Source organism: Flavobacterium aerium (assembly GCF_030766725.1).
GTDB classification, from domain to species: Bacteria; Bacteroidota; Bacteroidia; order Flavobacteriales; family Flavobacteriaceae; genus Flavobacterium; species Flavobacterium aerium.
This window is the reverse complement of the sequence record NZ_JARQWR010000010.1, coordinates 57,672-115,342: the sequence shown is the minus strand read 5'-3', so window position 1 is coordinate 115,342 and position 57,671 is coordinate 57,672. Positions and strand designations below refer to the sequence as shown.

The window sequence follows — 57,671 nt, the reverse complement described above, 5'->3', positions numbered from 1 at the left end:
GTAGGACACAAATTAGGAGAGTTTTCACCAACAAGATCTTTTAGAGGTCACGCTGGAGCAAAAAATAAAGGTAAAAAATAAGAAGCTATGGGAGTTCGTAAAAGAGAAAGAGCAGAGCAGACTAAAGAAGCTAATAAGCAGATTGCTTTTGCAAAGTTGAATAACTGCCCTACTTCACCTAGAAAAATGCGCTTAGTAGCAGACTTGGTAAGAGGTCAGAAAGTTGAAAGAGCACTAAATATTTTAAGATTTAGTACTAAAGAAGCTTCAAGAAAATTAGAAAAATTGTTGTTATCTGCAATTGCTAACTGGCAAGCAAAAAACAGCGAAGCTAATATGGAAGAAGCAGGCTTGTTTATAAAAGAGATCAGAGTAGATGGTGGTATGATGTTGAAAAGACTAAGACCAGCACCTCAAGGTCGTGCACACAGAATAAGAAAACGTTCTAACCACGTAACGATCGTGTTAGGATCTATTAATAACACACAAAGCAATTAATAAACAGTATGGGACAAAAGACAAATCCAATTGGAAATCGCCTTGGTATCATCAGAGGATGGGATTCAAACTGGTATGGTGGAAATGATTACGGTGATAAACTTGCCGAAGATCATAAAATCAGAAAGTATATCCACGCTCGTTTATCAAAAGCTAGTGTATCGAAAGTAATTATTGAGCGTACTTTGAAGCTTGTAACCGTTACTATCACTACTGCTCGTCCTGGTATTATTATCGGGAAAGGTGGCCAAGAGGTAGACAAGTTAAAAGAAGAACTTAAAAAAATTACTGACAAAGAGGTTCAAATCAACATCTTTGAAATTAAAAGACCTGAACTAGATGCTTACTTAGTAGGTACTAGTATTGCTCGTCAAATTGAAAGTCGTATTTCATACAGAAGAGCAATTAAAATGGCTATTGCTGCTGCAATGCGTATGAACGCAGAAGGTATCAAAGTTTTAATTTCTGGTCGTTTGAACGGTGCTGAAATGGCACGTTCAGAAATGTTCAAAGAAGGTAGAATTCCTCTATCTACTTTCAGAGCTGATATTGATTATGCACTTGCTGAAGCACATACTACTTATGGTAGAATGGGTATCAAAGTGTGGATCATGAAAGGTGAGGTTTATGGAAAAAGAGATCTTTCTCCATTAGTTGGTATGGATAAAAAACAATCCAAAGGAAATGGTGGAGGAGCTCCAAGCAAATCTAACAACAAACCAAACTCTCGCAAAAGAAAGTAATTATTTAAACTAAAGAAAAAATGTTACAGCCTAAAAGAACAAAATACCGTAAGGTACAGAAGGGTAGAATGAAAGGCATTTCTCAAAGAGGACATGAACTTTCAAATGGAATGTTTGGAATTAAATCTTTAGATTCATCTTTTATTACTTCTCGTCAAATCGAGGCGGCACGTATCGCTGCTACTCGTTTCATGAAAAGAGAAGGTCAATTATGGATTAAAATATTCCCAGATAAACCTATTACTAAGAAGCCTCTTGAGGTACGTATGGGTAAAGGTAAAGGTGCAGTTGAATTTTGGGCTGCAGTTGTTAAACCTGGAAGAATTATGTTTGAAGTTGGAGGAGTACCTTTGTCTGTTGCAAAAGAAGCTTTGCGTCTTGCAGCACAAAAACTTCCAGTAAAAACTAAGTTTATTGTTGCTAGAGATTTCGAAGCATAATCAATTATTATTATGAAACAATCAGAAATAAAAGATCTATCTGCAGCTGAGTTGCAAGAAAAACTTAGTCAGTTAAAGAAGACATATGCCGACCTAAAAATAGCTCACGCTATTTCTCCAATTGAGAACCCACTTCAAATTAGAGGTGTTAGAAGATCTGTTGCTAGAGTAGCCACTGAACTAAGCAAAAGAGAGTTACAATAATTGTATTCTGCTGAAAGATGGAAAAAAGAAATTTAAGAAAAGAAAGAGTTGGTGTAGTTACTAGTAACAAAATGGAGAAATCTATTGTAGTTGCCGAAGTAAGAAAAGTAAAACACCCATTATACGGTAAGTTCGTGTTAAAAACTAAGAAATATGTTGCACACGACGAAACAAATGACTGTAATATTGGAGATACAGTAAGGATTATGGAAACACGTCCTTTAAGTAAATCTAAATGTTGGAGATTAGTTGAAATCATTGAAAGAGCGAAGTAATTATGGTACAACAAGAATCAAGACTAAAAGTAGCAGATAACACGGGGGCTAAGGAAGTCTTAACTATCCGTGTATTAGGAGGAACGAAAAGACGTTATGCCTCAGTTGGAGATAAAATTGTAGTATCTATTAAAGACGCGACTCCTAACGGAAACGTTAAGAAAGGTCAAGTATCTACTGCAGTTGTTGTACGTACTAAAAAAGAAGTGAGAAGAGCCGATGGGTCTTATATCAGATTCGATGACAATGCTTGTGTATTGTTAAACGCAACTGGTGAGATGAGAGGTACTCGCGTTTTTGGTCCAGTAGCAAGAGAACTTCGTGAAAAACAATTCATGAAAATTGTATCATTAGCACCTGAAGTGCTTTAATCCTTTTTATGATGATAAAGCTAAAAATAAAATCAGGAGATATCGTTAGAGTTATTGCTGGAGACCATAAAGGTTCTGAAGGTAAAGTTTTAAGAGTATATCGTGAGAAAAATAAAGCGATTGTTGAAGGTGTAAACCAAGTTTCAAAACACATGAAACCGAGTGCAAAAAACCCTCAAGGTGGTATCGTTAAGAAAGAAGCTCCTATTCATATTTCAAATATCTCTCTAATAGATCCTAAAACTAAGGAAACTACTAGAGTAGGTGTTAAAATTGAAGGAGATAAGAAAGTAAGATTTTCAAAAAAATCTAAAGAAGTACTATAGTGATGGCTTATATACCTAGACTAAAAGATGAATATAAGAACAGAGTAATTTCTGCTCTTAAAGAAGAATTCGGTTACAAAAACGTAATGCAAGTTCCTAAATTGGAAAAAATCGTTTTGAGCCGTGGAGTTGGTGCAGCAGTATCTGATAAGAAACTAATTGACTATGCTGTTGATGAGTTGACTAAAATTACTGGCCAAAAAGCAGTTTCAACAATCTCTAAGAAAGACGTTGCGTCTTTTAAATTGAGAAAAGGAATGCCAATTGGAGCAAAAGTAACTTTACGTGGAGAGAGAATGTATGAATTTCTTGATAGATTGATTACATCTTCATTACCACGTGTAAGAGACTTTGGAGGAATTAAAGCAACTGGTTTTGATGGAAGAGGTAATTATAACCTTGGAGTTTTGGAACAAATCATTTTCCCAGAAATTGATATTGATAAAGTTAACAAAATTTCAGGAATGGATATTACCTTTGTAACGTCTGCTAAAACAGACAAAGAAGCAAAATCATTATTAGCGGAATTAGGATTACCTTTTAAAAAGAATTAAGATATGGCTAAAGAATCAATGAAAGCCCGTGAGGTTAAGAGACAAAAAACGGTAGAAAAGTATGCTGAAAAAAGAAAAGCTTTATTAGAAGCTGGAGATTATGAGGCATTACAAAAATTACCTAAAAATGCTTCGCCGGTACGTTTACACAATCGTTGTAAGCTTACTGGAAGACCAAGAGGGTATATGCGTCAATTCGGTATTTCACGTGTAACTTTCCGTGAGATGGCAAATCAAGGATTGATACCAGGAGTGAAAAAAGCCAGCTGGTAAAAAAAATTATAAATTGGTCTAAGGTTCAGCATATAGTATGCTGAAAACCAAGACCGCAAATTAATAGAAATGTACACAGATCCTATTGCAGATTATTTGACAAGAGTTAGAAATGCCGTGAGAGCTAACCACAAAGTGGTGGAGATTCCAGCTTCTAATCTTAAGAAAGAAATAACGAAGATCTTATTTGATCAAGGATATATTTTAAGTTACAAATTTGATGATAACTCTGTTCAGGGTACTATCAAAATAGCTTTGAAGTATGATAAAGATACTAAAGAGTCAGTAATTAAAGATATCCAAAGAATTAGTAAACCAGGTTTGCGTAAGTATGCTGGTGCTTCTAACTTACCAAGAATCCTTAATGGATTAGGTATTGCTATTGTTTCTACATCAAGAGGTTTGATGACTGGAAAACAAGCTAGGCAATTAAATGTTGGTGGTGAAGTAATTTGTTACGTATACTAATTAAAAGACTTAACAATGTCAAGAATAGGTAAAAATCCAATTGTAATTCCTGCTGGCGTAACTGTAGAAGTTAAAGATGCTGTTGTTACAGTAAAAGGAAAATTAGGTCAACTTACGCAAAATATCGTAGATATTACTGTAAAAGTTGAAGAAGGTCAAGTTATTGTTGAAAGATCATCTGATCATAAAGATGAGAGAGCAAAACATGGTTTATACAGATCTTTAATCAATAATATGATTATTGGTGTGTCAGAAGGTTTTACTAAGCAATTAGAGCTTGTAGGAGTAGGTTATAGAGCATCAAATCAAGGTCAAAAACTTGATTTAGCTTTAGGATATTCTCACAATATTGTTCTAGAAGTTGCATCAGAAGTAGTTGTAGAAACTATTTCAGAAAAAGGTAAAAATCCAATCGTAAAGTTAACTTCTTTAGACAAACAACTTTTAGGTCAAGTAGCGGCGAAGATTAGAGGTTTCCGCAAACCTGAACCATACAAAGGAAAAGGTGTTAAATTTGTTGGCGAAGTATTAAGAAGAAAAGCAGGTAAATCAGCTTAAAAAATAAGATTATGTCATTAACAAAATCTGAAAGAAGACAGAGAATCAAGTTCAGAATCAGAAAGATTGTAAGCGGTACTGCTGCAAAACCAAGACTTTCTGTATTCAGAAGTAACAAAGAAATCTATGCTCAACTCATAGACGACGCAAATGGTGTTACGTTAGTAGCTGCATCTTCTCGTGAAAAAGAAGTAAGTGGAACAAAAGGTACAAACATCGAAACTGCAACTGCTGTAGGTAAACTAATAGCAGAAAAGGCTTTGAAAGCTGGGATAGAAAATGTTACTTTCGATAGAGGAGGTTATTTATATCACGGTCGTGTTAAATCATTAGCAGAAGGCGCTAGAGCGGCTGGACTTAAATTCTAAGAAATTATGTATCATAAATACAAAAACGTAGAGTTAGTAAAACCAAGTGGTCTTGAATTAAAAGACCGTTTGGTGAATGTAAACCGTGTTACTAAGGTTACAAAAGGAGGTAGAGCTTTTGGTTTTTCTGCTATTGTAATTGTAGGTGACGAAAACGGTGTGGTAGGTCACGGTTTAGGGAAATCTAAAGATGTATCTGAAGCTATTGCTAAAGCAGTAGAAGACGCTAAGAAAAATTTAGTTAAAATTCCTCTTGACAGTCAAACTGTTCCTCATGAACAAAAAGGTAAGTTTGGTGGTGCACGTGTATTATTGATTCCTGCATCTCATGGTACAGGAGTTATCGCTGGTGGTGCTGTTCGTTCAGTGCTTGAAGCAGTAGGTATTCACGATGTATTATCAAAATCTCAAGGTTCATCAAACCCTCATAACGTAGTAAAAGCAACTTTTGATGCTTTATTGCAAATGAGAAGTGCAGTTACTATTGCAAAACAAAGAGGTGTTTCTTTAGAAAAAGTTTTTAAAGGTTAATTCAAGGATATTATGGCAAAGATAAAAGTAACACAAGTAAAAAGCAAAATCAACTGTCCTCTTACACAAAAGAGAACTCTTGAAGCTTTAGGTCTTCGTAAACTAGGTCAGGTTGTTGAACATGAAGCAACTTCTCCTATCCTTGGAATGGTAAATAAAGTTAAACACTTAGTTTCTGTTGAAGAAACTAAATAACAATTATAGTTATGAATTTAAATAACTTACAACCAGCTGAAGGGTCAGTACACAATAAGAATAAAAGACTTGGTAGAGGTGAAGGTTCTGGTAAAGGTGGTACTTCTGCAAGAGGTCACAAAGGAGCTAAATCTCGTTCAGGTTATTCTAAAAAGATAGGTTTTGAAGGTGGTCAAATGCCATTACAAAGACGTGTACCTAAGTTTGGTTTCAAGAACATCAATCGTAAAGAATACGAAGGAGTTAATCTTGACACTCTTCAATTATTAGTTGACAATGGAATAATTACTGATACTGTTGATATGACAGTTTTTGTAGCTAACCGTTTAGCAACTAAGAATGAAATCGTAAAGATTTTAGGAAGAGGAGAATTGAAAGCAAAATTGAAGGTATCTGCTCATAAATTTACTGCCACTGCAAAAGCTGCTATCGAAGCGGCTGGAGGTGAAGCAGTAGTATTATAATCTATTCTACCAAGATGAAGAAATTTATTGAAACACTAACCAATGTTTGGAAAATTGAAGAATTAAAAAATAGAATTCTAATTACTTTAGGTCTACTTTTAGTTTATCGTTTTGGTGCTCAAGTAACTCTACCAGGAATTGATGCGACTAAATTGCAAAATTTATCAAATCAAACCGATCAAGGGATTGGATGGTTAATCGATGTATTTACAGGTGGTGCGTTTTCGCAGGCATCTGTATTTGCATTGGGTATTATGCCATACATCTCTGCTTCTATTGTTGTTCAGTTGATGGGAATCGCGGTTCCTTACCTACAAAAACTACAAAAAGATGGGGAGAGTGGTAGAAAGAAAATGAACCAAATTACACGATGGTTAACCATAGGGATTACTTTAGTTCAAGGACCTGGTTATATCTATAATCTTTATAGAACATTACCAAGTGACGCCTTTTTATTAGGTTTCAGTTCTTTTTCATTCTTGTTTTCATCAGTTATGATCTTAGTTACAGGTACAATATTTGCTATGTGGCTAGGTGAGAAAATCACTGATAAAGGTATCGGTAACGGTATTTCATTGTTAATTATGGTGGGAATCCTTGCTAGAATGCCTCAAGCATTTATTCAAGAATTTTCTTCAAGAGTAACAGAAAACAACGGTGGACCTATGTTGATTGTTATAGAAGTTATTATATGGCTGTTGATTATCATCGCTTGTATACTTCTAGTTATGGCAGTAAGAAAAATACCAGTACAGTATGCAAGACGTACCGTAACGGGAGATTTTGAACAAGGTAACAGACAATGGATTCCTTTAAAGCTTAATGCTTCAGGGGTTATGCCAATTATTTTTGCACAGGCAATTATGTTTATACCTGCCGCTGTTGCTGGATTATCAACTTCTGATACTGCAAAATCAGTTACTTCAGCATTCCAAAATATATTTGGATGGCAGTATAATTTAGTTTTTGCATTATTAATCATTGTTTTTACTTACTTTTACACCGCAATTACAGTACCTACAAATAAAATGGCTGACGATTTAAAGAGAAGTGGAGGATTTATCCCGGGAATTAAGCCTGGAATCGATACTTCAGAGTTCTTAGATAAGATCATGTCATTAATCACATTCCCAGGATCTTTATTTCTGGCTTTAATAGCTGTGTTCCCAGCAATTATCGTTAGTCTTATGGGGGTTCAATCCTCTTGGGCATTGTTTTATGGAGGTACATCATTGTTGATTATGGTTGGAGTTGCTATAGATACTATTCAGCAGATTAATTCTTATTTGTTGAACAGACACTATGACGGCTTGATGAAAAGTGGTAAAAATAGAAAAGCAGTAGCTTAATTTTTATGGCAAAACAGTCAGCAATAGAACAAGACGGATCAATCATTGAAGCATTGTCAAATGCGATGTTCCGTGTAGAGTTAGAGAACGGGCACATTGTAATCGCTCATATTTCTGGAAAAATGCGTATGCATTACATTAAATTATTACCTGGTGATAAAGTTAAACTAGAAATGAGCCCTTATGATTTGTCTAAAGCAAGAATTACTTATAGATATTAAAGGCTATTAAAATGAAAGTAAGAGCATCAGTTAAAAAAAGAAGTCCCGAGTGCATCATTGTGCGTAGAAAAGGGAGATTGTACGTAATTAATAAAAAGAATCCTAGATTTAAACAAAGACAAGGATAGTTATGGCAAGAATAGCAGGGGTAGATATACCAAAAAACAAGAGAGGTATCATTGCTTTAACTTATATCTTCGGAGTAGGTAGAAGCAGAGCTAAAGAGATTTTAGAAAAAGCTCAAGTTAGTGAAGATAAAAAAGTTCAAGATTGGAATGATGATGAGATCGGAAATATCCGTGAAGCTGTATCATCTTTCAAAATTGAGGGAGAACTACGTTCAGAAATTTCTTTAAACATCAAACGTTTAATGGATATCGGATGTTATAGAGGAATCCGTCATAGATCAGGACTTCCATTGAGAGGTCAAAGAACTAAGAACAACTCTAGAACAAGAAAAGGTAAAAGAAAAACAGTTGCAAACAAGAAAAAAGCAACTAAATAATAAGTAATAGTATGGCAAAAGCGAATACAAAAAAGCGTAAAGTTGTTGTTGAATCAACTGGCGAAGCTCATATTAGTGCAACTTTTAACAACATCATCATTTCTTTGACTAACAAAAAAGGTGAAGTTATTTCTTGGTCTTCAGCAGGTAAAATGGGTTTCAGAGGTTCTAAAAAGAACACTCCGTATGCAGCTCAGATGGCAGCAGAAGATGCTAGTAAAGTTGCTCTAGAAGCAGGACTTAAAAAAGTGAAAGTTTATGTTAAAGGTCCAGGTAATGGTAGAGAATCTGCTATTAGATCTTTACATAACGGTGGTATTGAAGTAACAGAAATTATTGATGTTACTCCACTTCCTCACAACGGATGTCGTCCTCCGAAAAGAAGAAGAGTATAATTATAGTATAACCTAGGTAGGTAATAGATTATCGGAGGATTTGACCTGAATTCATAATCGCCTACCTTTTTTAAATTTTTAGAAATGGCAAGATATACTGGTCCAAAAACTAAAATAGCTCGTAAATTTGGCGAAGCTATATTCGGTGACGATAAGTCATTTGAAAAAAGAAATTACCCTCCAGGGCAGCACGGAATGGCTAAAAAGAGAGGTAAAAAATCTGAATACGCAATTCAGTTAATGGAAAAGCAAAAAGCGAAGTACACTTACGGAATTTTAGAGCGTCAATTTAGAAACCTTTTCGAAAAAGCTAACGGTAGCAAAGGTGTTACTGGTGAGGTTCTTTTACAACTATGTGAAGCTAGATTAGATAACGTAGTGTATAGAATGGGTATTTCTCCTTCTAGAAGAGCTGCAAGACAAACTGTATCTCACAGACACGTAACAGTAAATGGTGAAGTTGTGAATATTCCTTCTTACCACTTAAAACCTGGCGACGTAGTAGCAGTTCGTGAAAAATCTAAATCACTTGATGCTATTGAAAGATCTTTATCTAATTCAAGTCATGTATACGAATGGATAACATGGAATAACGATACTAAGCAAGGTACTTTTGTTTCTGTACCAGCTAGACTTCAAATTCCAGAAAACATCAAAGAACAACTAATCGTAGAATTGTATTCTAAATAATAATTGACATTAGTCGAAATATGGCAATATTTAATTTTCAGAAGCCCGATAAAGTTATCATGATCGATTCAACCGATTTTGAAGGTAAATTTGAATTTAGACCTTTAGAACCTGGTTACGGATTGACTGTTGGTAATGCACTTAGAAGAGTTTTACTTTCTGCACTAGAAGGATACGCAATAACATCTATTCGTATTGAAGGTGTTGATCATGAATTTTCTACTATTCCTGGAGTAGTTGAAGATGTTACCGAAATTATACTTAATCTTAAACAAGTTCGTTTTAAACGTCAAATAGAAGATGTTGACAACGAGGTGGTTACGATTTCTATTTCTGGTAAAGATCAAATTACTGCTGGTGATTTTCAAAAATTTATTTCAGGATTCCAAGTTCTAAATCCAGAGCTAGTTATTTGTAATTTAGACAGTAAGGTTAATCTTAATCTTGAGTTGACTATCGAGAAAGGTAGAGGATATGTTCCTGCAGAAGAAAACAAAAAACAGAATGCAGCAATTGGAACAATTTTTACGGACTCAATCTTTACTCCGGTAAAGAATGTGAAGTATACAATTGAAAACTTCCGTGTTGAGCAAAAAACTGATTACGAAAAATTAGTTTTTGAAATCAAAACTGATGGTTCTATTCATCCGAAAGATGCTTTAACTGAAGCTGCAAAAACATTAATTCACCATTTCATGTTGTTTTCTGATGAAAGAATAACACTTGAGGCTGACGAAATTGCTCAGACTGAATCATATGATGAAGAATCATTACATATGAGACAATTGCTTAAAACTAAGCTTGTTGATATGGACTTGTCTGTAAGAGCATTAAATTGTTTAAAAGCGGCTGAAGTTGATACATTAGGCGACTTAGTATCATTCAACAAAAATGACTTAATGAAATTCCGTAACTTCGGTAAGAAATCTTTAACTGAGCTTGATGAGCTTGTTGCTGTAAAGAACTTACATTTCGGAATGGATTTAGCTAAATATAAATTAGATAAAGAATAATCTAAACCTATTAGGTTTAAATTGTAGATAGCAATGAGACACGGAAAAAAATTCAATCATTTAAGCAGACAGACAGCACATAGAAAATCTATGTTAGCTAATATGGCTTGTTCTTTAATTGAGCACAAGCGTATTAATACCACTGTTGCTAAAGCAAAAGCTCTTAAGCAATTTGTAGAGCCTTTGATTACAAAATCAAAAGAAGATACTACTCACAACAGACGTATCGTTTTCGCTTACCTTAGAAGTAAGTATGCTGTAACTGATTTATTCAGAGACGTAGCTGCTAAAGTAGGTGATCGTCCAGGTGGTTATACTCGTATTATCAAATTAGGTAATCGTTTAGGGGATAACGCTGATATGGCAATGATCGAGCTTGTAGATTTTAACGAACTTTACACTGGTGGTAAAAAAGAAGTTAAAAAAGCAAAAAGCCGTCGTGGTGGTAAAGCTAAAAAAGCTGAAGGCACTGCCGAAGCTCCAGCAGCTGAAACTTCTTCTGATAAAACTGAAGCTACTGAGTAATCATGAACAAATGATATTCATAATATAAAGGATAAACTTTTTTTAGTTTATCCTTTTTTTTTGGATTAAATTTGCAAAACTTTACTGCAAAATTAAGGTGTTTTTAAAATCCCTTATATAAGCATGGCTTAGTTTTAAAAGCAATTGATTCAAAAATTAATAAACATAATGAATCAATAATTACTTGTTTAAACAACAACACAATAATAACTTTTACATGAAGTACACAAATCGTAATCAAGCTATACTTTTATTAAGTGATGGTACTATTTTCCACGGGAAATCAATTGGAATTGAAGGTACCGTTTTTGGAGAAGTATGTTTTAATACTGGGATGACTGGTTATCAAGAAATTTTTACTGACCCTTCTTATTTTGGTCAGATTATGGTTACTACAAATCCCCATATTGGGAATTATGGAGTAAATGACCAAGAAGTTGAATCAAACTCAATAATGATTTCAGGCTTGGTTTGTAAAAACTTTAGCTTCAACTATTCTCGCGATAGAGCTACTGAGAGTTTAGAAGATTATTTTATCAAACAAAACTTAGTTGCTATATCCGATGTAGATACAAGAGCTCTTGTAAGCTATATAAGAGACAATGGTGCTATGAATGCAGCTATAACTACAGATGTTGATAATCTAGATAAAGTTAAAGCTGAATTGGCTAAAGTGCCAGATATGAAAGGGCTAGAATTAGCTTCAAAAGTTTCAACAAAAGAACCGTATTTCTATGGAGAGGAGAATGCAAAATATAAAATTGCAGCGCTTGACTTAGGAATTAAGAAAAATATCCTTAGAAATTTAGCCAAAAGAGATTGTTACATCAAAGTATTTCCTTTTGACTCTACTTATGAGCAATTAGCTTCTTTTAATCCAGATGGTTATTTCTTATCCAATGGACCTGGAGATCCAGATCCTCTTTTTGGAGCACAAGAGGTGGCAAAACAGATATTAGAAAACAATAAACCATTATTTGGAATTTGTTTAGGACACCAAATTATAGCTTTGGCTAATGGTATTTCTACTTATAAAATGTTTAATGGTCATAGAGGGATAAATCATCCTGTTAAAAATTTAGTAACAGGAAAAGGTGAAATTACTTCTCAAAATCACGGTTTTGCTGTGAATAAAGAGGAAGCTCAAGCACATCCTGATTTCGAAATTACACATGTTCATTTGAATGATCATACAGTAGCTGGAATGAAGATGAAAAGTAAGAATTGTTTTTCAGTTCAATACCACCCAGAAGCAAGCCCTGGACCACATGATTCATCTTATTTGTTTGATCAGTTTATTGAAAATATTAAAACTGCAAACCAGTAACCTAGATTTCATAAATCTATAATTGGTGCTGTGTATGCTAAAAGTTAATAATTTATTAAGCTAAAACGATTGAGTTTTAATGATGCGTTAATTTAACCAATTATAATTTTTATATACAATATAATTTTATACATTTCAAAAAATTAAGCTTTAAGCGATAACAAATCATACAATAAACATGAGCATTATTATTAAAATTCACGCAAGACAAATTCTTGATTCAAGAGGAAATCCTACTATTGAAGTTGATGTAGTTACCGAAAATGGTATTTTAGGTAGAGCAGCAGTTCCTTCTGGAGCTTCAACAGGTGAATACGAGGCGGTTGAGTTGAGAGATGGTGGGAAGCCTTATATGGGTAAAGGAGTTTCAAGAGCAATTGAAAATGTAAATACTACAATAGCTGAAAATTTATTAGGGGTTTCTGTTTTCGAACAAAATTTAATCGATCGTATTATGATTGATTTAGATGGAACACCAAATAAGGCAAACTTGGGTGCTAATGCAATCCTAGGAGTTTCTTTGGCAGCAGCAAAAGCAGCGGCAAATGAACTAGGCCTTCCGTTATACAGATATGTGGGTGGTGTGAGTGGAAATACTTTACCGGTTCCAATGATGAATATCATCAATGGAGGTTCTCATTCTGATGCACCTATCGCATTCCAAGAATTTATGATCATGCCTGTGAAAGCAAATAATTTTACACATGCAATGCAAATGGGGACTGAAATTTTCCATCATTTGAAAAAAGTATTACATGATAGAGGATTAAGTACTGCTGTTGGAGATGAAGGAGGTTTTGCGCCAACATTAGAAGGAACTGAAGATGCTTTAGAAACAATTATTCAAGCAATTGGAAATGCGGGTTATAAAGCTGGAGAAGAAGTGATGATTGCTTTGGATTGTGCTGCGGCAGAATTTTATGTGGATGGGAAGTATGACTATACGAAATTTGAAGGAGATAAAGGGAAAGTTAGAACATCAGAAGAACAAGCAGATTACTTAGTTGAATTAACGCAGAAATATCCAATTATTTCTATTGAAGATGGGATGGATCAAAATGACTGGGATGGATGGAAATACCTTACTGATAAAGTAGGTAACAAAGTTCAATTAGTTGGAGATGATTTGTTTGTTACAAATGTTGAGCGTCTATCTGAAGGAATTGAAAGAGGTATAGCAAATTCAATTCTGATTAAAGTAAATCAAATTGGAACATTAACAGAAACGATTGCAGCAGTTAATATGGCTCATAATGCAGGATATACATCCGTTATGTCACATCGTTCTGGTGAAACAGAAGATACAACGATTGCTGACCTAGCTGTAGCATTGAATACAGGTCAAATTAAAACAGGTTCAGCTTCAAGAAGTGATCGTATGGCAAAATACAATCAATTGTTAAGAATTGAAGAAGAATTAGGTGATATTGCCTATTTTCCTAAAGAAAAAGCATTTAAAATAAAATAGTATAATTATTATTGCTATAAAATTTTTAAATCGGTGGTAATCACCTGTTTTTAACTAAATTTTTATAATAATATTAACGAAATAGCTGTGGATTTTACTTTATAATTCGTGTTAATTTTCATAAATTCGCAGTACAAAATTTAAACAGATTTAATTCCTAATAAAAACATGTCAAAAACAGCAATATTAGAAATTGATGGCAAAAAATATGAGTTTCCTATTTTAGTAGGTACTGAAAATGAAGTTGCTATCGATATCGATAAATTACGTGGTGCAACGGGTGCTATTACTTTAGATCCAGGATATAAAAATACAGGGTCTTGTAAAAGCGAAATCACTTACCTAGATGGGGAACAAGGAATCCTTAGATACAGAGGATACTCAATCGAAGATGTAGCTGAAAAAGCGAACTTCCTAGAAGTATCATACTTGTTGATTTTTGGTGAACTACCAACTAAAACTGAATTAGAGAAATTCGAGAACGATATTCGCAAATATACTTTAGTGAATGAAGAAATGAAAAACATCATTGATGGTTTTCCAAAAACAGCTCATCCGATGGGTGTCTTGGCTTCATTAACAAGTGCATTAACAGCATTCAACCCTAAGCCGGTAAATGTTGAGAATGAAAAAGAAATGTACGATGCAGTTTGTAAAACAATGGGTAAATTCCTTGTAATAGCAACTTGGACGTATAGAAAAAAAGAAGGTTTCCCATTGAATTATTACGATAATACAAAAGGATATGTTGAAAACTTCTTAAACTTGATGTTTGCATTGCCTACAGGACCTTACACAACAAATAAAGTAATTGCAGATGCATTAGATAAATTGTTTATTCTTCATGCAGATCACGAACAAAACTGTTCTACATCTACTGTAAGAGTTGTTGGTTCGTCGCATGCAGGTTTATTTGCTTCCATTTCTGCAGGTGTTTCAGCTTTATGGGGACCACTTCATGGAGGAGCTAACCAAGCAGTTTTAGAAATGCTTGAGGAAATTGCTAAAAATGGAGGAGATGCAGATAAATATTTAGCAAAAGCAAAAGATAAAGAAGATCCTTTCCGTTTGATGGGCTTTGGTCATAGAGTTTACAAAAACTTCGATCCAAGAGCGAAAATCATTAAGAAAGCAGCAGATGAAGTATTAGCTACATTAGGAGTTGAAGATCCAATTTTAGATATTGCTAAGAAACTTGAAAAAGCAGCTTTGGAAGATGAATACTTCAAAGCAAGAAACTTATATCCAAATGTAGATTTCTATTCTGGAATTATTTACAGAGCGTTAGGTATTCCTACTGAGATGTTTACAGTAATGTTTGCTATCGGTCGTTTACCAGGTTGGATTGCACAATGGAAAGAAATGAGATTAAATAAAGAGCCAATAGGACGTCCACGTCAAGTGTATACTGGCTATAATTTAAGAGAATTTAAAACTATTGATAAAAGATAATTTTACTTTAGTATTATAATATAGGAAAGCTTCACAAATCGTGAGGCTTTTTTTTTATATTTGCCAAAAGCCATAAGCTATGTTACCAATAAATGTAAAAAACGAAACATCAAGATTAAGAGCAGTCGTATTAGGGACAGCAGTGAGTAATGGGCCAACTCCTACAGCAGCAGAAGCCTATGATCCAAAGTCGCTAGAACATATTTTAGCAGGAACATACCCTTTAGAAAAAGATATGATTCCTGAAATGGAAGCTTTTAATGCTGTTTTTGAAAAATACGATGTTAAAGTATATCGTCCTGAAATTATTGAAAATTGCAATCAAATCTTTTGTAGAGACATAGGATTTGTAATTGATAATATTTTTATTAAAGCGAATATTCTTCCAGATCGTGAAAAAGAATTAGAGGCGATACAATATGTTGTCGACCAGATAAAACCTAGTAACGTTGTAAAACCACCTGAAGAAGTTCATATTGAAGGAGGTGATGTAATGTTATGGGATGATTATATCTTTATTGGAACCTATAAAGGGAGTGACTATAAAGATTATATCACGGCCCGTACAAATATGGAAGGCGTAGAATTTATAAGATCATTATTTCCAGATAAAATTGTAAAAGAATTTGACCTAGTGAAATCAAAGATTGAAGCTAGAGATAATGCCTTACATTTGGATTGTTGTTTTCAACCAGTTGGAAAAAATAAAGGAATAATCTACAAGAGCGGTTTCCGTGAAGAAGCAGATTATATGTTCTTAGTGAACCTATTTGGAAAAGATAATTTGTTTCATATTGAACGTGATGAAATGTATCATATGAATTCAAATGTATTCTCTATTGCTCCAGATGTAGTGGTTTCAGAAAAGAACTTTACACGATTAAATAATTGGCTTAGAGAACAAGGTTTTACTGTGGAAGAAATTCCATATGCTGAAATATCGAAGCAAGAAGGATTATTGAGATGCTCAACATTACCTTTAATCAGAGACTAAAACGAAATAATAAAATGATGAATACCTTTATGTTATTCATCTAATGTATATAAAGATGAAACAAACTACAAACTCAATTCTAATGATTCGCCCTGTAGCTTTTAGGATGAATGAACAGACTGCCGTAAATAATTACTATCAAAAAGTATTAGACAATCTTTTACCTGCTACAGTAAATGCTAAAGCGCAAGAAGAATTTGATGCTTTTGTAGTGAAGTTAAGGGCAGTAGGTGTAAATGTTATTGTTGTAGATGACACAGTAAGTCCAGATACACCAGATTCTATTTTTCCAAATAACTGGATTTCATTTCATGAAAATGGAGATGTAGCACTATACCCTATGTTTGCAGAGAATCGTCGTTTAGAGCGTCGTGAAGATATATTAGATTTATTGGAAGAAGAAGGTTTTGTAATCCACAATATTGTAGATTATACTTCTGCTGAAGAAGATGGTTTCTTTTTGGAAGGAACTGGAAGTTTACTTTTAGACCGTACCAATCAAAAAGCATATTGTGCCTTATCACCTAGAGCAGACGAAGAGTTATTTATTGAATTCTGTGAAGATTTTGAATATACTCCAGTTATTTTTGAAGCATTCCAGTCAGTAGAAGACCAACGCAAGTTGATATATCATACCAATGTAATGATGTGTCTTGGTGAAACGTTTGCCGTTATTTGTCTGGAAAGTATAGATGATAAAAAAGAACGAAAAATGGTTGTGGATAATTTGAAAGCAGATGGAAAAGAAGTTATTTCTATTACTGAAGCACAAGTAAACAACTTTGCAGGGAATATGTTGGAAGTTCGTGGAGCAGATGACAAGAGATATTTAATCATGAGTGCATCTGCACATCAAAGCTTGACTCCTGCACAAATAAAATTATTAGAAAAGCATTGTGAAATTCTAAGTTCTAGCTTAGATACTATTGAAGCTTGTGGTGGTGGAAGCGCGCGTTGTATGATGGCTGAAATATTTTTACCAAAAGCATAATGCTGTCTAAAAAAACTAAATATGGATTAAAAGCATTGATTTATCTTGCCCGTCAAGATAAATCAATGCCTATATTGATATCTGAAATTTCAGAGAAAGAAGGGATTTCTAAAAAATTCTTGGAGAGTATTTTACTTGAATTGAAGAAAATAGGAGTAGTTGGATCTAAAAAAGGTAAAGGTGGTGGATATTATTTACTGAAACCAGCTATTGAAATTACGGTGGCTTCAGTAATTAGACTATTGGACGGACCAATTGCCATGTTGCCATGTGTAAGTTTAAATTATTACGAAAAATGTGATGACTGTCCAAGTGAAGATGCTTGTACATTAAATAAATTAATGATTGAGGTAAGAGATAATACACTTAAAGTGTTAGAAGGTAAGTCGTTATATGATTTAACATTGCTGTAACAAAATTTTTTCACAAATTAATCTAGTATTTCTATAGACTAATAGTATATTTGAAAAAAGATAATGAAACGGTATGATAATAGACTTGATAAAAACAAAAAGCGTTAAAAATATTAAAGATAGCCCAAAGATTTCTGCAATAAAAGCAGTGACTTGGAGGATTGTAGGAACTATTGATACTATGATCATTTCCTATATTTTGACTGGAAGTGTGAAGATTGCTTTTTCAATAGGAAGTGTTGAAGTGCTTTCAAAAATGTTGTTGTATTATTTACATGAAAGAGCATGGTCTAAATTGACAAGAAAATGATAAAAGAGCAAATACAAGAATGGAATAAAGCTTTAGAAGGAAAAACAATAGACGAAATGATTTCTTTTGTTTTGGAAAAAGTAGAAGGTAGAAAAGTTTTCTCGACCTCATTTGGTATTGAAGACCAAATGCTAACCCATGTTTTGTATCCCTATGTTTCAGCGGTTAATGTCTTTACATTAGATACAGGAAGACAATTCAATGAAATATATGAAGTATTTCATAAAACACTCAATAAATATCCATTATTAGAAATAGCTACATTTTTCCCTGAAGAAGAAGATATTAGAAACTATGTGAATAATGTAGGAATTAATGGTTTCTATCAAAGTATAGAAAATAGAAAAGAATGTTGCCGAATAAGAAAGGTTAAGCCATTAAAAAGAGCCTTAGAAGGAGCTAACTTATGGATTACTGGATTAAGAGCAGAACAATCGACAAATAGAGAATCTATGCCATTTTTGGAATGGGATGAAAGTTTTCAACTAATTAAATTCAATCCATTATTGAATTATTCATTAGAAGAAGTAGAACATTTTATGGACGAATATAGAATACCTATAAACAGTTTATATAAAAAAGGATACCTAAGTATAGGTTGTGCACCTTGTACAAGAGCACTAGAAAAAGGAGAAGATTTTAGAGCAGGCCGATGGTGGTGGGAAAATGGAAAAAAAGAATGCGGACTGCATATACAATCGGATAAGAATAATTAGTATGAAAGAGAGAAGAAATAGACATTTAAGTACTTTGGAAGATGAAAGTATTTATATTATTCGTGAAGTAGTAGCGCAATTTCAGAAACCAGTATTGTTGTTTTCTGGAGGGAAAGATTCCATTACACTAGCACGATTAGCACAAAAGGCCTTTTATCCAGCAAAAATTCCATTTCCATTTTTGCATATTGATACAGGGCATAATTTTCCTGAAACAATATCCTTTAGAGATGAATTGGTAAAAGAACTCGGTGTTGAATTAATTGTTCGATATGTTCAGGATTCTATAGATCAAAATAAAGCAACAGAAGAAAGTGGTAAATATGCCAGTCGTAACGCATTACAAACAGTAACGTTATTGGATGCTATTGAAGAATTTGGTTTTGATGCTTGTATGGGTGGTGCGCGAAGAGATGAAGAGAAATCAAGAGCCAAAGAGCGAATTTTTTCCGTTCGAGATGATTTTGGACAATGGGATGCAAAAAAGCAACGACCAGAAATGTTTACAATATTAAATGGTAAAATTAATTTTGGAGAAAATGTCCGTGCATTTCCAATTTCCAATTGGACAGAAGAGGATGTATGGCATTATATTAAGCAAGAAGAATTGACATTACCCAACATCTATTTTGCACATTCAAGAAAATTGGTTTTTAGAGACAGTACTTATTTAGCATTTTCAGACCATCTTAATTTAGTTGAAAGTGATGAGATTATAGATAAGATTGTACGTTTTAGAACAGTAGGCGATATGACCTGTACAGCAGCATTATTGTCGGAAGCAAATACGATTGAAGCAGTAATAGATGAGAATAAGGCCTCAAAATCATCAGAACGTGGTGCACGTATAGATGATAAAAGATCAGAAGCAGCGTTAGAGCAAAGAAAAAAAGGAGGATATTTTTAATGGATTTACTTAGGATAAATACAGCAGGAAGTGTTGATGATGGGAAAAGTACTTTGATTGGTCGTTTACTATACGATAGTCATGCACTTACAACAGAACAAGAAGCACTAATTGAGAAAAAAACATTTGAAAAAGGATTGCAAGATTTAGATTTTTCGGTGATTACAGATGGATTAATTGCAGAAAGAGAACAAGGAATTACAATTGATGTAGCTCATATTTATTTTGCGACAGCTAGTCGAAAATTTATTATTGCCGATAGTCCGGGTCATATTGAATATACTAGGAATATGGTTACAGGAGCATCAAATTCACAAGTTTCTATTATCTTGATTGATGCCCGTAAAGGTTTACTAGAGCAAACGCATCGCCATTATTTTATAAGTAGATTGTTACGATTGCATACCGTAGTATTCTGTATTAATAAAATGGATTTAGTAAACTATGATGAAGATGTTTTTTTACAAATAGCATCAGAAATTCAAAAAATGGTTAAACAATTTCCAGTACAAAATCAAAAAATAGAAATTATACCAATTAGTTCATTAAAAGGAGATAATGTTGTTTTATCATCTCAGTCAATGCCATGGTACAATGGAGATACATTATCTAATTTATTACATAGTATAGAAGATAATGCAATAGAAAATGAAGTTTTCAGAATGGATGTGCAGCAAGTTTTGCATGTACAGAATCAAGATTTTGTAGATTATCGTTCTTACACAGGGACTATAATCAGTGGAACGGTCAATTTAAATGATGAGATTACAATTTTACCTTCAGGTTTAAAGAGTAAAGTAATTGAGATTAGAAAATTTAAAGACACACTTTCTAGCGCAATAGCGGGAGAGTCTATACAGTTGCGATTACAACATGATATAGATGTAAGTAGAGGGATGATGATGGTTGCAGAAGATCAAGGACATTTATTGCAAAAAGAGATTGATGCAACAATTGTTTGGTTAGATGAAAATAAAGCAACATCAGGAGGTAAGTATGTCATTCAAGCGGGTACGCGACAATCAGTTTGTAAACTACAACAAATAGATGCAATTATTCCACCAGAAAATCCAACAAAGCCTTTCGTGGCAAATGAAATAAAATTGAATGAGATTGCCGATGTACAAATCAAGTTGGCAATGCCAATTTTTATGGACTCCTATTATTTGAATAAAAAGAATGGAGCTTTTATCTTAATCAATCCTCAAACCAATAATACTATTGCAGTAGGATTTATACGTTAATATATTTAGTTTGTTTGTTTGAAAAGTCAATTCCCTTTTACTCGGCAATAGTTTAAGGGAAGGGACTTTTAATTTTTAGTAAAACAATTAAAACATTAATTAGGTACTATCGTTCTTAAAATATTTACAACAGAACTACTGATGTATTCTATCCCTATAGCGATAACAATAAAACCAACAATTCTTGAGATTGCATTTATTCCAGATGCTCCTAGTATTTTGACAATATAATGAGCACTTTTTAAAATAATAAAAATCACAAAAGCTACTGCAACAATGGCAAGTGTAGCGATTACTTTTTCTTGTACTTCTTGGTACTCTTGATAAAAAGTAATTAATAATGATATAGATCCAGGACCAGCCAACATCGGAATGGCAAGTGGAGTCAAAGCAATATCACTTCTTTTTTCGGCGTCTTCCTCAACGCGTTTATCAATTCCTTTGTGTTTTTTGAAATTACCAGTCAATAGAGAGAAACCCGAAGTAACGATAATAAGCCCCCCAGCGATTCTTAAAGCATCAATACTGATTCCGAAAAATGACAGAACATATTTCCCCATAAAGAATGAAATAATCAAAATAATCAAAACATTGATTGCTGTCCAAAGTGAAATCCGAGATCGTTCAGCCTTTGATTCTTCCATGGTAAGACCTACATATATGGGTAAGGTTCCTAACGGATTGATGACTGAGAAAAGCGCGGCAAATAAGTAGAAAAAAAGTTCCATGTTTTTGAGGTAAAATTAGTCTTCAGTTGTGGGGGTAAAGTAAATTTAAAAATAAATAATCATTATCAGCGGGAAATTAAGAAGATTTCTTACATTTATTTTTTATATCTACTTGATGAAGAATTTTTTATTACTACTATGTCTCTTGTTTTTTGGGTCATTAACAGCACAAACCTTAAGTGGGTATGTTTATGATGAAGTTACAAAAAAGCCAATTGAAGGAGCAAATGTTTATTTAGACGGTACCACATTCGGTACAATGACAAACAATGAAGGATATTTTGCTATTGCATTAAGTGGTAAAACACAAAACACGTTAGTGTTTAGTTTTGTCGGATATGAAACCCTTACAGTCGATAAAGCGGCCAATCAAGGTAAATCCTTTAAAGTTTACATGAAGGAAGATTTGGTTGCCTTACAAGAAGTAATGGTGAGCAATGGTCCTTTCAGTCGTAAAAAAATGCTACAAGCTTTTAAAGAATATTTTTTAGGTAGTTCTAAGACAGCCAAATCCTGCAAAATATTGAATGAAGACGATATCAATGTTCAGTATGATGTAAAAACGAATACATTAACTGCCAGTGCTAGAAGTCCACTCAAGATTATAAATAAGCAATTAGAATATGAAATTCTCTTTGATCTTTCCTATTTTGAAGTGAAGTATTTTGCAACTAGTCTAGCCTCGTTTGATGTAATACAAAGTGTTTATTTGGGCACAACGTTTTTTAAAGATGTCTCAAAAGGAAGTAAATCGGCAGTTAAAAAAAGAAAAGAAACCTATTTAGGATCCGCAAATCATTTGATGAAAACAATTGCAGAAGAAAGCTGGGAAAGTGAAAAGTTTGAGTTGTATGTAAATAGGTTCAAGGACGATCCTAAGAATTATTTTAAAACATCGGATACATTAGAAGGAAAGAAGATTAAGATCATTGGATTGCCGAAAAAGGAGAAAAGAAGTACTTCATTGACTTTAGCAGAGAGTGAAAGAATGATAGCACAATCCAAACCAGGCTATGTATGGATAAAAGAATATTTTCATATTCGATATGACGCAGGAAATGTATCCATTATGGATTTTCTTCAACCAGAAATATATGTAGATAAAAACGGGAATTATACTCCAGTTACAGGAGTAGTTTTCGGAACCTATATTGGAAGTCTTAAAGCAGGTGATTTATTACCGATGGATTATGTGTTTAGTAAATAGATTGTTATAATTTATGAAAAATGAATAGCCTTAGTAGTAAAATATAGTAAATTTGTTCCAAAGGAAATTAAAATGAAAAATAAAAAGACATTAGTTCTCGGCGCTACTACAAAGGAAGATCGATATGCTTACAAAGCGATTAATATGCTAGTTGATAAAGGACATTCGACAGTTGCAATAGGACAAAATGAAGGAGAAGTAGCAGGAATTAAAATTCAAACAAAAGCGGTACCTTTTAAAGGTATTGACACAGTTACTCTGTATGTTAATCCAACAAGACAAAGAGAATATTATAATTACATAATAGGACTTCAGCCTAAAAGAGTCATCTTTAATCCTGGTACTGAAAATCCTGAGTTTTATCAGTTACTAGCTCCAAACGGAATTAAAGCTGAAGTAGCTTGTACTTTGGTTTTGTTAACGACAAATCAATATTAAACTACAATTTTTCGGCTACTGTCGGTTTACTCACAATAAGTAATAAGAGGAAAGTAATTAGTCCATTTACAATGATAAGCTCATTGTCAAAGGTATAATTTCCAAAAAATACAGTAGAATATTTACTCAAGACAAAAGTTAGTGCAGGTGCTAATATTGCTATAAAAGGGACAGTTTTATCATAAACTGTCCTTCTTTTTAGGAATAAACCGAAAGAGTAAAGCCCTAATAATGGGCCATAGGTATACGAAGCTATTTTGAAAATCATGCTCACGACCGAAGCATCATTAATGGCGTTAAAAATGATAATTACCAGAAACATTAAGAATGAAAAAGAAATATGTACAAGATGTCGTGTACGGACAATATTCGGTTTCGCTAAGTTCTCTGTTTTATCCATTCCTAAAAAGTCCACACAGAAAGATGTTGTAAGGGCTGTTAAGGCTGAATCTGTTGTTGCAAATGTTGCGGCAGTTAATCCTAATAAAAAGACAATTGAAGGAATAATCGTTAAATGATTAAAGGCGATTTCTGGAAATAAAAGATCAGTTCTTGGCTTTCCACTTGCTGCGTCCAAAGGAACTTCAATGCCATATTTTGCAGCATAAATATAGAGTAAGGCTCCAACACTTAAGAAGAAAAGATTTATCACAACAAATATTCCAGTGAAAGTAAACATGTTTTTTTGTGCTTCTCCGATATTTTTACAACTAAGATTTTTTTGCATTAAATCTTGATCCAGACCAACCATTGCGATAGTTACAAAAATCCCACCTAAGATCTGCTTTACAAAGTGATATCGACTACCCATGAAATCTTCAAAAAAGAATATCTTAGAGTAATTACTGTTTTTTATAGCTTTAAAAGCTTCTGGAATATTATAATCTAAACTATCACAGATAAAATAAATTGTAAAGAAAACAGAACTTACTAAGAAGAATGTTTGTAGAGTATCCGTGATAATAATAGTTTTTAAGCCTCCTTTATAAGTATAGGCGAAAATAAGACCTAAAGAAATTAATACGGTAAGCCAAAAGGGAATTCCATAAAAATCAAAAACAAAACGCTGCAATACAATAACTACTAAATAGAGTCTAAAAGCAGAACCAATAGTTCTACTAATTAGAAAAATAGTTGCAGCCGTTTTATAACTATATGTACCGAGTCTTCTTTCAATATAACCATAAATAGAGGTTAGATTCATTCGGTAGTAAAGGGGGAGTAATACTTTTGCAATAATGATGAATCCAATAGCATTTCCTAAAACGAATTGGAAATATTTGAATTGTTCCCCATTTGGAGAGCCAACTTCACCAGGAACAGAAATGAAGGTAACTCCTGATAAGGCAGTTCCAATCATACCAAAGGCAACTAAATACCATTTTGAGTTTTTATTAGCTTTAAAAAAAGCCTCATTACCATGGTCTTTTTTACTAATCACATTTGAAATGAAAAGCAAGAGTCCAAAATAAATAATAATAATCGTTAGTATAGTAAATGGCTGCATACAAGGCTTAATTTTATGTGTGGCAAAGTACAAAAAAACCAACTTATTTATAGAGAATAAAATAGATGTTTTTTTGTCTAAATAATCACGTTTATCAATAATGAAATAATCAAAAAAGATTAATTTTGGAAGATGGAATTTTCATCAAAATTATTAGAAAGAGCTGTAAATGAAATGTCACAATTGCCAGGTATTGGTAAACGTACTGCATTGCGTTTAGTGTTACATTTATTGAAGCAACCAAAAGAGCAAACATCATTACTGACTCAAGCATTGTTGAACATGCGTGAAGACATCATGTTTTGTAGAAACTGTCATAATATATCAGATGTAGAGATTTGTGAAATCTGTGCTAATCCAAATAGAAATCATCAACTAATCTGTATTGTAGAAGACATTCGAGATGTAATGGCAATTGAGAATACAGGGCAATTTAGAGGGACTTACCATGTCTTGGGAGGTAAAATATCTCCAATTGATGGGGTTGGCCCACATCAATTAAATATAGTATCCTTAGTAGATAAGATAAAAAGCGGTAATGTCACGGAAATAATCTTTGCATTAAGCTCTACAATGGAAGGAGATACTACTAATTTCTATATCTATAAGCAGATTGGCGAATCGAATGTTATTGTGTCCACAATTGCAAGAGGGATATCTGTAGGAGACGAGTTAGAATATGCAGATGAAGTTACTTTAGGCAGAAGTATTCTACACAGAGTTCCTTTTGAAAATTCGTTAAAAAAATAAGATTTATTTGTAAAGAAAATCTAAGTCCATCTTCTAATTAGACCACAACCTCCAAATACAATATTTGCTTTTTAGTAAATATTGTATTTGATAAATTACCCTATTATTAAAACAGATGATCGGGGGGGCACTACAATAATCATAGGAATAATTCTGGGTGTGGTTATAAACAAACAGAATTACGAAAAGCTGATTGAATATTAAGAGTTAGAATATCTCAAAATAATCGGGGATATAACCAGCAAATGAAATTCTGTTGTTTATAATTCCACACAAATGTATTCTAACTATTAAATTTTAATCCCACCCATATGGGTAGTTTTGAGGGGAAAAGGCGTAAAAAACGATTATTTTTGTAAAGAATTTGGGTTTTCGTGAATTTTTGCCACCGCTTGAGTTCTGTTTTTAATATTCAGTTTTTCGTAAATATTTCGAGTGTGATATTTGATAGTATTTACAGAAAGATATAATTTATCTGCAATTTCGGTATTAGTTAATCCTTCAACAATGCAGTTTAAAACTTCAAGTTCCCGATCCGTCAAATTAAATTTATGACGAACGCTATCCAATACGACAATTGGTTTATCTACTTCCTGATTGTTTTCATTTTGCATTGCTTGTTGAATATACTTATTGATTTCATCTCGGTAATAACTATTTTCTTTCTTCATTAATTTGACCCGATAAGAAATAGTCCAAGATAATATGAGGATTTCAAAACTACTTGCAATTTTAAGTTGATCCTGACTCATTTTTAAAAAATTGAATCCGAATGCGCGTCCAATAAAAAAATCGAAAGACACAAAAAGAATTAAACCATATCCAATCACGAAAAAACGAGAAAAGAAGTGCTTTTTTACTAACGTTAATCCAATTACCCAGTATAGTGTAATTAATGTAATAATGCCTATTTCCCCAATCATAAAAGAAGATAATTTATGATTAGAAACATAAAAGCTAAAAGCGGTAATGATAAAAATGACTAATAATAAGGCGAGCCATTTAAGTTTTGGATAAAATGTTTCTAATTCAAGGAATGCTGTAGCAAAAATAGTCCCCGTAATACCTACGGAAAGATGGAAAACAATTTCACCGTGATTCAACCACCAATGATTTTTAGTAATATAAATTAACATTCCATCAGTATACATAACAGCACATACTATAGTGATGAGGAAAAAGCAGTAATAAAGAAACTTTTTGTCTTTTAAGGTGATGTAATAAAATAGATTAACAAATAAGATCATTGTTGCGAAGCCATAATACAAACCCAAAATAAAAAAATCAAACTGATTGTCTTTGTGAGATTGGTATTCTGTTTTGATATGTATGGGGAGATTAATGTCTTTTTTAAAGGATGTCTTTAAATAAAAAACATCTGGATTTTTACCTAATTTAAATTGTACATATCTTAAATAAGAAGAAGTGTCGCTTTGTTTGAAATTATTCCCATCCACACCCAATAGAATAGTTTTGTTAAACCATTTTTTATATAAATAAACACTATCCAAACGAGGGTTAGTGATTTGCATAATATATTGTGAGGAAGAAGTAGGCTTGTTGACCTTAATTCTGAACCAATAAATACCAGCATTAGAAAATCGAGGCTGTATATTATTCTGCTTGTAAGGAATGAATTTCTGTTGACTAATTTCGCTTGATAGAAGAGTGTCTTGTAAAGTATGATAATATTCAATTACAATATCATCTTGTGCTGCACAATAGAATATATTTGAAAAGAATAATAAAAAAAGGAATATTTTTTTGTTCAAAATGAGATTTTAATGACTTTTATTCTGGTTTTTTGAGTTCAATGTAATAATTATCACTCAAAAATAACGCTAAAAATAACATTATTCAAACTATTTGTTCTCATTTTGTGAGTTAAAATAATGAAATTAAGTAGGTTGATTAGATTTGTGATGTAATACTCAAAATCAAATTTTAGTATTTGAATACCTAAAGTATTACTTTTGTTAAAGTATATAAATACATATATTATTTTAAAATTAATTTTCTTATATGAAAATAAAGTCGATTTGTTGTATTGGTGCAGGATATGTAGGAGGGCCTACAATGGCAGTTATTGCGAAGAAATGCCCTGATATTAAGGTGACGGTAGTGGATTTAAATGCTGATCGAATAGCAGCGTGGAATGATAAAAATATAGATAATTTACCAATTTATGAACCTGGATTAAGTGAAATTGTAGCTGAAGCAAGAGGTCGAAATTTATTCTTTTCTACAGATGTTGAAAAAGCAATAGATGAGGCCGAAATGATATTCATATCAGTAAATACACCAACAAAGACGTACGGAGTAGGGAAAGGAATGGCTGCCGATTTGAAATACATAGAATTATGTGCAAGACAAATTGCTAAAATTGCTAAGACCAATAAAATTGTTGTTGAAAAATCAACATTGCCAGTACGTACTGCTGAAGCAATTAAAAATATATTAGACAATACAGGTAATGGAGTTCAGTTTCAAATACTATCCAACCCTGAATTCTTGGCAGAAGGAACAGCAGTTGAGGATTTATTAAATCCAGATAGAGTATTAATTGGAGGAGATGAATCTGTTGAAGGGCAAGAAGCAATCAATGCATTAGTTGATGTGTATGCAACTTGGGTGGAAAGAGAAAATATATTAACGACAAATCTATGGTCATCTGAATTGTCGAAGTTAACTGCAAATGCATTTTTAGCACAAAGAGTATCTTCAATCAATGCATTGTCAGAATTATGCGAGAAAACTGGAGCCAATGTAAATGAAGTAGCAAAAGCTATTGGGATGGATGGGCGTATCGGGTCTAAGTTTTTAAAAGCATCTGTTGGTTTTGGAGGTTCTTGTTTTCAAAAAGATATTTTGAACTTAGTTTATATCGCAAAATCATATGGATTACATGAAGTGGCTGACTATTGGGAGCAAGTTGTAATTATGAATGATCATCAGAAAAGAAGATTTGCCCGTAATATTGTTCGCACATTATATAATACAGTATCAGATAAAAAAATCGCTTTTTTAGGTTGGGCGTTTAAGAAAGATACAAATGATACCAGAGAGTCAGCTGCGATATTTGTGGCCGACGATTTATTAGCTGAACAAGCTAAGATTTCAGTATATGATCCTAAAGTAAAAGAGGCACAAGTTTTTTCAGACCTGAACTATTTAAATACGCGCTCAATAGAAGAAAATAAGGAGAGTGTCACAGTAGAAGAAAACGTACTTGATACCTGTAAAGACGCTCATGCTATAGCAATATTAACAGAGTGGGATGAATTTAAATCGTACGATTGGCAGAAAATATACACTAGTATGAAAAAACCAGCGTTTGTATTTGACGGTAGAAATATTTTAGATGCAAATAAAATGAAAGAGATTGGATTTGTATATGAAGCAATCGGTGTACGATAAGAATTAAGATTGTTGTTAGAATAGAAGTTTGATTTAATAAAAATTAGAAATTATAAGATGAATATCAAAATAGCTATAATAGGACTAGGATACGTAGGCTTGCCATTGGCGCGCTTATTTGCTACAAAATATCCAGTAGTAGGATTTGATATTAATATTGAAAGAATCAATGAACTGCGCTTAGGGAAAGATACAACATTAGAAATAGAAGATGAGATTCTCCAATCTGTATTGGTCGATTCTGTATCAGAAGATAATGGCCTGTTTTGTTCTTCAGAGATTCAAGATATTTCAGATTGTAATTATTATATAGTTACTGTGCCTACACCAGTTGATAAACACAATAGGCCTGATTTGAGACCCTTATACAAATCCAGTGAAACAGTAGGAAAAGTATTAAGTAAAGGAGATATTGTTATTTATGAATCCACTGTTTATCCTGGAGTTACAGAAGATGAATGCGTTCCGGTTTTAGAAAAAATTAGTGGATTAAAGTTTAATGAAGATTTTTTTGCAGGCTATTCACCAGAAAGGATTAATCCAGGAGATAAACAACATACAGTAGAAAATATATTAAAAATAACAGCAGGTTCAACAATAGAAATAGGCTTAAAAGTTGATGCATTGTATAAGTCAGTGATAAAAGCAGGAACTTATTTGGCTCCAACGATAAAAGTTGCAGAGGCGGCGAAAGTAATTGAAAATTCTCAGCGTGATATTAATATTGCTTTCATGAATGAACTAGCTAAAATTTTTAATGTGCTTGATATTGATACCCATGCAGTGTTAGAAGCAGCCGGTACAAAATGGAATTTTTTACCTTTTAAACCAGGATTGGTAGGTGGGCATTGTATTGGTGTAGATCCGTATTATATTGCACAAAAAGCGCAAGAACAAGGATATTTTCCTGAAATTATTTTAGCAGGACGTCGAATTAACGATAGTATGGGAGAATATGTGGCTTCACAAGTCGTAAAGTTGATGATAAAGAAAGGAATCATGGTTAATGGCTCAAATCTATTAATGCTTGGAATTACATTTAAAGAAAACTGTCCAGATGTAAGAAATACAAAAATCATTGATATGATTACGATATTAAAAGAATATGGTATCAATATAACGGTTTACGATCCTTGGGCTAGTCCGCAAGAAGTTTTTGAAGAATATAAAATATTGACAACACAGAATTTACCTATTGAGAAGTTTGATACAATAGTATTAGGGGTAGCTCATAATGCTTTTTTAGAATTAGAATTAGATGATTTTAGAAAAGAAAAAAGTATTATATATGATGTTAAAGGTGTTATCCGAAAGAAAGTTGATGGCAGATTATAGCTTATATAATAATAAAGAGAAAAATAAATGTTAAAAATAAAGCCTTTCATGAATACTGTAAATTGTGGGAAGCTATAGTGAAAAGAGTGTTAAAGTGTTAAATTAATATCTTACCTTTGCAAGCTTTTTTACAATTGTAATTTTGAGAAAAGATATTTTTGAGTTTAGGACATTAAGATAAAAAAAATATAAAATTTTATATGAAAAAAATTGTAATTACTGGAGGAGCTGGATTTATAGGTTCACACGTTGTCAGAAGATTTGTGAATAATTACCCAGAATATCAAATTTATAATTTAGATAAATTGACATATGCAGGGAATTTAGAAAACCTTAAAGATATTGAAGATGCTCCAAACTATAATTTTATTTTAGGAGATATTGTAGACGAGGATTTTGTAAACACATTATTTGCAGAACATCAATTTGATGGTGTCCTACATTTAGCTGCTGAATCGCATGTTGATCGATCTATTGAAGATCCATTAGAGTTCGTGAAAACTAATGTAATTGGAACAATGAATTTATTAAACGCAGCTAGAAAATTATGGAAAGGTAATTTTGAAGGTAAGCGTTTTTATCATATTAGTACCGATGAGGTATATGGCTCTTTAGGTACTACAGGATTGTTCACTGAAACTACTGCATACGATCCAAATTCACCTTATTCTGCATCAAAAGCAAGCTCGGATCACTTTGTTAGAGCTTATGGGGAGACTTACGGTTTACCATATGTGATTACAAATTGTTCCAATAATTATGGACCAAATCATTTTCCTGAAAAATTAATACCTTTATTTATTAATAATATAATTAATAATAAACCATTACCTGTTTATGGTGATGGAAATTACACTAGAGATTGGTTATTTGTTGAAGACCATGCAGTGGCAATAGATCTAGTTTTCCATAAAGGAGAAAATCATGATACTTATAATATTGGTGGATTTAATGAATGGAAAAATATTGATTTGGTGAAATTATTATGCCAAATTATGGATGAAAAATTAGGTAGAGCTACTGGTGAATCAGCTAAACTAATTACATATGTAAAAGATCGTCCAGGGCATGATTTAAGATATGCTATTGATGCCTCAAAAATTAATAAAGAATTAGGATGGAAACCATCCGTTACTTTTGAACAAGGACTAGAAAGAACTATAAATTGGTATCTGGAAAATGAAGAATGGTTAGTAAATGTAACAAGCGGAAACTACCAAGCCTATTATCAAAACCAATATTCAAATAAATAAGATTTTTAATCAGGACTATTACAATAAGATAAAAGTATGAAAGGAATTATATTAGCTGGAGGCTCTGGGACACGATTATATCCCTTAACAAAATCTATTTCAAAACAATTAATGGCAATTTATGATAAACCGATGGTTTATTATCCTTTATCCGTTTTGATGTTAGCAGGAATTAATGAGGTTTTGATTATATCCACTCCACATGATTTACCGAATTTCAAAAATTTATTAGGTAATGGAGAAGATTTTGGTATTAAAATTGAGTATGCTGAACAACCGAGTCCAGATGGTTTAGCTCAAGCCTTTATTATAGGTGAAAAATTTATTGGTTCAGATGATGTATGTTTGATTTTAGGGGATAATATTTTTCATGGACACGGCTTAACAGAATTGTTAAAAACAGCAGTGAAAAATGTTGTTGTTGAAAAAAAAGCAACTGTATTTGGATACTATGTTCAAGACCCAGAACGATATGGAGTTGCTGAATTCGATAAATCAGGTAACGTAATTAGCATTGAAGAAAAACCTATTGTGGCTAAGAGTAATTATGCCGTTGTAGGATTGTATTTTTATCCTAACTCTGTTGTTAATGTCGCTAAAACGATTAAACCAAGTCATAGAGGAGAATTAGAAATAACGACTGTAAACCAAGAATATTTAGAAGCAAAAAACTTAAAAGTTGAATTAATGGGAAGAGGGTATGCTTGGTTAGATACAGGCACACATGAATCTCTTTTAGAAGCTTCAAATTTTATTCAAACTATTGAAAAAAGACAAGGATTAAAAGTAGCCTGTTTAGAAGAGATAGCTTATGAAATGGACTATATTTCCAAAGATAAGCTAATTGAGTTAGCTACTCCACTGAAGAAAAATGAATACGGGCAGTATTTATTGCGTTTAGCAGAAAAAAGATAAAAAATTAGTTTTAATAAATCTTAAGAATAAAATTATTCTGGATTTTAATATCAATTAAAATTTATATATGAAGAAAATATTAGTAATTATTTTACTTTTTTTTGTTTTTTGCCAGTTGTCATCAAAAGTGATTGCTCAAGACCTGTTGAGGGGAAATGACTTGAGTACAATTAAAGTAGATAATTTAACGGAAAGTGATATTGCAAAAATAAAAGCTCAATTACAGAGTAATAATATTACAATAGAACAAGCTGAGCCAATGGCTCTGTCTAAAGGGATGAGTCCAGTCGAGTTTTCAAAATTAAAATCTAGATTGAGGACTAATAGCCCCACAACTAGTAAAAGTGAAAATAGTGATTCTTCGAATGAAGAAAGTGGTAGAAGGCAAGAAATTATTGTAAATAAGAAGGTAAAAGATACGCTGAATTCATTAATTTATGGTTCGGAATTATTTGATAACCCAACTTTAAATTTTGAACCGAATTTAAAATTAGCTACGCCAGTAAATTATATCTTGGGACCTGGAGATGAACTACAAGTAAGTGTGTATGGTGTCCAAGAATTTAATGCCAGTATACCAGTAACTGTTGAAGGTAAATTAAACATTCAATATGTTGGACAAATTTCAGTTTCAGGAATGACTATCGAAGCTGCTACTCAAAAAATAAAAAATGCATTTGCTAAAGTATATAGTACTGTTAGTTCTGGACAATCTCAAGTGGGAGTAAGTCTAAGTAGAATTAGGACAATAAAAGTGACTATCATTGGAAGTAGACAACCTGGGAACTATTCGATATCATCATTAGCTACAGTATATAATGCATTGCATTTAGCTGGAGGTCCAGGAAAGAATGGGAGTTATAGAAATATAGAATTAATTAGAGATAATAAGGTATTAAAAAATATCGATATATATCGATTTTTAGTAAAAGGAGATCAATCAGACAATATTGGCTTAAAAGACAATGATGTTATTAGAATTCCAGCTTATGATCAAAGAGTTACTATTGAAGGTCAGGTAAAAAGACCCGGTATATTTGAAATGAAAAATGGAGAGTCATTCTCTGACTTATTGTTATTTGCATCTGGATTTACTGAATTTGCTTATACTGCATCAGTGAATGTTCAACAAAAAACAAATAAGGAATATAAAGTTCATGATATTAAAGCCTCAGAATTTAATAGCTATAAACCTCAATCGGGCGATGTCTTTAGAATTTCTAGAATATTAAGTAGATATGAAAATAGAATTAAGATTGAAGGAGCAGTCTTTAGACCTGATGTATATTCATTTTATGAGGGAATGCGAATTTCGGATCTAATAACTCAGGCAGAGGGCTTAAAGGAGGATGCTTATACAAGTAGAGCTAGAATTACAAGATTAAAATCTGATTTAACCACAGAAGTTGTAAATGTGAATCTTGCTAAAGCATTGGCAGGGAATCTAGAAGCAGATGTAGCGTTGAACAAAGAAGATGTCATAAAAGTATATTCAATTTTAGATTTTAGAGAAGAATATAAGGTAACCATAGATGGTGAGATTAAGACTCCTGGAATATATGATTATTTTGAAAATCTCACATTAAATGATTTATTGATACAAGCTGGAGGATTAACTGGTTCTGCTTCAAAAAGAGTAGAAATCGCTAGAATGATGAAATCTGATGAACCGAATGACAGTGATCCTAATAAAGTACAATTATTCGATATAATGATTACCGCCGACAATAATGAGCAGATTCGAAATTTTGAATTGTTTCCTTTTGATGTAATAAATATACGCCGAATGGCAGTATATGAAAAACCAGAAATGGTTACTATTAGTGGGGCAGTTGCTTATGCTGGTAAATATGTTTTAGCTAATAAAAAAGAAAGAGTATATGATGTTATAATGAGAGCCGGTGGTTTAACCTCTATTGCTAATTTAGATGGAGTTAAAATCAAAAGACCAATTCAAGCAAAGCAAATTGAGGAGCTAGAAAATATAAATTTAAATCTGGGAAAAAATGATAGCGTTAGAGATAAATTATCTAAAAAATTAAAAGAAGATTTAAAATATGCCGTTATACCCATAGATTGGAGAAAAGTAGCAAAAAATAATGATCATTATTCAAATGTTGCTTTATTTCCAGGAGATGAAATAGAGATATCAACCTTTAATGAAGCTGTAAAAGTTTCTGGTAATGTGTTGTTAACATCTGAAATTCCTTTTAGAAAAGGGAAGGGATTTAAATATTATTTAAATGCTGTTGGTGGGGTTGATAATAAAGGCTGGAAAAGAAAAGCATATATAATATATCCAAATGGTAGTGCAGCAGTGGCCAGTTCATTTTTATTTTTTAGATCATATCCAGAAGTAACTCCAGGATCTCAAATTATTGTTCCAGAAAAACCTGAAACTAAAAAAATGAGTACAGGAGAGTTTGTAAGTATTGCAGGAGTATTAGCGAGTTTAGCAGGAGTAATAATAGCGATTTTAAGATAGATATATTTAAAAATGTATGGATAAAGAAACTCCGAATGGTGAAATAAATTTAAAAGAATTGCTTTTAAAAAGCAGAGAATGGTATGTTTACTTGATTTCTAAGTATAAAATTATTTTATTAGTTGCTTTTATTGGTTCTGTTTTAGGATTAGTTTATTCCTATACTAAAGGGCCGACATATACTGCTACGCTTTCGTTTGCTTTAGAAGATGAAAAATCAGGTGGATTAGGAGGTGCATTGGGATTAGCTAGTCAATTTGGTTTTGATATTGGTGGTAGTGGCGGCGGAGCTTTTACAGGAACTAATCTGACAGAATTATTTAAATCTAGGTCAATGGTTGAACAAACGTTGTTAAGTCCAATAGTACTTGATGGAAAGAACATAACGTTGGCTGAAATGTATATTCAAAATAATAATTGGAGAGATCTTTGGAAAGATAAATCAAAATTTAAAAACATTCAGTTTTTACCAAACTCTGAGCGAAAGAAATTTTCAAGAATCCAAGATAGTATCTTAGGGAAAATGTATAATGAATTATCTACCAGTTCATTAGTAGTAGGGCAAAAAGATAAAAAGATTTCCATTATTAGTTTAGACATGAAATCAGATAATGAAATTTTCGCAAAATCATTTGTTGAAAATTTAGCAAAGGTTGTCTCTGATTTTTATATTGATACAAAAAGTAAAAAAGCTAGAATTAATATGGCAATTTTACAGAGACAAACGGATTCAATTAGAGGAGAATTAAATGGAGCAATAACTGGTGTTGCTGTTGCAAATGATAATACATTTAATTTAAATCCAGCATTAAATATAAGAAGAGTACCATCAGTTAAAAGACAAGTTGATGTACAGGCTAATACGGCAATTCTTACAGAATTAGTTAAGCAAACAGAATTGGCAAAAGTAACTTTAAGAAAAGAAACCCCATTAATACAGATAATTGATAGACCAATTTATCCACTGAAAAAAGAAAAATTTGGAAAAACTAAAGGCGTTATACTTGGAGGTTTTATAGGAGGATTTTTAATTCTGCTGATTTTGGTTGTTAAGCGGATTTGGAAAGATATTACAGAACAATAATTAGAGTAAATTATATTTAAATAAAATAATTAAAAAATAAGAGTATGACTTTAGAGAATAAAACAGTTTTAATTACAGGAGGTACAGGTTCTTTGGGAAAAGCTCTTACTGCACATATTTTTAAAGAATACCCAAATTTAAAAAAACTTATAATTCTTTCTAGAGATGAGCAAAAACAATTTCAAATGGCTCAAGAATTTCCTGAAAAAGAGTTTCCTCAAATTAGATTTTTTTTAGGGGATGTTAGGGATCAGGAACGTTTGATTAGAGCATTTCAAGGAGTTGATATTGTTATTCATGCTGCTGCAATGAAACATGTTCATTTAGCAGAATATAATCCTGATGAGTGTATTAAAACGAATATTGGAGGAGCTCAAAATGTGATTCATGCAGCTTTGAATACAGGAGTTCAGGATGTTGTTGCTTTGTCTACTGATAAGGCTTGTGCTCCTATAAATTTATACGGAGCAACAAAATTAACTTCGGATAAATTATTTGTTGCAGCTAATAATATAAAAGGTAAAAATCCGATTAAATTTTCTGTTGTTCGCTATGGTAATGTAATGGGGTCTAATGGTTCTGTAATTCCATTTTTCATGAAAAAGAAATTGGAAGGAAAATTACCAATTACCGATGCTACAATGACACGATTTAATATTTCATTACAAGGGGGAGTGGATATGGTGATGCATGCTATAAAACATGCATGGGGAGGTGAAATATTCATTCCAAAAATACCGTCTTATAAAATTACTGATGTTGCAAAGGCAATTGCGCCAGAATGTACACTAGAAATTATTGGTATTCGACCTGGAGAAAAAATTCACGAAGAAATGATTACTTCTTCGGATTCATATAATACTTATGATTTAGGAAAGTACTTTATTATTTTACCTTCTATTCCAAATTTTAATCTTCAAGAGTTTACTTCTTTTTTTAACGCTATAAAGGTTTCGGAAGGATTTAATTATAATTCGGGAACGAATACTGAATGGGAAACAGTTGAAGGACTCAGAGAATTAATAAGAGAACATATTGATGCTAATTTTTAATGCTATGATAGATAAAATAATACCTTACGGGCGTCAAAATATAACTCAAGAAGATATTAATGCTGTTATTGAAACATTACAATCGGATTATTTAACACAGGGTCCAAAGATTGTTGAGTTTGAAAAAGTATTTGCTAATTATATCGGTTGTAAATATGCAGTGGCTGTTTCAAATGGTACTGCTGCATTGCATTTAGCAGCTTTAGCTTTGGATATCAAAAGTGGGGATAAAGTAATTACTACCCCTATTACTTTTGCAGCTTCAGCAAATTGTGTACAATACTGTGGTGGAGAAATTGTTTTTGCAGATATTGATCCTGAGACTTATTTATTAGATATTAATCATGTAAGAAGCTTATTAGAAAAATCGCCTAAAGGAACTTATAAAGGTATCATTCCTGTAGATTTTGCAGGAAGATCAGTTGACTTAGAGTCTTTCGGGTTATTGGCAAAAGAATATGATTTATGGATTATAGAAGATGCTTGCCATGCTCCAGGAGGTTTTTTTATAAATTCAACTAATCAAGCTCAAAATTGCGGAAACAGTAATTATGCAGATCTTGCTATTTTTTCTTTTCATCCCGTTAAACATATCGCTTGTGGCGAGGGAGGTATGATAACTACAAATGATTCTGTATTATATAAAAAATTATTAGCATTGCGAACACATGGAATTACAAAAAATGAAATGGAATTTTTGAATTCAGTTGATTTTGCAAATGGTAGTTCTAATCATAATTCAAAATATCCAAGTTGGTATATGGAGATGCAAACATTAGGCTATAATTATAGACTAACAGATTTTCAAGCGGCTTTAGGTATTAGTCAATTAGAAAGAGCTGATGAAGGGCTTATCAGAAGAAGAGAAATAGCATCTGTATATGATTCTGCTTTTAGAGAAAAAACATTCCTTAAAGGCCAATCTGGAGTTATTGAGGGGCATGCTTATCATTTGTATGTTATAGAGGTAGAGGATAGATTAGGATTATATAATTTTTTAAAAGCAAATAATATATTTGCCCAAATACATTATATTCCATGTCATTTGATGCCATATTATAAGCAGTTTGGATGGAAAGAGGGTGATATGCCCAATGCAGAAAATTATTATAAAAACTGTATTAGTTTACCTATGTATCCAACGTTGGCAAATGAGGAACAAAAGTATGTCATCGATAAAATTGAAGAATATTATAAAAAATAAGATATGAAAATTCGTTACTGTTCAAAATGTTTATTTCCAGAAACAAAACCTGATTTATTTTTTAATGAAGATGGAGTTTGTTCTGCATGCGTTGCAGCTGAACAAAAAGATAACTCAATTGATTGGAAACAACGTGAGGAAGATTTTTATACAATTATTAATAATTATAAAAAAGGACCTAATGAAATTGGTTATGACTGTTTAATACCTGTTAGCGGAGGAAAAGACAGTACATACCAGGCCTACTTCATGAAAGAAGTATGTGGGTTAAATCCTCTTTGTGTTTGTTTTGAAACTACAGCCCTTACCGAATTAGGCCAAAGAAATATTGACAATATATCGAAGATGGGTATTGATGTTATTTATTTTAAAAAGAACTACAATGCATATAGAAGTATGGTTGTAGAAGGTTTTAAACGTGTTGGTGATGAAATGTGGCCAAATCATTTAGGTATTTTTACAATACCAATACATATAGCTGTTAAGTTTAATATACCATTAGTTATTTGGGGTGAAAACCCACAACAAGAATATGGTGGACCAGTGGATTCAGTACAAAATAAACATTTGAATAGGAAATGGTTAGAAGAGTTTGGGGGGTTATTAGGAAATAGAATTCAAGACATGGTTGGTGTTGATGGATTAACAGAAAAGGATTTAACACCTTATTTCTATCCTTCAGATGAAGAAATTGATAAAGTTGGGGTAGTTGGAATTTTCTTAGGACATTACTTTTTCTGGGATGCAAGAAAACAACTTGAGATTGTAAAGCAACACGGATTTTCTGTAAAAGAAGATGGTCCTATCGAAGGAACTTATACTAATTATGAAAATCTTGATGAAAAAATGCATGGTTTACATGATTATTTAAAATATGTTAAATATGGTTTTGGACGTGCTACTGATCATGCGTGTATTGATGTACGAAATAATAGAATAACAAGAGAAGAAGGGTTAAAGTTAGTAAGAGAATTTGATGGAAAATATCCACATTTTGGAGTGAATGAATTTATCAATTATTCTGGTATGACAAAAGAAGAGATTGATTCGATTCTTGATTCTTTTACAAATTCGATATTGTTTGCTCAAGATGAAACGGGTAATTTTAAAAGAGATACCCATGGGAATCTAATTAGAAATTTTGATTTTGAATAAAATGGTAGCAATTATTGACTACGGAATGGGGAATATTGCTTCTGTGAAGAAAGCGTTGGATTTCCTTAAAATAGATAATATTATTACCGATGACCATGAAATAATAAAAAAGGCAAATGTTATTTTATTACCTGGAGTAGGTTCCTTTGGTCAAGGGATGAGAAATTTGCAAGAAAGAGGATTAGTTGATTTGTTAACAGATGAAGTAATCGTTAAGAAGAAACAATTTATAGGAATTTGTTTAGGCATGCAGTTGGTAATGGAAAAAGGAAATGAACCCTATCCATGTGCTGGTTTAGGATGGATAAAAGGGGAAGTCATAGAATTTAAATTGGAAGACTTAAATGTACCACATATGGGGTGGAATAATATTCAAGTAGTAAATGATAGTTATTTTAAAAATTGTATAACGAAAGATTTTTATTTTATCCATAGTTATCATGTTGTTCCTGAAAATAAAGAGGATATAGCGGCGACCGTTAGCTATGGTTTTGATGTTGTTGCGAGTGTTCAAAAAGGAAATATTTTTGCGACTCAATTTCATCCAGAAAAAAGCCAAAATGCAGGATTATCAATTTTAAAAACTTTTTTCGAAATACATGCTTAAAGTAAGAATAATACCTGTTTTAACCTTTAATGGTTTTGGACTAGTGAAAACTAAAAAATTTTCGAATCCGCGTATGGTAGGCAACCCAGTACAAACTGCTAGAGTTTATAATAGTAGAGGTGTTGATGAGTTAGTTTTTCTAGATATTTTTGCAAGTTCGCAAAAAAGAAAAATAAATTTAAAGCTTGTTGCTGATGTTATTAAAGAATGTTTTATGCCCGTTGGAATTGGTGGAGGAATTGAAACGATTGATGATATTAATGATTTATTGAAGATAGGTGCTGACAAAGTGATCATTAAAACTAAAGCTTTGTTAGACAAAAAATTTATTGATGATGCCGTTTCTTTTTTTGGTAGTCAATGTATAAGTATTTCTATTGATGCTTATAGAACAGCTGACGGTTATAAGATTTATAATAATTTGAATATTGACATTTCACTTGATGATTTTATTAATGAAATGATGGCATGTAAAGTTGGAGAATTTATAGTGACAAGTGTTGATAATGATGGGATGATGGATGGATTTGATATTGAGCTAATTAATCATGTAGTAAACAGAACGAATATTCCTATAGTTGCAGTTGGTGGTGGTGGAGAAATGAAACACTATAATGCTCTTTTCTCTGAAACAAATGTTAAAGCAGTTGGATCTGCAAGCATTTTCCATTTTACACAGTTTACTCCACTAGATATTAAAAATGAATTGAAAAATATTAATATCCCTGTTAGAATTTAAAACATAAATCAATTGAAGAAAATTGCAATTATTCCTGCTCGTGGTGGAAGTAAAAGGATTCCGCAAAAAAACATCAAAGATTTTTTAGGTAAACCTATTATTGCATATGTAATTGAGGCTGCAATAAAAAGTGGGATATATGATGAAGTAATGGTTTCTACAGATAGTGAAGGTATTGCTAAAATTGCTTTGGAATATGGAGCAAAGGTACCCTTTATAAGAAGTATTGAAAATAGTAACGATTTTGCAACTACTGTAGATGTATTATTTGAAGTTATAGAATGGTATAAGCAGAAACAAATTATATTTGATTATGCAACATGTATTTACGCTTGTGCTCCATTTGTAAATTCACAGATTTTACATAACTCATATGATATTATTATAAAAAATAATTGTGATTGTGTCTTCCCGGTATTAGCATATTCTCACCCTATTCAAAGGGCTTTAAAATTGACTCTGGACAATAAGGCGATTCCATTTGATGATGTAAATTCAAATGCAAGAACACAAGATTTGGAACGATCATTTCATGATGCGGGTATGTTTTATACCTTTAATATAGAAAAATTATATAAAAGTAAGAGTTTAAGAACTGACGATACGTTTGCAATTGAAATTGATGAATTACATGCTCAAGATATAGATAGTGAGGATGATTGGGTATTAGCAGAATTGAAATATAAATTGTTTTGTACATGAGAAGTTATGATTGTTTAGAAAAGCAGATTTTTGAAGTAGATGGATTTACTCTCATACCTATTCGGGATGAAGATAAAATGGCTATTTTAGAAATGAGGAATGAACAAATTTTTCATCTACGGCAAGCAGAGATATTAACAATTGAGAATCAACAGAAATATTTTAATACTGTAATAGCTAAGTTGTTTAATCAAGAACAACCAGATCAGATTTTGTTTTCTGTACTAAAAGATAATATGTTTATTGGTTATGGAGGCCTAGTTCATATTAATTGGATTGATAAAAATGCAGAAATCTCTTTTATCATGAAAACAGAATTAGAAAAGGATAATTTTTCAAGTTATTGGCATTTATATCTTTCATTATTAGAAGAAATAGCATTTAGAGATCTAGGATTTCATAAAATTTTCACTTATGCATTCGATTTGAGACCACATTTATATGATGTTCTTGAGGTAATGGGGTTCAAAAAAGAAGCTACACTAAAAGAACATTGTTTATTTAACGGTAAATATATTGATGTATTAATTCATTCAAAAATTAATCATGTATGATAAATTTTAGGAAAGCGATGATTAACGATATGAAATTGTATTTTGATTGGGCAAATGATCCGTCAGTACGAGAACAATCTTATCATTCAGACGTAATAGATTTTGAAAATCATAAAATTTGGTTTGAATCAAAATTGAAAGATACTTCAGTAGAATTACTTATTTTTCAAAATGAAGAAAATTTTAATATTGGTCAAGTTCGCATTCAAAAACAAAATAAAAAAGAGGCACTAATAGGGATTTCTATTGCCATCGAACATAGAGGAAATGGGTATGCAAAAGAAATGTTAGAGTTGAGCTCTAATTATTTTTTGGAAATGAATCAAGAATATCAGATTAATGCATTTATTAAAGAAAACAATTTAAGTTCCAAATATGCTTTTGAAAAAGCAGGGTTTGAATTTAAAGAAATAGTAATTTATGAGAACTTTAGAAGTTTTCATTATATAAAATTTAAAAAATGAAAATAGGCAACTTTAATATTAGTAAGGAAAGTCCAGTTTTTATTATTGCTGAACTTTCTGCTAACCATAATGGGAATATAGATACAGCTATTGAAACTATTCGAGCTGCAAAACGAGCAGGAGCAGATTGTATTAAATTTCAAACATATACTGCGGATACTATTACAATTGATAGTAATAAGGAAGATTTTTTAATTAAAGGAACCATTTGGGAAGGTAAGAATCTTTATAAATTATATCAAGAAGCGTTTACTCCATGGGAATGGCATGAAGTTTTATTTAAGGTAGCGGAAGAAGAAGGATTAGTTTGTTTTTCTTCACCTTTTGATAAAACCGCAGTTGATTTTTTAGAAACTCTAAATGTACCTGCTTATAAAATAGCTTCTTTTGAAATTACTGATATCCCTTTGATTGAATATGTCGCTTCAAAAGGAAAGCCAATTATTTTATCTACTGGTATTGCAGAGCAAGCAGACATAGAATTAGCTTTAGAGGCTTGCGAAAGAATGGGAAATAATGACGTAGCATTGTTAAAATGTACTTCAAGCTATCCTGCACCGATTGAAGAGGCTAATATGTGTATGGTAAAAGATTTAGCTGAACGTTATAATGTTATCTCTGGATTGTCAGATCATACAATGGGTTCAACTGTCCCTATTGTCGCAACAGTTTTTGGAGCTAAGATTATAGAAAAACATTTTATTTTAGATCGTTCTATTGGCGGTCCTGATGCATCTTTTTCAATGAATGAAGAAGAATTTACGGCAATGGTAAAAGCTGTGAGAGAAGCTGAACAGGCTATTGGCAAGGTAGATTATACACTTACTGAAAAGCAGGCTAAAGGGAAAGATTTTTCAAGATCATTATATATTGTTGAAGATATTAATGAAGGTGATATATTAACAGAAAAAAATATTCGTTCTATTAGACCAGGTTTTGGATTACATCCGAAACATTATAGCCAAGTATTAGGTCAAACAGTAAATATGGATTTAGAAAAAGGAACTGCATTTAAATTAGAGTACCTAAATTAAATATATTATAACATTTTGTTGAGATTTCTTATTGTCTAATAACTAAGAAGTAACATAGAGATTAGAAAAATAATATTATAAAATAATAAATGTGGATAAATACTTAGTTAAATATTTAAGAGACAATGCAGATAATCAGATATCAAAAAAATATATTGACTTTTTTCAGGTAGAATTAGATTGGCATATTTATAATTCAGAAGCCCATATTACAGAATCCTATTATAGGAATCATAAAATATCAGCAAAAGTAAAACTGTATAGATGGTTACAATATATAAATGCATTATCTACTAATCCAAATAAAATTAAATCGGAAAAATTAAATATTTTATCGACAGTGAATTTTTCAGGTAATGAAGAACTTAAACAATTAGGTTTTAATTGTTTTTCTCCAGTTTGGCAAGCACTTGGACGACGTAACGTTTATGGTGATTTGAAAATTATAAATTGGCATAAAGATATTCAGAATTTGATAAGGAATGAAGATTTTTATTTGTATTTAGATTCAGAACTACATCAAAAATTAGAGGCTTTTCAATATTATTTATTAGAACAGTATCAAAAACAAGATTTTAAAGCATTGTTGTTAAATACAGATCAATACTTTTATAGCAAATATAATATTGATGTCTTTAAAAAGATGGGGCAACCAACGTTTGTTTTTTCACATGGACTACCAGGGATATATTCATTAGATGTAGATAATAGAGCCGATTATTTAATGGTTTGGAGTCATAAAATTAAACAAAACTATATAGACATTGGCTTTGATCCATCAAAAATTAAAATTACTGGACATCCTAAATACAAACATTTAGAAAAGAAGAAAGAGTTAAGGTCAGATTTATCAGATGTTTTAGTCATACCAATTTCATCTGCCAACTGGCATCAATATGAATATGATGAGACAATTTTAACAGATAAAAGCATGGTTGTTTTGTATTTGTATAAGGTTCAGTCGGTTTTATTAAAATTAGGAATTAAAAAAGCAAGATACCGAGTTCACCCATCTTTAAATAAAGAATGGGTTCATGCATTTTTAGATCAAAAATTCTATATACAAGATTGTGAATCATTGAGTGTTTCTTTGAATAGATCATCATTAGTTATTGGCTCAACTTCAACCGTTTTGTTAGAATCTTTAATTCATGGTGTTAATTATATTGTTTTTGAACCAGAAGATGAAAATGGCATTACAATGTCTGGTTTTAGATCTGTGCCACCTTTTGATGGGAGTGAAAAGATGTTAATGGTTTCAAAAGATGAAGACTCATTAGAAAAAATGCTTCGTTTTAATGCAGTTACAGATTATAGTTTAATTCATGATTATATACAGGATTTTGACTTAACAGTTTTGAAAGACATAATTAATTAATTTACAATGAACGATAGTAAAAAGTTAGTAAAAAATACAACGATTTATGCGTTAGGTGATATCATTCCTAGGCTTTTGGGATTTATTTCATTTCCAATTTTGACTAGATATCTATCCCCAGCAGATTATGGTATTGTGAATTATGTAAATACTTTAACTACATTCTTATTAACGTTCGGTTTTTTATGTATGAACACATATTATCTTGTTTATTTTTATAGATGTGATAATGAAGTTGAACAGAAAAAATTATTAGGAAATCTATCATCCTTTGTAATTGGGTTGAATTTGGCTCTAGTTTTTTTATTGCTCTTATTTGGCAAATATATATTTGCCCTATTAAATAGTAATATAGATTTTTACCCATATATAGTTATTGCGATATTGACGAATTTTTTTAATATTTTTTCAGTATTACCATCAGCATTATACCGTTTATTAGAGAAGCCCTTATTATTAACAATAATAAATGTTTCAAGAGGTATAGTTACATTAGTCATTACGTTAGTATTGGTGATGTACTTTGATTATACGGCATTAGGAGTCTTATACGCTGCCCTTATTGTTAATGTTGTATATGCATTTGTTTTTTTATATACAACGCGGAACTATATTATATGGAATTTTAATTTCCCACAGATTAAAAAAATACTAATATTTTCATTACCGCTAGTGCCTGGAACATTAGCATATTATGTGACAACTATCTCGGACAGAATTTTAATAGATAAATATTTAAATTTAAATGATTTGGGAATATATAGTACGGCTGCAACATTAGCTTTGATTTTAAATATATTCTCTTATGGTGCATATAAAGCTTTTGAACCTTTTATCTTTAAAAATTGGGGAAACGAAGGTTTTTTGAAAACATTTGAAAATATCCGTAATGGATTTGTCTATATTTTATTAATTGGAGTATTGTGTTTGAGTATATTTTCTAAAGAATTTTACCTGATTATGACAAATGTAAAATTCCATTCGGCTTATTGGTTTGTCCCAATGATAATTATTGGGGTTTATAGCTCATCACTAAGTATGTTATATGGAACAATTATAACGGCGAAAGAAAAGACAAAGGTAAATTCATTAATAAGTATTATTGGAGCTGCAATTAGTATTGTATTAAATGTTTTGTTTTTACCTAGATTTGGATTAATTACTGCGGCATTGGTATCAAGCCTTGCTATGACAATTATGTTATTACTGTCTATTTGGTATTCACAATTGAAAATAAGTCATTTGAGACCATTGCTAGGTACGATAATTGTTGGAATAAGTATTTATTTATTTGTTTATGTGATTAATATTAATCATATAGTAATTTCAATATTAATTAAGTCAGTTGTTGCAATTTCTATAATTGTGATTTTATCAATAATTCTTTCTGTTAATCCTTTTAAAATGATTAAGGAACTAAATAAAAAATAATTAGAATATGAAGATTAATGCACGTGTGATCGCCTTTTATCTACCCCAATTTCATCCAATTAAAGAAAATGATCAATGGTGGGGTAAAGGTTTTACAGAATGGACTAATGTAGGAAAGGCAAAATCATTATTTAAAGGACATGATCAACCTAGAGTCCCTGCTGATTTAGGATATTATGATCTTAGAGTTTCACAAACACGTATAGATCAAGCTGACATGGCTAGAGAACATGGCATTGAAGGTTTTTGTTATTGGCATTATTGGTTTGGTAATGGGAAGAGATTAATTGAACAGCCTTTTAATGAGGTTGTTTCTTTAGGTGAACCAGATTTCCCTTTTTGTTTAGCTTGGGCAAATGATTCTTGGGAAGCAAAGTTATGGAATAGTGAAGGAACTAGTGAAAATAAGATTCTTCAAGAACAACTTTATTTAGGAAAAGAAGATTATACACTACATTTTAATGAATTATTATCTGCTTTTAAAGATAAACGCTATATAAGAGTAAATAATAAACCATTATTTATGATATACAAACCTTTAGAATTTCCAGATGTATCAGATTTTATTAAATTATGGCAAGATCTTGCAAAAGAAAATGGGCTTGATGGGATACATTTTATTGGACAAACTGCTAATGTAAAAAAAATAGATGAGATTTTATCTAAAGGATTTGATGCTGTAAATGTTGTCCGTTTGACAGATTATATGAAGAGCGGAAGATCCTTTAAAACTAAAGTTTTGGATAAATTAAAACGTAAATTATTTTCATTACCATTTGTTTTTGAATATAAACACGTAATGAAAAAATTTGTTGGAGATGAAGAGAAAACCGTTAATGTGATTCCTTCAATTATCCCAAATTGGGATCATACCCCTAGAAGTGGATTAGGTGGACAGGTATTTATCAATTCAACACCTGATTTATTTGGCCAGCATGTTAAAGATGTTTTGAACAAAATTAAAGATAAACCTGAAGAAGAGCGAATTACTTTTATAAAGTCGTGGAATGAGTGGGGTGAAGGTAATTATATGGAACCAGATCTGAAGTATGGTTTGGGTTATTTAAAAGAGCTTAAAAGAGTTTTAGAAGCTTTAAAAAAATAATTTTATGCAAAAAATATTAATTGTTTTTGGGACTAGGCCTGAGGCTATAAAAATGGCTCCATTAGTTAAGGAGTTTAGTAATTATAAGAATAAATTCAGTACAAAAGTTTGTGTAACTGCCCAACACCGAGAAATGCTGGACCAAGTGTTAGATTTTTTCGATATTATACCAGATTATGATTTGAATTTGATGAAGCCTGGTCAGGATTTATATACCCTTACTGCAGATATGCTAGTCTCATTGAAGACTGTTTTTGGCGAGTTTAAACCTGACTATGTTTTTGTACATGGTGATACAACTACTTCTACTGCAGCTGCATTAGCTGCGTTTTATGGTGGTATTAAAGTTTGTCATATCGAAGCAGGATTAAGAACAAATAATAAATGGTCACCGTTTCCTGAAGAAATGAATCGTCAACTTACAGCAAGATTAGCAGATTTACATTTTGCACCAACATTACAGGCGAAAAAAAATTTATTAAATGAAGGAATAAATCCAGATACAATTTTTGTGACTGGTAATACAGTCATAGATGCCTTATTGCTAGCGAAAGATAAGGTTGAGGCAGTTAAGGATACTCAAATAGAGGCTTTAAAGTTATTAATTGATAAGAATAAAGATTTAATCTTAGTTACTGGACATAGACGAGAGAATTTTGGAGAAGGCTTTATTAATATTTGTAATGCTTTAAAAAAAATAGCACTGAGAGAAAATACTCAAATTATATATCCAGTTCATCTAAACCCAAACGTCAAAGAACCAGTATACACAATTTTAGGAGGAATTGAGTCAGTTCATTTGATAGAGCCATTGGCCTATCCAGCTTTTGTTTGGCTGATGAAACAATCAAAATTAATTATTACTGATAGTGGAGGAGTTCAGGAAGAGGCACCAAGTTTAGGTAAGCCTGTTCTAGTAATGCGAGATACAACTGAAAGACCAGAAGCTGTGGAAGCAGGAACAGTGATTCTTGTTGGTACAGATGAACAAAAAATTATTGAAAATACAATGTTATTGCTTACAGATAGTGCTTTGTATGAAAAGATGAGTAAAGCACATAATCCATATGGTGATGGCTCAGCTTGTTCAAAATGTGTTAAACAATTATTATAATGAATAATGATAAGTGGCTTTTTTTAGCACCATATCCTACAGTAGAGAATATTAAAGATGGTATGATTAGTAGGGTAAAGGCAATAGATATATTGTTTGAAGATACACCTAGAACATATCTGAATATATCCTTGCTAAGGAATATAAAAAAAGTGCAATATAGTGATGGAATAGTTAATGTAAAAAATTTCAATCTAATCTTGCATTTTTGGTCAATATTAAATATAATTCGTTTACACGTTAACGTGTATTCACATTCAATTTATATGTTGAGATTTTTGTGGATTTTGATCCCCAAAAAGAATATGAATATGACTCTTGATATCCATGGAGTAGTTCCTGAAGAAGAAAGATATTTTAAAAATAATTTGTTATTGTCAAAATATTATTCATACGTAGAATATCAGGTTTTTAGAAGAATTAATAATGCAGTGTGTGTTACAAACTCTATGAAAAACCATTTTGTAGAGAAATATCCATTCTATAAAGGAAATTATATTATTTATTCTATTATGCCTGATAATCTTAAAGAAATTGATGAAACACAAGCCAGTTTGATTAAAGTGCGAAATGAAAAACGTATTGAGGTAATCTATAGTGGGGGAGTACAAGGTTGGCAGAACATAGATTTAATGTTACAAACGATAAAAAAGAATCAATATTCTAATATTCATTACACTATACTAACTGGAGATAAAGTGACATTTGAAAATAAAATTGAAGAATATAATATTTGTTCGGAATTTATTACAGTAGAAAGCAGGCATCCTTCGGAATTATGGAAAGATTATATTGCTGCAGATTATGCATTTATACTTAGAGATGAGAATATAGTGAACAATGTAGCAAATCCAACTAAACTGATTGAATATTTATTTTACGGATTAATTCCAATTGTTTTATCCCCAAATATTGGAGACTATAAAGAATTAGGGTATAATTATTTACTACTGAATGATTTTAATGAAAATATTAGTAAACCAGATATTGCTCAAAAAAATATTGATATAGCCCATGATTTAATTAAAAAAAATAAATTGATTAATATGAAACAACAAGTGTCATAATAATTATTTGATGAATGATAAATACCATAATAATAATATTTGGATTATTCTCTATTGTTGCTTTTTTGTCCCCAGATAATAAAGAGGTAAAACAGTTTGTATATATATTTTTGGGTATAATTTTAATTTTTATTGCTGGATTTCGTGGAGAAGGAGTAGATAGGGATTATGAAAATTATGTTGAACTTTTTTATGAGAATGATTATTTATTAGTAGAACCTTCTTTTGTAATAATAACAACAGCTATACGTTCCCTTGGTTTACAAGATGTAATCTATATATTTATAGTTTTTTCCATTTTAGGTGTTAGTATTAAATTCATTGCGATTAAACAGCTTTCCCAATTGTGGTTTTTATCAATTGTTATTTATTTGAGTAATTTTTTTCTCTTACATGAAATGACTCAAATTAGAGCAGGTATTGCCTCGGGTTTTCTATTACTATGCATAAAACCTATATATGATAGAAATTGGAAAAAGTTTTTATTATTTGCAACCTTAGGTTTTTCATTTCATTACTCAGCTTTGCTTATCTTCCCTTTATGGTTTATTGGAAAAAAGGCACATAAGAAGATATTGTTTTTGTCAATTCCTGTAGCATATATTATATATTTTTCACAAATAAATTTAATTGGAGTACTTCCTATTCCTGGAATTCAACAAAAATTGGAAGTGTATAAACAATTGCAGGATTTAGGAGGAGAGCAATGGAATTCAATTAATGTGTTTAATCTATTATTTTTAGCTAGAATTGCTATTTTTTATTTTATTTTATTAAAATATGATTTAATTCTAGCCAATAATAAATACTTACCAATTTTGATAAAAATTTATTGCATTGCTTTGATCTCTTTTTTAATTTTTGCAGTCATGCCTGTTTTAGCATTCAGAATGAATGAATTATTTGGGATAGTCGAAGTTGTATTAATACCATTATTGTTTTATGTTTTTAGACCGAGATTAATTTCAAAAATAGTAATTGTATTTATAGGTGTTTGCCTTATATCAATTGTTTTATTTTATAATAAATTATTGATTTTTTAAATGAAAATAGCAATTTTATTGTCAACATATAACGGAGAATTATTTATAAAAGATCAAATTGAATCGATTCTTTTACAAACAAATAAAGATTGGTGTTTGTATATACGTGATGATGGTTCGAATGATAATACAATCAATATAATTGATTTTTACGTAACAAAATATCCAAGTCAAATAATAAAAATTATTGATGATTGTGGAAACTTAAGAAGTGCAGCTAGCTTTATGCAGATGTTAAGCGTTATAAATTCTGATTATTACATGTTTTGTGATCAAGATGATGTTTGGCTACCATTCAAAATTGATACAACATTAGATAAGATGAAAGAAAATGAGCTAGCCAAGCCTAATACAGGAGTTTTAGTTTTTACAGACTTAACAATAGTTGATTCAAATTTGAATGTTATTAATGACTCAATGTGGGATTATTCAAAAATAAATCCTGAAAATGCGAAAAATTTTTATAGAACAACCTGTTTAAGTAGTGTTACAGGATGTACAATAATGCTTAATAACTATATAAAAGAAAAAGTTTTACCATATCCAAGATCAGCAAGAATGCATGATTGGTGGATAACATTAAATACATCCCATTATGGTGTGGTAGATTATGTGAATATTCCAACTATTCTTTATAGACAGCATAATGATAATGTTTTAGGAGCAGAAAAATTAAATAAAAACCACTATTTAAAAAAGTTTATTTTAATTAGAAGTACACTAAGAGATAATATGAAAGTATATAAAATGTTACAGGCATTAAGGTTTAAAGTGAATTACTTGAACGTTTTACTTACGAAGATTAAAATAGTATTAATTGAATAATTTTAACAGATGCATATCCCAAAAATAATAGCCTTTTATTTCCCACAGTTTCACGCCATTAAAGAAAATGATGAATGGTGGGGAGAGGGATTTACAGATTGGAAGTTAGTAAAAGAAACTAAACCACTTTTTGAAGGACACAACCAACCAAGGGTACCGATTGATGAAAATTATTATAATCCATGTAATAAAGAAACTCTTAAGGAGCAAGCTCTTTTAGCTAAAAAATATGGAGTTGAAGGGTTTATGTTTTATCATTATTGGTTTGATGGGAAACTATACCTTGAAAAACCAATGGAGGTGTTTTTATCAAATCCTGATATCGATATTTCTTTTTGTGTGACTTGGGCAAATGAATCTTGGACAAGAAGTTGGATTGGGAAACCAGAAGTTTTCCTTCAAAAACAATTACATACAAATGATAAATCAATTTGGGAAAATCATTTTAATTACCTACTACCTTTCTTCAAAGATAAAAGAGCAATAAAAATTGATAATAAACCAGTATTTCTAATCTATCAGCCTTTCCTGATTAATAATTCTAAAGAAATGTTAGAATATTGGCAAGAATTAGCTATTCAAAATGGATTGGATGGATTGTATATTATTGCTGTAAAAAACCATGATTATCAGACTTCAAGTTTTTTAACATCCTATGATGCGATCATGAAATTTCAGCCTAGAGAAGCATATGCAAGTAAAGATTTTCAGGATCAAAATATTTCAGCTAGATTCCAGTTTTTAAGAAGGTTACCACATATTGTGCAATTATATTTAACCAAATTAAATCAGAAAATAAGCTCATATAAAATTTTTAGTGCAAATAAGGTATGGAATATTATCCTTAAGAATTCTTATATAAATGAATTTAAAGAATATAACTTAAAAGTATTTGAAAGTGCTTTCTTTGAATGGGATAATTCTCCAAGATATAAAAAAAAGGCTAAATTATTCACTGGACTAACAGATGAACAAAAGAAATCTAATTTAAAAGAACTAATAAAAGGTGCAATAAAAAATGAAACACCATATGTTTTTTTTAATGCATGGAATGAGTGGTCAGAGTCTGCATACCTTGAACCAGATAAAGAGAATGGATATAAACATTTAGAGATTATTAAAGAAGTGATTGATGATCTTAAGAAAGAAAACGAGGCGTAATTTTAATTTTTTAGTAAGGTGAATTTCAATCTGCAGGAATGTAAATTGCAATTATATTAGAATTAAGAAAATAAGTTTACCTAATTAATCTAATCGATTGATTTAAAATTGATTAGTGTTGATAAAATTAATATGATGATACATCTGACAATTAGTATAGTTCTGTATAATAACAATCGAGAGGTACTACGAGAAGCAATTAATAGTGCCCTGAATAGTAATATAAATTATAAATTTAAATTTTATTTAGTTGATAATTCTCCAACAGATTCACTTAGGACATTAGTTTTGGATGAAAATGTAGAATATATACATAATCCATCTAATCCAGGATTTGGTGCTGCACATAATATTGCAATTCACAAGGCTATATCACTTGAAAGCAAATTTCATTTAGTTTTAAATCCAGATGTGTATTTTAATAAAGAAGTAATAGCTGAGCTAATTTCGTATTTGGAAAGTAATCCTGATATTGGAAATATAATGCCCAAAGTATTGTATCCAGATGGATCATTACAATATTTATGTAAATTACTTCCGAGACCCTATGATTGGATAGGGAGGAGATTTAATCCGTTTAAAAAATTAGTAGATAAAAGTAATAGAATTTTTGAATTAAGATTTACAAATTACGATAAGATAATGGAAGTTCCTTATTTGTCAGGATGTTTCATGCTACTGAGATTAGACGCATTAAAAAATGTTGGGGTTTTTGACGAAAATATATTTATGTATGGTGAGGAAACTGATTTATGTAGAAGATTAATAAGTGGTGGATATTCAACAGTTTTTTATCCTAAGACAATTATATACCATCATTTTGCAAAAGGTTCACATAGAAACTTAAAGCTTACTATAATTGGAATGAAGTCAGCAATTTATTATTTTAATAAATGGGGTTGGTTTTTTGATAAGGAAAGAAAACAAATTAACAAGGACATTCTTTTAAAATTAAAGTTTAAGAACTAATGATTGTATTAGCAGGGGCTACTGGTTTTGTGGGAAGAAATCTTCTAATGTATTTGGAGGAGAAGAAGTATGATATCCTTAGATTATCTCTACGAGATAAAAACTGGAGAGAAAAAGAGATAGTAAGTGCTGAAGTAATGGTTAATCTTGTTGGGAAAGCTCATGATCATAAGAATGAGGCAACTGAAAAAGATTTCTTTAATATTAATTACGAGCTAACAAAGGAACTTTTCGATTTTTTTATTAAAAGTAATGCTAGTGTATTTGTTCACTTTAGTTCAATAGCTGTGCTAGAAGAGGAGTCATCATTAATAGAAATTAATGAATCATATACTCCAAATCCAAAGTCAGCATATGGAATGTCAAAAAGTAAAGCCGAAGAATATCTTATAAATTATGAACTGCCATTAAATAAAAAGCTAATAATTATTAGACCTACAATGATACATGGCCCTGGAGATAAAGGGAATTTGACATTGTTATATAAAATTATAAAAAAAGGAATACCTTATCCACTCGGAGCTTTTCATAATGAAAGATCTTTCATGGGAATAAATAATTTATGTTTTTTGGTAGAGAAAATAATTGAAAATAGAACATCAATAAATTCAGGTTGTTATAATGTTGCTGATGATGAATCTTTGTCAACTATTGAAATAATAAAAATTATAGGTGAGGTTTTGGATAAAAAGATTAGAATTATATCTTTTCCTCAGAAAATTATTAATGGAATTGCTAGTGTTGGAGACAAGTTAAAATTACCTTTAAATACAAAAAGGTTAAAAAAAATGACTTCTAATTTAATTGTTTCAAATCAGAAACTAAAATTAGAATTAAAGGTTGGTAAGCTTCCTTTTACAGCAGAACAAGAATTAAAAAAAACAATACAGAGTTTTATAAAGAAATAATAAATGGAATATATTTTTATTACAATAATATTATTTGGATTAATGATACTTTACTTTAAAGTAGCGAATCATTTTAATATTATTGATAAACCAAATGAGAGAAGTTCGCATACAGAAATTACATTAAGAGGTGGAGGAATAATATTTTGGATTACTGCTCTATTGTATTTCGCTAGACATATTGAAACAAGCTTTTTGTTTTTTGCAGGTATTACGTTAGTTAGTCTGGTTAGTTTTTGGGACGATATAAAAAATCTCCCAAATCGTATCCGTATTTCTGTTCATTTTATAGCAATAACATTGATTTTCTACAATCTAACAGTTTTTGATATAATGCCAATTTGGGGTATAATAATGACATATGTTTTTGCCATTGGCATTATCAATGCCTATAATTTTATGGATGGAATTAATGGAATAACAGGCTTGTATACATTAGTGGTAATGGGATCATTTTTTTATGTAAACGAATACATTATCCACTTTACAGATGTGAATATGATATTGTATCCTGCATTGGCAAGCATTGTTTTTTTGTTTTTTAATTTTAGAAAAAGAGCAAAGTGTTTTGCAGGGGATGTAGGCAGTATTGCAATCGCTTTTTGGATTATTTACCTGCTATTAAGATTAATAATCGTTACAGACTCAATAATTTGGTTGTTGTTTTTAGGAGTATATGGAGTTGATACAGTATGTACAATATTACATAGGCTTTATTTAAAACAAAATATATTTGAAGCACACCGTTTACATTTTTATCAAATTTTAAGCAATGAATGCAAAATTCAACATCGGGTTGTGTCTGTATTATATGGGTGTATGCAGATTATTATTTCAATGCTGGTTATCTTGTTATACCAATCTGTTAATGTAGTTGTGGTTTTTGCATTAATTTTATTGCCATTGATCGCATTATACTTTTTAAAGTTTTATTTCATAAAAAAACGAAATAATATTTTTGATTGAATCCCTGTCATTCAACTATGATGGAATGAGTATCCATTAAGGTGAAATTTCTATATTTGCCTTTTTATAAGAACATAAAGACATATCGTTTTTCAATTAACGATAAAATAATAATAAGATAAAAGCTGTAAGCATGAAAGTAGAAGAAACATTTATAAAAGATTTAGTGGTGATCACACCAAATGTATATGAAGATGAGAGAGGATATTTTTTTGAGTCCTATAATGAAGCAGCATTTACAAAAAATGGTATTAATATAAAATTTGTACAAGATAATCAGTCCTATTCGAAAAAAGGAGTAATTAGAGGATTACATTTACAATTAACACCATATGCACAAACAAAATTAGTTCGTGCATTACAAGGTGAGATTTTAGATGTTGCTGTAGATTTAAGAAAAGATTCTCCAACATATGGCCAGCATTTTAGTATCGTTTTAAGTGCAGAAAATAAAAAGCAATTATTAGTTCCACAAGGATTTGCTCATGGGTTTTCTGTATTGAGTGGAGAAGCTTCAGTATCCTATAAAGTAGATCAGCTATACCATAAAGATAGTGAACGAGGAATTCGTTATGATGATCCAACATTAAATATTGATTGGAAAGTAGCTCCAGAAGATGCGATTGTTTCTGAAAAAGATTTGGTATTAGGCTCGTTTGATACGATTGATTGGTCATTTTAAATTTAAATATGAAAAAAATATTAGTAACTGGGGCATACGGGCAGCTAGGAAGTGAGATTAAAAAGATAGCACATTTATACCCAGAATTCGATTTTACATTCACAGATCGTGATACATTATCATTAGAAGACTCTAAAGCAATTCAAGATTGTTTTGAACAATTAAAACCAGACTATTGTATTAATTGTGCAGCTTATACTGCAGTTGATAAAGCAGAAACTGATGTTGAATTGGCAGATATAATCAATCATACTGCTGTGGGAGTTATAGCAGAATGTTGTACAAAATACAATTGTAAGCTAGTCCATGTTTCGACGGATTATGTGTTTGATGGAACATCATCCATTCCATTAAAAGAAGATGCTTTAACAGGCCCAATAAATGTATATGGGAAGACAAAATTAGATGGAGAATTAGCGTGTATGGCTAATAATAAAGAAAGTATTATTATTAGAACTGCATGGGTATATTCTGAGTATGGAAATAATTTTGTAAAAACCATGATGCGACTAATGAATGAAAGAGATTCAATTAGTGTAGTGAACGATCAAATAGGATCTCCAACATACGCAGGAGATTTGGCACATGTTATTGTGGAAATTATCCACAATAAAAATTGGGTATCCGGTTTATATCACTTCTCAAATGAAGGAGAAATAAGTTGGTTTGATTTTGCAAAAGATATTAAATCAATTATAAACAGTAATTGTGAAGTAACAGGTATACCTGCTTCAAATTACCCTACACCAGCAAAAAGACCAGCATACTCACTATTAGATAAAAGTAAAATAAAAGAAACATTCGGAATCACTGTTCCTTATTATAAAGATAGTTTACAGGTTTGTATCAAACAATTAGAACAATAAACCTTAAGAATTAGGTAAAAGTTCAAAAAAAAATAAAAAAGGTTCAGTTTTTCTGAACTTTTTTTATGGAAAAAATTAGTCCCGTAATTTTAAGATAATTAGCAAATTGTTAGTAATGAGCTATTTTTTTGTAACTTGTAACATGTTTCTGGACAATAAACAAGGTTACTTCAATGTTACTAAATGTTAAATGGTATAATAATTGCTAAATTATTTGTGATTTTGTTGAAAACAGATATTTTTGAAATTTAGTAATTAATGATTTATCAATTTTAATAGAATGCAGGCTTTATTTTTTTGTTAAATTTTTTTTAAAGTCTATTTTTGCGCAATCTAATAATCAAGAATCTAAAATAAGGAGCTTACTTCAAAACGTAGCAATATTCTATATGAATCATGACCAGAATGCAGATATTAAATCTGTCATAAAACAAATGTTATCCTTTAGTAAATCCACTTTAAGTATAAGTAATTTAGATTATTTACCAAGATGGATTATTTTAATGCTAGACATGACGATTGTTTTTGGAACAGGTATCGTTACAAATTGGTTATTAGATGGGATGGGGCTTAATCCTATTCGGGAATCTTATATGCTTTCCGGAGCCGTAGTATATTTACTCGTTAATTTATTCTTTTTTAGAGTTTTCAGAATATATTCAGGGATCATTAGACACTCATCATTTATCGATGCTGTGAAAATTTTCTTTTCCCAAATGGGAACCCTTTTTGTCTTTT

At 31.3% G+C, this 57,671-nt stretch carries 69 protein-coding genes (2 of these 69 cut by a window edge); 66 read left to right on the top strand and 3 right to left on the bottom strand.

The window, feature by feature from the left end:
* The 34 genes from rpsS to P6733_RS14095 all read left to right on the top strand — a co-directional run.
* Window positions 1-81 carry the 3' portion of a 30S ribosomal protein S19 gene (gene rpsS / locus P6733_RS14260; RefSeq protein ID WP_306353602.1) on the top strand. Its footprint begins 198 nt before the window's first position, so only the last 81 of its 279 coding nucleotides appear in the window; its start codon lies off the left edge, out of view; the stop codon is at window positions 79-81.
* 6 nt (window positions 82-87) lie between these two features.
* Complete coding sequence (gene rplV / locus P6733_RS14255) at window positions 88-498, top strand: 50S ribosomal protein L22 (protein ID WP_306353601.1); 411 nt, start codon at window positions 88-90, stop codon at window positions 496-498.
* Window positions 499-506: 8 nt separating this feature from the next.
* The gene (gene rpsC, locus P6733_RS14250; RefSeq protein ID WP_306353600.1) at window positions 507-1,241 is read left to right on the top strand and encodes a 30S ribosomal protein S3; all 735 of its coding nucleotides are present in this window, start codon (window positions 507-509) and stop codon (window positions 1,239-1,241) included.
* Between the two features lie 20 nt (window positions 1,242-1,261).
* The gene (rplP, locus tag P6733_RS14245) at window positions 1,262-1,681 is read left to right on the top strand and encodes a 50S ribosomal protein L16 (RefSeq protein ID WP_306353599.1); all 420 of its coding nucleotides are present in this window, start codon (window positions 1,262-1,264) and stop codon (window positions 1,679-1,681) included.
* 12 nt (window positions 1,682-1,693) lie between these two features.
* Entirely contained in the window at window positions 1,694-1,885 is a 192-nt protein-coding gene (gene rpmC, locus P6733_RS14240) for a 50S ribosomal protein L29 (protein ID WP_108736921.1), read from the top strand.
* A 17-nt stretch (window positions 1,886-1,902) separates the two neighbouring features.
* Complete coding sequence (gene rpsQ, locus P6733_RS14235; RefSeq protein ID WP_306353598.1) at window positions 1,903-2,160, top strand: 30S ribosomal protein S17; 258 nt, start codon at window positions 1,903-1,905, stop codon at window positions 2,158-2,160.
* 2 nt (window positions 2,161-2,162) lie between these two features.
* Window positions 2,163-2,531, top strand: a complete 369-nt coding sequence (gene rplN / locus P6733_RS14230; RefSeq protein ID WP_306353597.1) for a 50S ribosomal protein L14 — start codon at window positions 2,163-2,165, stop codon at window positions 2,529-2,531.
* An 11-nt stretch (window positions 2,532-2,542) separates the two neighbouring features.
* Window positions 2,543-2,857, top strand: coding sequence for a 50S ribosomal protein L24 (gene rplX / locus P6733_RS14225; RefSeq protein WP_306353659.1), 315 nt, complete (start codon window positions 2,543-2,545; stop codon window positions 2,855-2,857).
* 2 nt (window positions 2,858-2,859) lie between these two features.
* Window positions 2,860-3,411, top strand: a complete 552-nt coding sequence (rplE, locus tag P6733_RS14220) for a 50S ribosomal protein L5 (RefSeq protein ID WP_306353596.1) — start codon at window positions 2,860-2,862, stop codon at window positions 3,409-3,411.
* Between the two features lie 3 nt (window positions 3,412-3,414).
* On the top strand, window positions 3,415-3,684 hold the full coding sequence (gene rpsN, locus P6733_RS14215) for a 30S ribosomal protein S14 (protein WP_306353595.1): 270 nt from the start codon (window positions 3,415-3,417) through the stop codon (window positions 3,682-3,684).
* 69 nt (window positions 3,685-3,753) lie between these two features.
* Window positions 3,754-4,152, top strand: coding sequence for a 30S ribosomal protein S8 (gene rpsH, locus P6733_RS14210; RefSeq protein WP_306353594.1), 399 nt, complete (start codon window positions 3,754-3,756; stop codon window positions 4,150-4,152).
* Between the two features lie 15 nt (window positions 4,153-4,167).
* Window positions 4,168-4,710, top strand: coding sequence for a 50S ribosomal protein L6 (gene rplF / locus P6733_RS14205; RefSeq protein ID WP_306353593.1), 543 nt, complete (start codon window positions 4,168-4,170; stop codon window positions 4,708-4,710).
* An 11-nt stretch (window positions 4,711-4,721) separates the two neighbouring features.
* Complete coding sequence (rplR, locus tag P6733_RS14200) at window positions 4,722-5,078, top strand: 50S ribosomal protein L18 (protein ID WP_306353592.1); 357 nt, start codon at window positions 4,722-4,724, stop codon at window positions 5,076-5,078.
* Between the two features lie 6 nt (window positions 5,079-5,084).
* Window positions 5,085-5,609: a 30S ribosomal protein S5 gene (rpsE, locus tag P6733_RS14195; RefSeq protein WP_306353591.1), complete on the top strand. Its 525-nt coding sequence runs from the start codon at window positions 5,085-5,087 to the stop codon at window positions 5,607-5,609.
* Window positions 5,610-5,621: 12 nt separating this feature from the next.
* Complete coding sequence (gene rpmD, locus P6733_RS14190) at window positions 5,622-5,804, top strand: 50S ribosomal protein L30 (RefSeq protein ID WP_306353590.1); 183 nt, start codon at window positions 5,622-5,624, stop codon at window positions 5,802-5,804.
* Between the two features lie 11 nt (window positions 5,805-5,815).
* Complete coding sequence (rplO, locus tag P6733_RS14185; protein ID WP_306353589.1) at window positions 5,816-6,268, top strand: 50S ribosomal protein L15; 453 nt, start codon at window positions 5,816-5,818, stop codon at window positions 6,266-6,268.
* Window positions 6,269-6,282: 14 nt separating this feature from the next.
* Window positions 6,283-7,617, top strand: coding sequence for a preprotein translocase subunit SecY (secY, locus tag P6733_RS14180; RefSeq protein WP_306353588.1), 1,335 nt, complete (start codon window positions 6,283-6,285; stop codon window positions 7,615-7,617).
* A 5-nt stretch (window positions 7,618-7,622) separates the two neighbouring features.
* On the top strand, window positions 7,623-7,838 hold the full coding sequence (gene infA, locus P6733_RS14175) for a translation initiation factor IF-1 (RefSeq protein ID WP_007136545.1): 216 nt from the start codon (window positions 7,623-7,625) through the stop codon (window positions 7,836-7,838).
* Between the two features lie 11 nt (window positions 7,839-7,849).
* Window positions 7,850-7,966, top strand: coding sequence for a type B 50S ribosomal protein L36 (gene ykgO, locus P6733_RS14170; protein WP_072945378.1), 117 nt, complete (start codon window positions 7,850-7,852; stop codon window positions 7,964-7,966).
* A gap of 2 nt (window positions 7,967-7,968) precedes the next feature.
* A complete protein-coding gene (gene rpsM / locus P6733_RS14165) occupies window positions 7,969-8,343 on the top strand; it encodes a 30S ribosomal protein S13 (protein ID WP_306353587.1) in 375 nt (124 codons plus the stop codon).
* 11 nt (window positions 8,344-8,354) lie between these two features.
* Complete coding sequence (gene rpsK / locus P6733_RS14160; RefSeq protein WP_306353586.1) at window positions 8,355-8,738, top strand: 30S ribosomal protein S11; 384 nt, start codon at window positions 8,355-8,357, stop codon at window positions 8,736-8,738.
* A gap of 84 nt (window positions 8,739-8,822) precedes the next feature.
* Window positions 8,823-9,428: a 30S ribosomal protein S4 gene (gene rpsD, locus P6733_RS14155; RefSeq protein ID WP_306353585.1), complete on the top strand. Its 606-nt coding sequence runs from the start codon at window positions 8,823-8,825 to the stop codon at window positions 9,426-9,428.
* A 20-nt stretch (window positions 9,429-9,448) separates the two neighbouring features.
* A complete protein-coding gene (locus P6733_RS14150; RefSeq protein ID WP_306353584.1) occupies window positions 9,449-10,441 on the top strand; it encodes a DNA-directed RNA polymerase subunit alpha in 993 nt (330 codons plus the stop codon).
* Window positions 10,442-10,474: 33 nt separating this feature from the next.
* Complete coding sequence (gene rplQ, locus P6733_RS14145) at window positions 10,475-10,966, top strand: 50S ribosomal protein L17 (RefSeq protein ID WP_306353583.1); 492 nt, start codon at window positions 10,475-10,477, stop codon at window positions 10,964-10,966.
* Between the two features lie 217 nt (window positions 10,967-11,183).
* Window positions 11,184-12,293, top strand: a complete 1,110-nt coding sequence (gene carA, locus P6733_RS14140; RefSeq protein WP_306353582.1) for a glutamine-hydrolyzing carbamoyl-phosphate synthase small subunit — start codon at window positions 11,184-11,186, stop codon at window positions 12,291-12,293.
* Between the two features lie 178 nt (window positions 12,294-12,471).
* Window positions 12,472-13,761, top strand: coding sequence for a phosphopyruvate hydratase (gene eno, locus P6733_RS14135; RefSeq protein WP_306353581.1), 1,290 nt, complete (start codon window positions 12,472-12,474; stop codon window positions 13,759-13,761).
* A 168-nt stretch (window positions 13,762-13,929) separates the two neighbouring features.
* Window positions 13,930-15,213, top strand: coding sequence for a citrate synthase (locus P6733_RS14130; protein WP_306353580.1), 1,284 nt, complete (start codon window positions 13,930-13,932; stop codon window positions 15,211-15,213).
* A 79-nt stretch (window positions 15,214-15,292) separates the two neighbouring features.
* Window positions 15,293-16,207, top strand: coding sequence for a dimethylarginine dimethylaminohydrolase family protein (locus P6733_RS14125; protein WP_306353579.1), 915 nt, complete (start codon window positions 15,293-15,295; stop codon window positions 16,205-16,207).
* A 55-nt stretch (window positions 16,208-16,262) separates the two neighbouring features.
* The gene (ctlX, locus tag P6733_RS14120) at window positions 16,263-17,198 is read left to right on the top strand and encodes a citrulline utilization hydrolase CtlX (protein ID WP_306353578.1); all 936 of its coding nucleotides are present in this window, start codon (window positions 16,263-16,265) and stop codon (window positions 17,196-17,198) included.
* Window positions 17,198-17,611: an RrF2 family transcriptional regulator gene (locus P6733_RS14115; protein ID WP_306353577.1), complete on the top strand. Its 414-nt coding sequence runs from the start codon at window positions 17,198-17,200 to the stop codon at window positions 17,609-17,611. Before ctlX ends, P6733_RS14115 begins: the two co-directional genes overlap by 1 nt.
* Window positions 17,612-17,684: 73 nt before the next feature.
* The gene (locus tag P6733_RS14110) at window positions 17,685-17,921 is read left to right on the top strand and encodes a DUF2061 domain-containing protein (protein ID WP_306353576.1); all 237 of its coding nucleotides are present in this window, start codon (window positions 17,685-17,687) and stop codon (window positions 17,919-17,921) included.
* Window positions 17,921-18,637, top strand: coding sequence for a phosphoadenylyl-sulfate reductase (locus tag P6733_RS14105; RefSeq protein WP_372339306.1), 717 nt, complete (start codon window positions 17,921-17,923; stop codon window positions 18,635-18,637). Before P6733_RS14110 ends, P6733_RS14105 begins: the two co-directional genes overlap by 1 nt.
* Before the next feature lies 1 nt (window position 18,638).
* Complete coding sequence (gene cysD / locus P6733_RS14100; protein ID WP_306353574.1) at window positions 18,639-19,544, top strand: sulfate adenylyltransferase subunit CysD; 906 nt, start codon at window positions 18,639-18,641, stop codon at window positions 19,542-19,544.
* Window positions 19,544-20,788, top strand: a complete 1,245-nt coding sequence (locus tag P6733_RS14095) for a sulfate adenylyltransferase subunit 1 (RefSeq protein WP_306353573.1) — start codon at window positions 19,544-19,546, stop codon at window positions 20,786-20,788. The genes cysD and P6733_RS14095 overlap by 1 nt, the downstream gene beginning before the upstream one ends.
* Before the next feature lie 95 nt (window positions 20,789-20,883).
* On the opposite strand, the gene P6733_RS14090 is transcribed toward P6733_RS14095, so the two are convergent.
* On the bottom strand, window positions 20,884-21,516 hold the full coding sequence (locus tag P6733_RS14090) for a MarC family NAAT transporter (RefSeq protein ID WP_306353572.1): 633 nt from the start codon (window positions 21,514-21,516) through the stop codon (window positions 20,884-20,886).
* A gap of 115 nt (window positions 21,517-21,631) precedes the next feature.
* Between P6733_RS14090 and P6733_RS14085 the strand changes: the two genes are divergently transcribed.
* A complete protein-coding gene (locus P6733_RS14085; protein WP_306353571.1) occupies window positions 21,632-22,723 on the top strand; it encodes a carboxypeptidase-like regulatory domain-containing protein in 1,092 nt (363 codons plus the stop codon).
* Window positions 22,724-22,795: 72 nt separating this feature from the next.
* On the top strand, window positions 22,796-23,161 hold the full coding sequence (locus P6733_RS14080) for a CoA-binding protein (RefSeq protein WP_306353570.1): 366 nt from the start codon (window positions 22,796-22,798) through the stop codon (window positions 23,159-23,161).
* A 1-nt stretch (window position 23,162) separates the two neighbouring features.
* On the opposite strand, the gene P6733_RS14075 is transcribed toward P6733_RS14080, so the two are convergent.
* Window positions 23,163-24,668 (bottom strand): sodium:solute symporter, encoded by a 1,506-nt coding sequence (locus P6733_RS14075; RefSeq protein ID WP_306353569.1) that lies wholly within the window; start codon window positions 24,666-24,668, stop codon window positions 23,163-23,165.
* Between the two features lie 132 nt (window positions 24,669-24,800).
* Here P6733_RS14075 and recR point away from each other — a divergent pair, with 132 nt between their 5' ends.
* Window positions 24,801-25,418, top strand: coding sequence for a recombination mediator RecR (gene recR / locus P6733_RS14070; RefSeq protein ID WP_306353568.1), 618 nt, complete (start codon window positions 24,801-24,803; stop codon window positions 25,416-25,418).
* 347 nt (window positions 25,419-25,765) lie between these two features.
* Here the strand turns inward: recR and P6733_RS14065 are convergent, their stop codons facing one another.
* Entirely contained in the window at window positions 25,766-27,190 is a 1,425-nt protein-coding gene (locus P6733_RS14065; protein ID WP_306353567.1) for a 7TM diverse intracellular signaling domain-containing protein, read from the bottom strand.
* Between the two features lie 250 nt (window positions 27,191-27,440).
* Here P6733_RS14065 and P6733_RS14060 point away from each other — a divergent pair, with 250 nt between their 5' ends.
* The 29 genes from P6733_RS14060 to P6733_RS13920 all read left to right on the top strand — a co-directional run.
* Window positions 27,441-28,835, top strand: coding sequence for a UDP-glucose 6-dehydrogenase (locus tag P6733_RS14060; RefSeq protein WP_306353566.1), 1,395 nt, complete (start codon window positions 27,441-27,443; stop codon window positions 28,833-28,835).
* Between the two features lie 57 nt (window positions 28,836-28,892).
* Complete coding sequence (locus P6733_RS14055) at window positions 28,893-30,170, top strand: nucleotide sugar dehydrogenase (RefSeq protein WP_306353565.1); 1,278 nt, start codon at window positions 28,893-28,895, stop codon at window positions 30,168-30,170.
* 200 nt (window positions 30,171-30,370) lie between these two features.
* A complete protein-coding gene (gene rfbB / locus P6733_RS14050; protein WP_306353564.1) occupies window positions 30,371-31,423 on the top strand; it encodes a dTDP-glucose 4,6-dehydratase in 1,053 nt (350 codons plus the stop codon).
* A gap of 36 nt (window positions 31,424-31,459) precedes the next feature.
* The gene (rfbA, locus tag P6733_RS14045) at window positions 31,460-32,338 is read left to right on the top strand and encodes a glucose-1-phosphate thymidylyltransferase RfbA (RefSeq protein WP_306353563.1); all 879 of its coding nucleotides are present in this window, start codon (window positions 31,460-31,462) and stop codon (window positions 32,336-32,338) included.
* A 67-nt stretch (window positions 32,339-32,405) separates the two neighbouring features.
* The gene (locus P6733_RS14040) at window positions 32,406-34,823 is read left to right on the top strand and encodes an SLBB domain-containing protein (protein ID WP_306353562.1); all 2,418 of its coding nucleotides are present in this window, start codon (window positions 32,406-32,408) and stop codon (window positions 34,821-34,823) included.
* 16 nt (window positions 34,824-34,839) lie between these two features.
* Entirely contained in the window at window positions 34,840-35,907 is a 1,068-nt protein-coding gene (locus tag P6733_RS14035; RefSeq protein ID WP_306353561.1) for a lipopolysaccharide biosynthesis protein, read from the top strand.
* 44 nt (window positions 35,908-35,951) lie between these two features.
* Window positions 35,952-36,959 carry a UDP-N-acetylglucosamine 4,6-dehydratase (inverting) gene (gene pseB, locus P6733_RS14030; protein WP_306353560.1) on the top strand — a complete coding sequence of 336 codons (1,008 nt, stop codon included), beginning with the start codon at window positions 35,952-35,954 and terminating at the stop codon, window positions 36,957-36,959.
* Window positions 36,960-36,963: 4 nt separating this feature from the next.
* Complete coding sequence (gene pseC / locus P6733_RS14025; RefSeq protein ID WP_306353559.1) at window positions 36,964-38,163, top strand: UDP-4-amino-4,6-dideoxy-N-acetyl-beta-L-altrosamine transaminase; 1,200 nt, start codon at window positions 36,964-36,966, stop codon at window positions 38,161-38,163.
* A gap of 3 nt (window positions 38,164-38,166) precedes the next feature.
* Complete coding sequence (locus P6733_RS14020; RefSeq protein WP_306353558.1) at window positions 38,167-39,318, top strand: N-acetyl sugar amidotransferase; 1,152 nt, start codon at window positions 38,167-38,169, stop codon at window positions 39,316-39,318.
* A 1-nt stretch (window position 39,319) separates the two neighbouring features.
* Complete coding sequence (gene hisH, locus P6733_RS14015; protein WP_306353557.1) at window positions 39,320-39,925, top strand: imidazole glycerol phosphate synthase subunit HisH; 606 nt, start codon at window positions 39,320-39,322, stop codon at window positions 39,923-39,925.
* Window positions 39,918-40,664 carry an imidazole glycerol phosphate synthase subunit HisF gene (gene hisF / locus P6733_RS14010; RefSeq protein ID WP_306353556.1) on the top strand — a complete coding sequence of 249 codons (747 nt, stop codon included), beginning with the start codon at window positions 39,918-39,920 and terminating at the stop codon, window positions 40,662-40,664. The genes hisH and hisF overlap by 8 nt, the downstream gene beginning before the upstream one ends.
* A gap of 12 nt (window positions 40,665-40,676) precedes the next feature.
* A complete protein-coding gene (pseF, locus tag P6733_RS14005) occupies window positions 40,677-41,366 on the top strand; it encodes a pseudaminic acid cytidylyltransferase (protein ID WP_306353555.1) in 690 nt (229 codons plus the stop codon).
* Entirely contained in the window at window positions 41,363-41,920 is a 558-nt protein-coding gene (locus P6733_RS14000) for a GNAT family N-acetyltransferase (RefSeq protein ID WP_306353554.1), read from the top strand. Before pseF ends, P6733_RS14000 begins: the two co-directional genes overlap by 4 nt.
* Window positions 41,917-42,384, top strand: a complete 468-nt coding sequence (locus P6733_RS13995) for a GNAT family N-acetyltransferase (RefSeq protein ID WP_306353553.1) — start codon at window positions 41,917-41,919, stop codon at window positions 42,382-42,384. The genes P6733_RS14000 and P6733_RS13995 overlap by 4 nt, the downstream gene beginning before the upstream one ends.
* The gene (pseI, locus tag P6733_RS13990) at window positions 42,381-43,418 is read left to right on the top strand and encodes a pseudaminic acid synthase (protein WP_306353552.1); all 1,038 of its coding nucleotides are present in this window, start codon (window positions 42,381-42,383) and stop codon (window positions 43,416-43,418) included. Before P6733_RS13995 ends, pseI begins: the two co-directional genes overlap by 4 nt.
* 91 nt (window positions 43,419-43,509) lie before the next feature.
* A complete protein-coding gene (locus P6733_RS13985; RefSeq protein WP_306353551.1) occupies window positions 43,510-44,796 on the top strand; it encodes a hypothetical protein in 1,287 nt (428 codons plus the stop codon).
* A 6-nt stretch (window positions 44,797-44,802) separates the two neighbouring features.
* The gene (locus P6733_RS13980; protein ID WP_306353550.1) at window positions 44,803-46,227 is read left to right on the top strand and encodes a lipopolysaccharide biosynthesis protein; all 1,425 of its coding nucleotides are present in this window, start codon (window positions 44,803-44,805) and stop codon (window positions 46,225-46,227) included.
* A gap of 7 nt (window positions 46,228-46,234) precedes the next feature.
* Window positions 46,235-47,332, top strand: a complete 1,098-nt coding sequence (locus P6733_RS13975) for a glycosyltransferase WbsX family protein (RefSeq protein ID WP_306353549.1) — start codon at window positions 46,235-46,237, stop codon at window positions 47,330-47,332.
* Between the two features lie 4 nt (window positions 47,333-47,336).
* Window positions 47,337-48,446, top strand: coding sequence for a non-hydrolyzing UDP-N-acetylglucosamine 2-epimerase (gene wecB, locus P6733_RS13970; protein ID WP_306353548.1), 1,110 nt, complete (start codon window positions 47,337-47,339; stop codon window positions 48,444-48,446).
* 311 nt (window positions 48,447-48,757) lie between these two features.
* The gene (locus tag P6733_RS13965) at window positions 48,758-49,513 is read left to right on the top strand and encodes a glycosyltransferase family protein (RefSeq protein ID WP_306353547.1); all 756 of its coding nucleotides are present in this window, start codon (window positions 48,758-48,760) and stop codon (window positions 49,511-49,513) included.
* Between the two features lie 14 nt (window positions 49,514-49,527).
* Window positions 49,528-50,556: an EpsG family protein gene (locus tag P6733_RS13960; RefSeq protein ID WP_306353546.1), complete on the top strand. Its 1,029-nt coding sequence runs from the start codon at window positions 49,528-49,530 to the stop codon at window positions 50,554-50,556.
* A complete protein-coding gene (locus P6733_RS13955) occupies window positions 50,557-51,381 on the top strand; it encodes a glycosyltransferase family 2 protein (RefSeq protein WP_306353545.1) in 825 nt (274 codons plus the stop codon). It abuts the gene before it with no gap.
* Window positions 51,382-51,390: 9 nt separating this feature from the next.
* Window positions 51,391-52,542: a glycosyltransferase WbsX family protein gene (locus P6733_RS13950; protein ID WP_306353544.1), complete on the top strand. Its 1,152-nt coding sequence runs from the start codon at window positions 51,391-51,393 to the stop codon at window positions 52,540-52,542.
* Between the two features lie 135 nt (window positions 52,543-52,677).
* The gene (locus P6733_RS13945) at window positions 52,678-53,511 is read left to right on the top strand and encodes a glycosyltransferase family 2 protein (RefSeq protein ID WP_306353543.1); all 834 of its coding nucleotides are present in this window, start codon (window positions 52,678-52,680) and stop codon (window positions 53,509-53,511) included.
* Window positions 53,511-54,419, top strand: a complete 909-nt coding sequence (locus tag P6733_RS13940) for an NAD-dependent epimerase/dehydratase family protein (protein WP_306353542.1) — start codon at window positions 53,511-53,513, stop codon at window positions 54,417-54,419. Before P6733_RS13945 ends, P6733_RS13940 begins: the two co-directional genes overlap by 1 nt.
* Window positions 54,420-54,422: 3 nt before the next feature.
* A complete protein-coding gene (locus tag P6733_RS13935) occupies window positions 54,423-55,385 on the top strand; it encodes an MraY family glycosyltransferase (protein WP_306353541.1) in 963 nt (320 codons plus the stop codon).
* Between the two features lie 133 nt (window positions 55,386-55,518).
* Complete coding sequence (gene rfbC / locus P6733_RS13930; RefSeq protein WP_306353540.1) at window positions 55,519-56,067, top strand: dTDP-4-dehydrorhamnose 3,5-epimerase; 549 nt, start codon at window positions 55,519-55,521, stop codon at window positions 56,065-56,067.
* Window positions 56,068-56,075: 8 nt separating this feature from the next.
* Window positions 56,076-56,933: a dTDP-4-dehydrorhamnose reductase gene (gene rfbD, locus P6733_RS13925; RefSeq protein WP_306353539.1), complete on the top strand. Its 858-nt coding sequence runs from the start codon at window positions 56,076-56,078 to the stop codon at window positions 56,931-56,933.
* Window positions 56,934-57,322: 389 nt separating this feature from the next.
* A protein-coding gene (locus P6733_RS13920; RefSeq protein WP_306353538.1) for a polysaccharide biosynthesis protein crosses the window boundary here: on the top strand, window positions 57,323-57,671 show its 5' end (the start). The gene runs 1,619 nt beyond the window's last position; only the first 349 of its 1,968 coding nucleotides appear in the window; it begins with the start codon at window positions 57,323-57,325; the stop codon falls past the right edge of the window.

Coding starts and splice junctions, on each gene's coding strand:
- rplV (WP_306353601.1), top strand. CDS start 88: ATGGGAGTTCGTAAAAGAGAAAGAGCAGAGCAGACTAAAGAAGCTAAT.
- rpsC (WP_306353600.1), top strand. CDS start 507: ATGGGACAAAAGACAAATCCAATTGGAAATCGCCTTGGTATCATCAGA.
- rplP (WP_306353599.1), top strand. CDS start 1,262: ATGTTACAGCCTAAAAGAACAAAATACCGTAAGGTACAGAAGGGTAGA.
- rpmC (WP_108736921.1), top strand. CDS start 1,694: ATGAAACAATCAGAAATAAAAGATCTATCTGCAGCTGAGTTGCAAGAA.
- rpsQ (WP_306353598.1), top strand. CDS start 1,903: ATGGAAAAAAGAAATTTAAGAAAAGAAAGAGTTGGTGTAGTTACTAGT.
- rplN (WP_306353597.1), top strand. CDS start 2,163: ATGGTACAACAAGAATCAAGACTAAAAGTAGCAGATAACACGGGGGCT.
- rplX (WP_306353659.1), top strand. CDS start 2,543: ATGATAAAGCTAAAAATAAAATCAGGAGATATCGTTAGAGTTATTGCT.
- rplE (WP_306353596.1), top strand. CDS start 2,860: ATGGCTTATATACCTAGACTAAAAGATGAATATAAGAACAGAGTAATT.
- rpsN (WP_306353595.1), top strand. CDS start 3,415: ATGGCTAAAGAATCAATGAAAGCCCGTGAGGTTAAGAGACAAAAAACG.
- rpsH (WP_306353594.1), top strand. CDS start 3,754: ATGTACACAGATCCTATTGCAGATTATTTGACAAGAGTTAGAAATGCC.
- rplF (WP_306353593.1), top strand. CDS start 4,168: ATGTCAAGAATAGGTAAAAATCCAATTGTAATTCCTGCTGGCGTAACT.
- rplR (WP_306353592.1), top strand. CDS start 4,722: ATGTCATTAACAAAATCTGAAAGAAGACAGAGAATCAAGTTCAGAATC.
- rpsE (WP_306353591.1), top strand. CDS start 5,085: ATGTATCATAAATACAAAAACGTAGAGTTAGTAAAACCAAGTGGTCTT.
- rpmD (WP_306353590.1), top strand. CDS start 5,622: ATGGCAAAGATAAAAGTAACACAAGTAAAAAGCAAAATCAACTGTCCT.
- rplO (WP_306353589.1), top strand. CDS start 5,816: ATGAATTTAAATAACTTACAACCAGCTGAAGGGTCAGTACACAATAAG.
- secY (WP_306353588.1), top strand. CDS start 6,283: ATGAAGAAATTTATTGAAACACTAACCAATGTTTGGAAAATTGAAGAA.
- infA (WP_007136545.1), top strand. CDS start 7,623: ATGGCAAAACAGTCAGCAATAGAACAAGACGGATCAATCATTGAAGCA.
- ykgO (WP_072945378.1), top strand. CDS start 7,850: ATGAAAGTAAGAGCATCAGTTAAAAAAAGAAGTCCCGAGTGCATCATT.
- rpsM (WP_306353587.1), top strand. CDS start 7,969: ATGGCAAGAATAGCAGGGGTAGATATACCAAAAAACAAGAGAGGTATC.
- rpsK (WP_306353586.1), top strand. CDS start 8,355: ATGGCAAAAGCGAATACAAAAAAGCGTAAAGTTGTTGTTGAATCAACT.
- rpsD (WP_306353585.1), top strand. CDS start 8,823: ATGGCAAGATATACTGGTCCAAAAACTAAAATAGCTCGTAAATTTGGC.
- P6733_RS14150 (WP_306353584.1), top strand. CDS start 9,449: ATGGCAATATTTAATTTTCAGAAGCCCGATAAAGTTATCATGATCGAT.
- rplQ (WP_306353583.1), top strand. CDS start 10,475: ATGAGACACGGAAAAAAATTCAATCATTTAAGCAGACAGACAGCACAT.
- carA (WP_306353582.1), top strand. CDS start 11,184: ATGAAGTACACAAATCGTAATCAAGCTATACTTTTATTAAGTGATGGT.
- eno (WP_306353581.1), top strand. CDS start 12,472: ATGAGCATTATTATTAAAATTCACGCAAGACAAATTCTTGATTCAAGA.
- P6733_RS14130 (WP_306353580.1), top strand. CDS start 13,930: ATGTCAAAAACAGCAATATTAGAAATTGATGGCAAAAAATATGAGTTT.
- P6733_RS14125 (WP_306353579.1), top strand. CDS start 15,293: ATGTTACCAATAAATGTAAAAAACGAAACATCAAGATTAAGAGCAGTC.
- ctlX (WP_306353578.1), top strand. CDS start 16,263: ATGAAACAAACTACAAACTCAATTCTAATGATTCGCCCTGTAGCTTTT.
- P6733_RS14115 (WP_306353577.1), top strand. CDS start 17,198: ATGCTGTCTAAAAAAACTAAATATGGATTAAAAGCATTGATTTATCTT.
- P6733_RS14110 (WP_306353576.1), top strand. CDS start 17,685: ATGATAATAGACTTGATAAAAACAAAAAGCGTTAAAAATATTAAAGAT.
- cysD (WP_306353574.1), top strand. CDS start 18,639: ATGAAAGAGAGAAGAAATAGACATTTAAGTACTTTGGAAGATGAAAGT.
- P6733_RS14095 (WP_306353573.1), top strand. CDS start 19,544: ATGGATTTACTTAGGATAAATACAGCAGGAAGTGTTGATGATGGGAAA.
- P6733_RS14090 (WP_306353572.1), bottom strand. CDS start 21,516: ATGGAACTTTTTTTCTACTTATTTGCCGCGCTTTTCTCAGTCATCAAT.
- P6733_RS14085 (WP_306353571.1), top strand. CDS start 21,632: ATGAAGAATTTTTTATTACTACTATGTCTCTTGTTTTTTGGGTCATTA.
- P6733_RS14080 (WP_306353570.1), top strand. CDS start 22,796: ATGAAAAATAAAAAGACATTAGTTCTCGGCGCTACTACAAAGGAAGAT.
- P6733_RS14075 (WP_306353569.1), bottom strand. CDS start 24,668: ATGCAGCCATTTACTATACTAACGATTATTATTATTTATTTTGGACTC.
- recR (WP_306353568.1), top strand. CDS start 24,801: ATGGAATTTTCATCAAAATTATTAGAAAGAGCTGTAAATGAAATGTCA.
- P6733_RS14060 (WP_306353566.1), top strand. CDS start 27,441: ATGAAAATAAAGTCGATTTGTTGTATTGGTGCAGGATATGTAGGAGGG.
- P6733_RS14055 (WP_306353565.1), top strand. CDS start 28,893: ATGAATATCAAAATAGCTATAATAGGACTAGGATACGTAGGCTTGCCA.
- rfbB (WP_306353564.1), top strand. CDS start 30,371: ATGAAAAAAATTGTAATTACTGGAGGAGCTGGATTTATAGGTTCACAC.
- rfbA (WP_306353563.1), top strand. CDS start 31,460: ATGAAAGGAATTATATTAGCTGGAGGCTCTGGGACACGATTATATCCC.
- P6733_RS14040 (WP_306353562.1), top strand. CDS start 32,406: ATGAAGAAAATATTAGTAATTATTTTACTTTTTTTTGTTTTTTGCCAG.
- P6733_RS14035 (WP_306353561.1), top strand. CDS start 34,840: ATGGATAAAGAAACTCCGAATGGTGAAATAAATTTAAAAGAATTGCTT.
- pseB (WP_306353560.1), top strand. CDS start 35,952: ATGACTTTAGAGAATAAAACAGTTTTAATTACAGGAGGTACAGGTTCT.
- pseC (WP_306353559.1), top strand. CDS start 36,964: ATGATAGATAAAATAATACCTTACGGGCGTCAAAATATAACTCAAGAA.
- P6733_RS14020 (WP_306353558.1), top strand. CDS start 38,167: ATGAAAATTCGTTACTGTTCAAAATGTTTATTTCCAGAAACAAAACCT.
- hisH (WP_306353557.1), top strand. CDS start 39,320: ATGGTAGCAATTATTGACTACGGAATGGGGAATATTGCTTCTGTGAAG.
- hisF (WP_306353556.1), top strand. CDS start 39,918: ATGCTTAAAGTAAGAATAATACCTGTTTTAACCTTTAATGGTTTTGGA.
- P6733_RS14000 (WP_306353554.1), top strand. CDS start 41,363: ATGAGAAGTTATGATTGTTTAGAAAAGCAGATTTTTGAAGTAGATGGA.
- P6733_RS13995 (WP_306353553.1), top strand. CDS start 41,917: ATGATAAATTTTAGGAAAGCGATGATTAACGATATGAAATTGTATTTT.
- pseI (WP_306353552.1), top strand. CDS start 42,381: ATGAAAATAGGCAACTTTAATATTAGTAAGGAAAGTCCAGTTTTTATT.
- P6733_RS13980 (WP_306353550.1), top strand. CDS start 44,803: ATGAACGATAGTAAAAAGTTAGTAAAAAATACAACGATTTATGCGTTA.
- P6733_RS13975 (WP_306353549.1), top strand. CDS start 46,235: ATGAAGATTAATGCACGTGTGATCGCCTTTTATCTACCCCAATTTCAT.
- wecB (WP_306353548.1), top strand. CDS start 47,337: ATGCAAAAAATATTAATTGTTTTTGGGACTAGGCCTGAGGCTATAAAA.
- P6733_RS13965 (WP_306353547.1), top strand. CDS start 48,758: ATGACTCTTGATATCCATGGAGTAGTTCCTGAAGAAGAAAGATATTTT.
- P6733_RS13960 (WP_306353546.1), top strand. CDS start 49,528: ATGATAAATACCATAATAATAATATTTGGATTATTCTCTATTGTTGCT.
- P6733_RS13955 (WP_306353545.1), top strand. CDS start 50,557: ATGAAAATAGCAATTTTATTGTCAACATATAACGGAGAATTATTTATA.
- P6733_RS13950 (WP_306353544.1), top strand. CDS start 51,391: ATGCATATCCCAAAAATAATAGCCTTTTATTTCCCACAGTTTCACGCC.
- P6733_RS13945 (WP_306353543.1), top strand. CDS start 52,678: ATGATACATCTGACAATTAGTATAGTTCTGTATAATAACAATCGAGAG.
- P6733_RS13940 (WP_306353542.1), top strand. CDS start 53,511: ATGATTGTATTAGCAGGGGCTACTGGTTTTGTGGGAAGAAATCTTCTA.
- P6733_RS13935 (WP_306353541.1), top strand. CDS start 54,423: ATGGAATATATTTTTATTACAATAATATTATTTGGATTAATGATACTT.
- rfbC (WP_306353540.1), top strand. CDS start 55,519: ATGAAAGTAGAAGAAACATTTATAAAAGATTTAGTGGTGATCACACCA.
- rfbD (WP_306353539.1), top strand. CDS start 56,076: ATGAAAAAAATATTAGTAACTGGGGCATACGGGCAGCTAGGAAGTGAG.